General features: G+C 26.9%; 49 protein-coding genes, 1 tRNA gene and 4 pseudogenes (2 of these 54 cut by a window edge). 20 read left to right on the top strand and 34 right to left on the bottom strand.

Annotated elements, in window-relative coordinates:
• From uvrA to aspS, 20 genes are all read right to left on the bottom strand, one after another.
• On the bottom strand, positions 1-2,215 hold the 5' portion of the coding sequence (uvrA, locus tag XO12_RS02515) for an excinuclease ABC subunit UvrA (protein ID WP_047265011.1). The gene continues 605 nt to the left of window position 1, outside the view; only the first 2,215 of its 2,820 coding nucleotides appear in the window; the start codon lies at positions 2,213-2,215; its stop codon lies off the left edge, out of view.
• A gap of 58 nt (positions 2,216-2,273) precedes the next feature.
• Positions 2,274-2,855 (bottom strand): CPBP family intramembrane glutamic endopeptidase, encoded by a 582-nt coding sequence (locus XO12_RS02510; protein ID WP_047265012.1) that lies wholly within the window; start codon positions 2,853-2,855, stop codon positions 2,274-2,276.
• The gene (locus tag XO12_RS02505; RefSeq protein ID WP_047265013.1) at positions 2,852-4,438 is read right to left on the bottom strand and encodes a CTP synthase; all 1,587 of its coding nucleotides are present in this window, start codon (positions 4,436-4,438) and stop codon (positions 2,852-2,854) included. Before XO12_RS02505 ends, XO12_RS02510 begins: the two co-directional genes overlap by 4 nt.
• Positions 4,439-4,510: 72 nt before the next feature.
• The gene (gene acpP, locus XO12_RS02500) at positions 4,511-4,765 is read right to left on the bottom strand and encodes an acyl carrier protein (protein ID WP_047265014.1); all 255 of its coding nucleotides are present in this window, start codon (positions 4,763-4,765) and stop codon (positions 4,511-4,513) included.
• A gap of 143 nt (positions 4,766-4,908) precedes the next feature.
• A complete protein-coding gene (locus XO12_RS02495; RefSeq protein ID WP_047265015.1) occupies positions 4,909-5,733 on the bottom strand; it encodes a hypothetical protein in 825 nt (274 codons plus the stop codon).
• A gap of 4 nt (positions 5,734-5,737) precedes the next feature.
• Positions 5,738-7,003 carry a histidine--tRNA ligase gene (hisS, locus tag XO12_RS02490; protein WP_047265016.1) on the bottom strand — a complete coding sequence of 422 codons (1,266 nt, stop codon included), beginning with the start codon at positions 7,001-7,003 and terminating at the stop codon, positions 5,738-5,740.
• A gap of 10 nt (positions 7,004-7,013) precedes the next feature.
• The gene (locus XO12_RS02485) at positions 7,014-8,516 is read right to left on the bottom strand and encodes a TrkH family potassium uptake protein (protein WP_047265017.1); all 1,503 of its coding nucleotides are present in this window, start codon (positions 8,514-8,516) and stop codon (positions 7,014-7,016) included.
• Positions 8,517-8,520: 4 nt separating this feature from the next.
• Positions 8,521-9,204 carry a TrkA family potassium uptake protein gene (locus tag XO12_RS02480; RefSeq protein WP_052913116.1) on the bottom strand — a complete coding sequence of 228 codons (684 nt, stop codon included), beginning with the start codon at positions 9,202-9,204 and terminating at the stop codon, positions 8,521-8,523.
• Positions 9,194-9,631, bottom strand: coding sequence for an NAD(P)-binding protein (locus tag XO12_RS02475; RefSeq protein WP_047265018.1), 438 nt, complete (start codon positions 9,629-9,631; stop codon positions 9,194-9,196). Before XO12_RS02475 ends, XO12_RS02480 begins: the two co-directional genes overlap by 11 nt.
• A complete protein-coding gene (locus XO12_RS02470; RefSeq protein WP_047265019.1) occupies positions 9,621-10,304 on the bottom strand; it encodes a response regulator in 684 nt (227 codons plus the stop codon). The genes XO12_RS02475 and XO12_RS02470 overlap by 11 nt, the downstream gene beginning before the upstream one ends.
• A 10-nt stretch (positions 10,305-10,314) precedes the next feature.
• A complete protein-coding gene (gene hslU, locus XO12_RS02465; RefSeq protein WP_047265020.1) occupies positions 10,315-11,706 on the bottom strand; it encodes an ATP-dependent protease ATPase subunit HslU in 1,392 nt (463 codons plus the stop codon).
• Positions 11,707-11,814: 108 nt separating this feature from the next.
• Positions 11,815-15,306 (bottom strand): polysaccharide biosynthesis/export family protein, encoded by a 3,492-nt coding sequence (locus tag XO12_RS02460; protein ID WP_175419638.1) that lies wholly within the window; start codon positions 15,304-15,306, stop codon positions 11,815-11,817.
• A 12-nt stretch (positions 15,307-15,318) separates the two neighbouring features.
• Complete coding sequence (locus XO12_RS02455) at positions 15,319-15,777, bottom strand: tetratricopeptide repeat protein (RefSeq protein WP_047265022.1); 459 nt, start codon at positions 15,775-15,777, stop codon at positions 15,319-15,321.
• A complete protein-coding gene (locus XO12_RS02450; RefSeq protein WP_047265023.1) occupies positions 15,767-17,512 on the bottom strand; it encodes a hypothetical protein in 1,746 nt (581 codons plus the stop codon). The genes XO12_RS02455 and XO12_RS02450 overlap by 11 nt, the downstream gene beginning before the upstream one ends.
• Positions 17,509-18,108 carry a glycerol-3-phosphate 1-O-acyltransferase PlsY gene (gene plsY, locus XO12_RS02445; protein ID WP_084822589.1) on the bottom strand — a complete coding sequence of 200 codons (600 nt, stop codon included), beginning with the start codon at positions 18,106-18,108 and terminating at the stop codon, positions 17,509-17,511. Before plsY ends, XO12_RS02450 begins: the two co-directional genes overlap by 4 nt.
• Before the next feature lie 31 nt (positions 18,109-18,139).
• Complete coding sequence (gene der / locus XO12_RS02440; RefSeq protein ID WP_047265024.1) at positions 18,140-19,468, bottom strand: ribosome biogenesis GTPase Der; 1,329 nt, start codon at positions 19,466-19,468, stop codon at positions 18,140-18,142.
• Between the two features lie 14 nt (positions 19,469-19,482).
• Positions 19,483-21,039, bottom strand: coding sequence for a S1 RNA-binding domain-containing protein (locus XO12_RS02435; RefSeq protein ID WP_047265025.1), 1,557 nt, complete (start codon positions 21,037-21,039; stop codon positions 19,483-19,485).
• Positions 21,039-21,881 (bottom strand): 4-hydroxy-3-methylbut-2-enyl diphosphate reductase, encoded by an 843-nt coding sequence (ispH, locus tag XO12_RS02430; protein WP_047265026.1) that lies wholly within the window; start codon positions 21,879-21,881, stop codon positions 21,039-21,041. Before ispH ends, XO12_RS02435 begins: the two co-directional genes overlap by 1 nt.
• 5 nt (positions 21,882-21,886) lie before the next feature.
• The gene (gene cmk, locus XO12_RS02425) at positions 21,887-22,552 is read right to left on the bottom strand and encodes a (d)CMP kinase (protein ID WP_047265027.1); all 666 of its coding nucleotides are present in this window, start codon (positions 22,550-22,552) and stop codon (positions 21,887-21,889) included.
• 11 nt (positions 22,553-22,563) lie between these two features.
• Positions 22,564-24,324, bottom strand: coding sequence for an aspartate--tRNA ligase (gene aspS / locus XO12_RS02420; RefSeq protein WP_047265028.1), 1,761 nt, complete (start codon positions 24,322-24,324; stop codon positions 22,564-22,566).
• A 231-nt stretch (positions 24,325-24,555) separates the two neighbouring features.
• Between aspS and XO12_RS02415 the strand changes: the two genes are divergently transcribed.
• From XO12_RS02415 to XO12_RS02400, 4 genes are all read left to right on the top strand, one after another.
• Positions 24,556-25,896: an S-layer homology domain-containing protein gene (locus XO12_RS02415; RefSeq protein WP_175419637.1), complete on the top strand. Its 1,341-nt coding sequence runs from the start codon at positions 24,556-24,558 to the stop codon at positions 25,894-25,896.
• 167 nt (positions 25,897-26,063) lie between these two features.
• Complete coding sequence (locus XO12_RS02410) at positions 26,064-26,264, top strand: hypothetical protein (RefSeq protein ID WP_047265030.1); 201 nt, start codon at positions 26,064-26,066, stop codon at positions 26,262-26,264.
• A complete protein-coding gene (locus XO12_RS02405) occupies positions 26,249-26,743 on the top strand; it encodes a hypothetical protein (RefSeq protein WP_047265031.1) in 495 nt (164 codons plus the stop codon). Before XO12_RS02410 ends, XO12_RS02405 begins: the two co-directional genes overlap by 16 nt.
• Positions 26,740-27,912, top strand: coding sequence for a transglycosylase SLT domain-containing protein (locus XO12_RS02400; protein ID WP_047265032.1), 1,173 nt, complete (start codon positions 26,740-26,742; stop codon positions 27,910-27,912). Before XO12_RS02405 ends, XO12_RS02400 begins: the two co-directional genes overlap by 4 nt.
• A 13-nt stretch (positions 27,913-27,925) precedes the next feature.
• On the opposite strand, the gene XO12_RS02395 is transcribed toward XO12_RS02400, so the two are convergent.
• Positions 27,926-29,110 carry an MFS transporter gene (locus XO12_RS02395; protein WP_047265033.1) on the bottom strand — a complete coding sequence of 395 codons (1,185 nt, stop codon included), beginning with the start codon at positions 29,108-29,110 and terminating at the stop codon, positions 27,926-27,928.
• A 120-nt stretch (positions 29,111-29,230) separates the two neighbouring features.
• Entirely contained in the window at positions 29,231-31,039 is a 1,809-nt protein-coding gene (gene dnaK / locus XO12_RS02390; RefSeq protein WP_047265034.1) for a molecular chaperone DnaK, read from the bottom strand.
• 302 nt (positions 31,040-31,341) lie between these two features.
• On the opposite strand from dnaK, the gene argS reads away from it, so the two are divergent.
• The 5 genes from argS (at position 31,342) to XO12_RS02365 (ending at position 35,534) form a co-directional block, all read left to right on the top strand.
• Positions 31,342-33,051, top strand: a complete 1,710-nt coding sequence (gene argS / locus XO12_RS02385) for an arginine--tRNA ligase (RefSeq protein ID WP_175419636.1) — start codon at positions 31,342-31,344, stop codon at positions 33,049-33,051.
• Positions 33,052-33,060: 9 nt separating this feature from the next.
• The gene (locus XO12_RS02380) at positions 33,061-33,516 is read left to right on the top strand and encodes a hypothetical protein (RefSeq protein WP_047265036.1); all 456 of its coding nucleotides are present in this window, start codon (positions 33,061-33,063) and stop codon (positions 33,514-33,516) included.
• Positions 33,491-34,672: a TIGR04013 family B12-binding domain/radical SAM domain-containing protein gene (locus tag XO12_RS02375; protein WP_047265037.1), complete on the top strand. Its 1,182-nt coding sequence runs from the start codon at positions 33,491-33,493 to the stop codon at positions 34,670-34,672. Before XO12_RS02380 ends, XO12_RS02375 begins: the two co-directional genes overlap by 26 nt.
• 4 nt (positions 34,673-34,676) lie before the next feature.
• On the top strand, positions 34,677-35,381 hold the full coding sequence (locus tag XO12_RS02370; protein WP_175419635.1) for a VCBS repeat-containing protein: 705 nt from the start codon (positions 34,677-34,679) through the stop codon (positions 35,379-35,381).
• A 78-nt stretch (positions 35,382-35,459) separates the two neighbouring features.
• Positions 35,460-35,534, top strand: a tRNA-Asn gene (locus XO12_RS02365).
• 208 nt (positions 35,535-35,742) lie between these two features.
• On the opposite strand, the pseudogene XO12_RS02360 reads toward XO12_RS02365, so the two are convergent.
• Positions 35,743-36,096 (bottom strand): annotated as a pseudogene (locus tag XO12_RS02360) (ATP-binding protein); the annotation flags it as partial.
• 7 nt (positions 36,097-36,103) lie between these two features.
• Positions 36,104-36,595: pseudogene (locus XO12_RS02355) on the bottom strand (DDE-type integrase/transposase/recombinase); the annotation flags it as partial.
• Positions 36,596-37,042: 447 nt separating this feature from the next.
• On the opposite strand from XO12_RS02355, the gene XO12_RS02350 reads away from it, so the two are divergent.
• The 7 genes and pseudogenes from XO12_RS02350 (at position 37,043) to XO12_RS02320 (ending at position 42,777) form a co-directional block, all read left to right on the top strand.
• Complete coding sequence (locus XO12_RS02350) at positions 37,043-37,273, top strand: hypothetical protein (RefSeq protein WP_175419634.1); 231 nt, start codon at positions 37,043-37,045, stop codon at positions 37,271-37,273.
• Between the two features lie 227 nt (positions 37,274-37,500).
• The gene (locus XO12_RS02345; RefSeq protein WP_175419633.1) at positions 37,501-37,953 is read left to right on the top strand and encodes a DDE-type integrase/transposase/recombinase; all 453 of its coding nucleotides are present in this window, start codon (positions 37,501-37,503) and stop codon (positions 37,951-37,953) included.
• 103 nt (positions 37,954-38,056) lie between these two features.
• Positions 38,057-38,341, top strand: a pseudogene (locus XO12_RS02340) (integrase core domain-containing protein); the annotation flags it as partial.
• A 550-nt stretch (positions 38,342-38,891) separates the two neighbouring features.
• Positions 38,892-39,122 (top strand): hypothetical protein, encoded by a 231-nt coding sequence (locus tag XO12_RS02335; RefSeq protein ID WP_175419631.1) that lies wholly within the window; start codon positions 38,892-38,894, stop codon positions 39,120-39,122.
• A 29-nt stretch (positions 39,123-39,151) separates the two neighbouring features.
• Positions 39,152-39,328 (top strand): transposase, encoded by a 177-nt coding sequence (locus tag XO12_RS02330; protein ID WP_175419630.1) that lies wholly within the window; start codon positions 39,152-39,154, stop codon positions 39,326-39,328.
• Positions 39,329-40,049: 721 nt separating this feature from the next.
• Positions 40,050-41,957: a hypothetical protein gene (locus XO12_RS02325; RefSeq protein WP_175419629.1), complete on the top strand. Its 1,908-nt coding sequence runs from the start codon at positions 40,050-40,052 to the stop codon at positions 41,955-41,957.
• 19 nt (positions 41,958-41,976) lie between these two features.
• Positions 41,977-42,777 (top strand): hypothetical protein, encoded by an 801-nt coding sequence (locus XO12_RS02320; RefSeq protein ID WP_175419628.1) that lies wholly within the window; start codon positions 41,977-41,979, stop codon positions 42,775-42,777.
• 631 nt (positions 42,778-43,408) lie between these two features.
• On the opposite strand, the gene XO12_RS02315 is transcribed toward XO12_RS02320, so the two are convergent.
• Both XO12_RS02315 and XO12_RS11215 read right to left on the bottom strand, forming a co-directional pair.
• A complete protein-coding gene (locus XO12_RS02315) occupies positions 43,409-44,296 on the bottom strand; it encodes an IS256 family transposase (protein ID WP_217683619.1) in 888 nt (295 codons plus the stop codon).
• 10 nt (positions 44,297-44,306) lie between these two features.
• A complete protein-coding gene (locus XO12_RS11215; protein WP_217683618.1) occupies positions 44,307-44,534 on the bottom strand; it encodes a transposase in 228 nt (75 codons plus the stop codon).
• A 240-nt stretch (positions 44,535-44,774) separates the two neighbouring features.
• Between XO12_RS11215 and XO12_RS11275 the strand changes: the two are divergent.
• Positions 44,775-44,963, top strand: a pseudogene (locus XO12_RS11275) (ATP-binding protein); the annotation flags it as partial.
• A gap of 390 nt (positions 44,964-45,353) precedes the next feature.
• On the opposite strand, the gene XO12_RS02310 reads toward XO12_RS11275, so the two are convergent.
• Positions 45,354-46,361: a hypothetical protein gene (locus XO12_RS02310; RefSeq protein WP_175419627.1), complete on the bottom strand. Its 1,008-nt coding sequence runs from the start codon at positions 46,359-46,361 to the stop codon at positions 45,354-45,356.
• Between the two features lie 729 nt (positions 46,362-47,090).
• On the opposite strand from XO12_RS02310, the gene XO12_RS02305 reads away from it, so the two are divergent.
• From XO12_RS02305 to codA, 3 genes are all read left to right on the top strand, one after another.
• Positions 47,091-48,305: an iron-containing alcohol dehydrogenase gene (locus tag XO12_RS02305; RefSeq protein ID WP_175419626.1), complete on the top strand. Its 1,215-nt coding sequence runs from the start codon at positions 47,091-47,093 to the stop codon at positions 48,303-48,305.
• A gap of 381 nt (positions 48,306-48,686) precedes the next feature.
• A complete protein-coding gene (codB, locus tag XO12_RS02300; protein ID WP_175419625.1) occupies positions 48,687-50,009 on the top strand; it encodes a cytosine permease in 1,323 nt (440 codons plus the stop codon).
• Positions 50,006-51,274, top strand: coding sequence for a cytosine deaminase (gene codA, locus XO12_RS02295; RefSeq protein WP_197072634.1), 1,269 nt, complete (start codon positions 50,006-50,008; stop codon positions 51,272-51,274). The genes codB and codA overlap by 4 nt, the downstream gene beginning before the upstream one ends.
• 54 nt (positions 51,275-51,328) lie before the next feature.
• On the opposite strand, the gene XO12_RS02290 is transcribed toward codA, so the two are convergent.
• The 7 genes from XO12_RS02290 to XO12_RS02260 all read right to left on the bottom strand — a co-directional run.
• A complete protein-coding gene (locus XO12_RS02290; RefSeq protein ID WP_175419624.1) occupies positions 51,329-52,792 on the bottom strand; it encodes an IS1182 family transposase in 1,464 nt (487 codons plus the stop codon).
• Between the two features lie 88 nt (positions 52,793-52,880).
• Positions 52,881-53,516, bottom strand: a complete 636-nt coding sequence (locus tag XO12_RS02285) for a thiamine diphosphokinase (RefSeq protein WP_047265041.1) — start codon at positions 53,514-53,516, stop codon at positions 52,881-52,883.
• Positions 53,516-54,607 carry a hypothetical protein gene (locus XO12_RS02280; protein WP_047265042.1) on the bottom strand — a complete coding sequence of 364 codons (1,092 nt, stop codon included), beginning with the start codon at positions 54,605-54,607 and terminating at the stop codon, positions 53,516-53,518. Before XO12_RS02280 ends, XO12_RS02285 begins: the two co-directional genes overlap by 1 nt.
• A complete protein-coding gene (locus XO12_RS02275; protein ID WP_047265043.1) occupies positions 54,600-56,099 on the bottom strand; it encodes a bifunctional ADP-dependent NAD(P)H-hydrate dehydratase/NAD(P)H-hydrate epimerase in 1,500 nt (499 codons plus the stop codon). Before XO12_RS02275 ends, XO12_RS02280 begins: the two co-directional genes overlap by 8 nt.
• A gap of 193 nt (positions 56,100-56,292) precedes the next feature.
• Positions 56,293-56,532 carry a glutaredoxin family protein gene (locus XO12_RS02270; protein ID WP_047265044.1) on the bottom strand — a complete coding sequence of 80 codons (240 nt, stop codon included), beginning with the start codon at positions 56,530-56,532 and terminating at the stop codon, positions 56,293-56,295.
• 249 nt (positions 56,533-56,781) lie between these two features.
• A complete protein-coding gene (locus tag XO12_RS02265) occupies positions 56,782-57,096 on the bottom strand; it encodes an STAS domain-containing protein (RefSeq protein WP_047265045.1) in 315 nt (104 codons plus the stop codon).
• Positions 57,097-57,237: 141 nt separating this feature from the next.
• A protein-coding gene (locus XO12_RS02260; protein ID WP_175419623.1) for a glycoside hydrolase family 13 protein crosses the window boundary here: on the bottom strand, positions 57,238-57,671 show its 3' portion. The gene runs 1,555 nt beyond the window's last position; 434 of the gene's 1,989 nt are visible here — the last part of the coding sequence; its start codon lies beyond the right edge, outside the window; the stop codon is at positions 57,238-57,240.

The following is a 57,671-nucleotide window of genomic DNA, read 5'->3' as shown; positions in this document are numbered from 1 at the left end:
TACCGCCTTTTACATTAAAACTAAAGCGTCCTTTTTTAAATCCTTTCATACGAGCTTCTTTAGTTGCAGCAAACAAATCCCTGATTAAATCAAAAACACCGGTATAAGTAGCAGGATTACTTCGAGGCGTTCTTCCTATAGGAGATTGGTCAATGGCTATAACATTGTCTATATATTCAATTCCTTCTATTTTTTTATAATAACCGGGTTTGACTTTAGCTTTCCTTAATTCTTTTATTAAAGCCGGATATAATGTATCCATAATTAAAGATGATTTGCCAGAACCAGAAACTCCTGTAATTACGATGAATTTTCCTAAGGGGAACATTACATCGACATTTTTTAGATTATTATGTGATGCACCATATAATTTTAACACTTCATTCCTTTCAATTTTTTTTGTATGATATTTTATAATATCAATTCTTTTTTTTCCTGTTATGTATTGTCCTGTAAGCGAATCTTTTGGGTTTTTCAATAAATTTTTTATCCAACCACTATATACAACTTTTCCACCATTAATTCCAGCGCCAGGACCTAAATCAACTATATAGTCTGAAGATTTTATCACCTCTTCATCATGTTCAACAATTATAACTGTATTACCAAGATTTTTTAATTTTTTCAATGTTTGAATTAATTTATCATTATCTCTTGGATGCAGTCCAATAGTTGGTTCATCTAAAACATATGTAACTCCTGTTAAACCAGATCCAATTTGTGTAGCGAGTCGGACTCTCTGTGATTCACCACCAGAAAGCGTATTTGCAGATCTTGAAAGGGAAATATATCCCAGACCAACATCCGTTAAAAATCCCAATCTTTTTTTTATTTCATTTAATAATTCACCAACTATTTTTTTTTCAAAATCTGTTAATGTAATATTTTCGAAAAAAAATTTTGCTTTTTCAATTGGCATATCTGAAATTTCTTGTATATTTTTTTCATTTAGTTTGATGCTTAGCGGTTCAATTTTCAATCTTTTTCCTCCACAAGTTTGACATATTTTCATAGTCATAAATTCATTTTGGTAATAGTTACGCATTTCATCTGAATCGGTAGATTTATATCTTCTTTCATACATGTTATACAAACCTTCAAATGTTTTTTTGAAAGTATACACGCCATTTGGAGTAATATATTCAAAAGTGATTTTATCCTTTGTGCCATATAATAAAGCGTTTTGTGTTTCAGTTTTTAATTCTCTGATTTTTTTTTCTGGATTGTCGTTATAATGCAAAATCACTTTTTCCAAAGTTTTAATTATATATGTATCTTTTCCGGCTTTCACTGCGCCATTATATATATTTTTATCAGGATCCAGAATATATGAAGGTTCAAATTCATATTTAAATCCCAAACCATGACAATCTTTACAGGCACCATAAGGGCTATTGAATGAAAATAATTTTGGAGTAATTTCTGGAAAAGTAAAACCGCATTCAGGACAAACTAATTTTTCACTATAGATTTTTGATTTAATAATATTTTCATTATTATCAAGTTCTCTAATTTCTACAAAACCATCAGATTCTTTTAATGACAATTCTATAGCTTCATACAATCTTTCAAAATTTTCTTTTTTTAATTTCAATCTATCTATTAATAAGTTGAGTGTATGCCTGTAACTTTTTTTCAAAGAGACAATGTCTTCCAGATCAAATATTTCTCCATCTATTTCAATTCTTTTATAACCATTTTTTTTCATCTGTTCAATTTCTTTTTTAAATTCGCCCTTTTTTTCTTTTGCTATTGGTGAGAACACATAAATCCTTGAACTGTCATCAAACTCCTTATATACTTTATCTATAATTTCGTCTATTGAAGATTTTTCCACTGGAATATTACATTTAGGACAGAAAGGTTTTCCAATTCTGGCAAATAAAACTCTCATGTAATCGTATATTTCTGTCACGGTTCCAACTGTAGATCTTGGGTTGTGTGAAACAGATTTTTGCTCTATTGCTATAGCCGGAGATAAACCTTCAATATATTCAACATCAGGTTTTTTTAATTCTCCCAGGAACATTCGAGCATATGAGGATACTGATTCTAAATATCTTCTCTGTCCCTCAGCGTATATTGTATCCATAGCTAATGTAGATTTTCCTGAACCAGAAAGACCGGATATTACCACCAATTTATTTTTTGGAATTTTTACATCGATATTTTTTAAATTGTGTTCTCTTGCACCTTTTACATGAATATAATTCATAAATTCACCTCAAAATATTAATTGTATAATAATTATAACACAATAATAGATATTAAAATTATTGCAATTTATATATTCTATATAATGCTGGAAAATCGATTAAAAAGTGTAATATAATTGCACTTAACAAACCATATTTAAAATAAACATACGAAAAAAATAAACCAAAACCAAATCTTATAGGAAAAGTTATAAAGAAATATCGTTTGTTTTCAATGCCATTGAATAAGTTAAATATATGTATTAATGCGAATAATAAAGATGAAATCATAACGGCTATATATATATTATTATAGATAAACAGTAATTTTGTATTTAAAATACCTCTAAAAAAAACTTCTTCTACTATTGATGCAGATAATGGTATTAATATCATCCTTTTCCTGTTAATATAAATTCTAAATGAATCACTTTTTATCCATTTTTGTGGAAGAAAAATTATTATTATTCCATATATTATAAAAATAATGTATATATAATAGGGTAATTTTATATGTAATTTTAATTTGTATATGAATATTAAAAGTGTAAATATAACAGATTTTACGATTAAAGATTTTTCAAATGAAAAAAATTTTTCTATTGAGTATATAATAAAAAAGTAAATTAGAATTATAATTAATAAAATTATAATATTCATTTTTTCTCCTTTAAATCATTTAATTTTTTTATGAAAGCTTTAAAGATTGGGTGTGGGGATCCAACTTTACTCTTTAGTTCAGGATGAAATTGAACACCTATGAAAAATGGATGATTTCTTAATTCAACAGCTTCAACAAAATCTGATTTAGCAGAAATAATTAATTTATTATCTATATTTTTTTCTTCTGAATAAGCAAAAAGATCTTTGAATTTATCTAAATTAACTTCATATCTATGTCTATGTCTTTCAAAGACAATATCTGTTTTATATATTTCATATAATTTTGTGTTTTTTAAAATCAATGTTTTTTGAGCCCCTAACCTCATAGTTCCACCTAATTTTAATATCTTTTTTTGCTCTTCCATTATGTCAATAACAGGATATGGTGTTGTAGGATCAAACTCGTACGAATTAGCATTTTTAAGTTTTCCGATGTTTCTTGCAAATTCTATGACCATTATTTGCATTCCCAGACATATACCAAATATAGGTATTTTATTTTCTCTTGCTATTTTAACAGCTTTTATTTTTCCCTCAATACCTCTTTTGCCAAAGCCACCTGGAATAATTATACCATCATATCTGGATAATAATTCTTTTGTTTCTTCCTCTGTTAGGTCTTCAATTTGTTGTGAATCTATTAACTCAGGCTTTTCTGCTCCACATAAAAATATACTTTCTATAATACTTTTATAAGCATCATCGGTTCCAAGATATTTTCCTACTAATGCTATTTTTATTGGTAAAAAGTTTTTAGGATAATTCCAGTTTAGTTTATTATCTATTTTTAAATTTAAATTTTCGGCAATTATATGTTGAACACCGATATTGTATAATTTTTCTGGAACTTCATAAACATTGTCAACATCAGGTAAATTAATCACGTGTTTTCTGTTTACACCTGCAAACAAAGCGATTTTATCAAGACTATTTGAATCAATAGATTTTTCTGTTCTAATAATTAACATATCTGGATGTATCCCGATTTTCCTGAGTTGCTGTACAGACTGTTGAGTAGGTTTTGTTTTGAATTCGTTAGTTACGCTTAAATAAGGAACAAAAGTAACGTGTATGAAAAAAAAGTTTTCTATTCCCGCTTCAAGTGACAATTCTCTTACGGCTTCCAAAAATATTTCACCTTCAATATCTCCAACGGTACCACCAATTTCTATTATTAGTAAATCTGTGTCAATATTTTTTATTCTGTTTTTAATCTCTTCAGTAACATGAGGAACCATCTGTACAGTAGCTCCTAAATATTTTCCTTCACGTTCTTTTTCTATAATACTTTTAAAAATTTGTCCAGCTGTAATATTATTATATCTTTTCATATTGATTCCTAAAAACCTTTCATAATGCCCAAGATCTAAATCCGCTTCATAACCATCATCGGTAACAAAAACCTCTCCATGCTGATTTGGATTCATTGTACCTGCGTCTACATTTAGATATGGATCTATTTTTAAAGAGTTAACTTTAATACCACTATCTTTTAGAATTCTTCCAATTGAAGCAGAAACAATACCTTTTCCAATACCACTTAAAACACCACCAGTTATGACAATATATTTTTTCGCCATATTTATCCCTCCAGCATTTTTATAGTCCTTTTAAATAAAATAAGGGAAGCGAAAGCTTCCCTTATAAGGTTGTTATTCTTCTTCTATTTTTAATTTTTCAGCTAACGAATTAATAACATCCTCTACAGTTTTGATGTTCTCTAATTCTTCATCTTCAATTGTAACACCCAATTCAGATTCAAAAGCCATTGTCAGGTCAACAAGTTCTAAAGAATCCGCATCTAAGTCATCGGTGAATGAAGCATCTAAAGTAACCTCTTCTTCTTCAACATTTAAAGTTTCTACTATAACCTCTTTTACCTTTTCAAAAAGTTCATCTCTTGTCATATTAATACCTCCCTATTAGATTTCACAAGACAGCCATTGCGTTAATAAAATGAATTAATAAAATCGGTATTATTATATTAATATTTTAATACCTTGTCAAGTAAAAAAAATATGTATTTTCTGTAAAATTTAAAACGTTTTCTTTAAAACAACTTTTTAATTTTTTCTGCATCTTCTTTTGAAAGAATATTTTTTTCGAGGAGTTTTTCAAGGATTTTTAATCGATTTTGTACATTCAATTTTGAAATTTCAGAATATAAATAACTCAAAAATTCTTCTTTTGAGTTAAAATTTTCCTGTTTAATGTTTTCAAAGGGATCAGATACATCTTGCTTAATCTCTTTTTTCATTTTTTCTAAATTTATTTCATAAGTTCCATCAGCTTTATATAAAGAATTTGTTTCTTTTAACAACGAAATTAGTAAAAACCATTCATACAAATTAAAAGTTATTAATCTGAGAAACATTATAAAATTAGCATCTCTATATTTTAAAATAGGTTCTTTAATCAAATTTTTCTGAATTTCAATATTTTGTAGGTAAAATTGATCTTTTATTATTCTGTTTATTAATTTTATATAGGTAAACCATATGAAAAATAAAAATAAAAAAAAGAGGAACGTATCAAATGTTGGTAAAACAAATTCAATATTTTTCAGTTCTTCAACAGAAGAAATATTGCTATAAAAACGTTCTAATTGATTTGAAATTTTAATAAAAATTATAGTAAATCCAGAGAATGAAATTATGTAACCAAATAGAATTTTTAAAGAATTGTTTTGTTTAAGATTAAAAAATTCCAGATCCTCAGTTTTAAATAAGATTTTAATTCTTTTTATATGTTCATCTCTATTTTTAAGTAATATATGATATACAAACATGGTAATAGCAAAACTCAAGGGCCATAAATAAGGAATAATATACATAATCATTCCAACAAGAACTATTAATGGATTTAAAAGAATCATAACATCACTCCAATGAAACTTTTTCTTTTAAAATTTGCGGAGCCCAATAATTTTCTATTTCAAATTGCTCTCCAGTATTCATATTTTTAACAGTTATTGTATCTGTTTTTATTTCATTTTCTCCTATTATAACTACAAAATGTGCTTTTATTTTATTTGCATGTTTCATCTGATTTCTAATGCTTCTTTCGGAAATATTTAAAAATACATTTAATCCTTCATTTTTTAAAGTTTTTGAAAGCTTTAAAGCAGCAATATCTGTATTTTCACCAGCATATGCAATATATATATCTATTTTTTCAGGATTTTCAATCTCAATATTTTCTTTTTTTAAGGCTAAAATAATCCTTTCAATTCCCATTCCAAAACCTATCGCAGGAGTGTTTTTGCCACCTATTTCCTCAACTAATGAATTATACCTACCCCCACCTAATATGACAGATTGTGCGCCAAGATCCATATGTTCAATTTCAAAAGCTGTTTTTGTATAGTAATCAAGGCCACGGACTATTTTAGAATCTATCTCATAATTAATGTTTAATTCATCTAAATATTTTATAACTTTATCAAAATGAGTTTTACAATCATCACATAAATGATCTAATATTGTTGGGGCATTTTTAGAATAATTTTTATCTATTTTACAATCAAGCAATCTCATTATATTGGTTTCATATCTTTTCTGACAATCATCGCATAATTTTGATAATAATGGTTTATAATATGCTTTTAGTTTATCTCTATACACAGGACGACATTTTTCACATCCAATACTGTTTATTTTTATTCTGTAGTTTTTTAATCCAAATGATTTTAATAATTCGTCTGCTAAAATAATAGTTTCGGCATCTGAAATAGGTGTATTTGTACCAAAAATTTCAATTCCTATCTGATGAAATTGTCGTAGTCTTCCAGCCTGAGGTTTTTCATATCTGAACATAGGGCCGATATAATATAATTTTATTGGGGAGCCAAGGTTAATCATAGAATTTTCAACATATGCTCTCACTACCGATGCAGTACCCTCTGGTCTTAAAGTAACAGAACGTCCTCCTTTATCTTCAAAAGTGTACATTTCTTTTTGAACTATATCTGTATCTTCGCCAACACTTCTTTTAAATAATTCAGTAGGTTCAATTATTGGAGTTTTAATTTCTTTATAGCCATATTTTAAAAATGTTTCTCTTGCTTTTTTTTCTATAAAGTACCAGTATTTTGACTCTTCACCAAAGATATCCTGAGTACCTTTAAACTTCTTATATTGAGCCATACATCACCCTTTAAAAGGGGTCACCTCCTCTAATTTTCAAAAATTTAATTTGAATTATATCCTTTATATCTCTAAAGATTTTAATTATAGCAAAGAATATTACAAAAAATTCAAGTCTTCCGAGATACATGCCAATTGTTTCTATCCATATAACCCCCAATGGTGAATCTGGAGTTGTTATTCCTATAGAAAGTCCTACTGCAGATAATGCTGATGCATATTCAAATAAAGAATCTTCCATGGAATAACCATAAGATAATAATACTAATACTCCTATAGTATATATTAAAAAATACATAAATACTACTGCAATTACATCTTTTAAAGTATCGTAAGAAATTTTTTTCTTTGAAATACCTTTATATACTTCTATATGGAAAATACTTCCTTCTGGTTTAAAATAATTGTTTATTTGATGAGTGATTATTTTCCATATAACGAATATCCTGAAAAGTTTTAATCCTCCAGAAGTTGAATCCATCATCCCACCTAATATCATTAATATTGTCATAATAAGTAATCCAAAACCATTCCAATTTTCAAACGAAACTGTAGAAAATCCTGTTCCTGTAAGAGCAGAAATAGTTTGGAAAGCAGAATATCTTAATCCACCCCAAAAACCGTATAATAATTTTGTTGTGAAAAATAAGATTAAAGGTATTGATATTATCAATATAAAAAACATAGTTTTTGGTTCGGGATTTTTTTTGAATAAATCTCTACGCTTTAGAGCTGCATAGTGGACTCCAAATCCTGTTCCACCAGCAATCATTAAAACCATAATAATTATTTCAGCGTTAATATTATTAAATTCTCCTATACTATTAACTTTTGTGGAAAAACCACCTGTGGCTAGAGCAGTCAATGTATGGTTAAAAGAATCAAAAAAAGATAATCCTGCTATGAATTTTAATAAAATAATACCTATAATAGCCCATGATATATAAATTCCAAAGATTATTTTTGCAGAATCCCGCAAGTTTGGAACGACATTATCAGTTCTTCCCTCTGCCTGATATAATCCAACACCAAGAGCGCCTGTAGCTATAACCATAATTAATGCAAATCCGGCGCCCCCAAAATATTGCATTAGACTTCTCCATAATAAAAAGATTTTAGGAATTTTTGTAACGTCTACAAGAGTAAGTCCAGTAGTTGTCCAGCCACTTGTTGATTCAAAAATAGCCTGATGTATATTCAATATTCCAGAAAAAACGAATGGTAATGCAGAAAAGAATATTGCTAATGTCCATACCAGAAATATAATAACTATAGCATCCTGAATATTTATTGCAGAATTTTTTGTATTCCAGCTCAATAATATAAAAAAAGAACCTGTGAATATACTTATTAAACCTGCTTCCAAAAAACTATAAAAAGAATTTAAATCTTTATAAAATAGAGCTAACGATCCAAATAAAATTAATCCAATACCAAAATATACCAGCATTAAGCCGGTATTTCTAAAAACTAATTTATATCGATATTTTAAGTTAGAAAGGTATTTTGGCATATTTTCATCCTTTCAATAGTTTCAGCTTAACTTCAGGAACTTTATCTTTTAATGAAAAAATAACCAATTTATCTCCAGTCAATATTTCAGTATTTCCCTGAGGGACAAAAATTTCATTTTCGCGTATAATCATGCTTACAATAGAATTTTCTGGCATATATAAATCTTTTAGCTTTTTATTAGCAGCAAAATCCTGTTTTTTTATTTTTACTTCTATAATTGCTAATTTATCAGCATAGGGATTAAAAAAACTTAAATTTGTTTGATATTCTATAGAAGCTTCTATTAATTTTTCTATCCAATTTGTAATACTAACAGTTTCAATATAATTTTGTAAAAATAATTTTTCATTTTCAGGATAATTAACAAGGGATATTACACGTATATCTTCGTAAAGTTGTTTGATTAACCAGGAAACAACGAAATTTAATGCATCATCACTTGAGAGAGAAATTACACCTCCAACTCTGTTTGGTGCCATATCAAGACTTTCTAAAAAAGTTATTTCTGTTGGATCATGCAAAATTCCATCTAAATTTGAATAATATGCTTTTAAAGATAAAATTCTATTTATATTTTCCTGATTTGCTGAAATATAGTATACATTATGTCCCTGATATAATAAATTTCTCACTATTGAATAAGCAATATTCTCTCCTTCAACAATATAAAAGATTTTATTTTTCATTTATTACACCCTCATTTCCTACCAATTCGTCAACTGCATGCTCAATAGGACAAAATATAGTTAATCCAGCTTTTTCAAAAAGATTTTTTTTATGTGGATCATTAACTCTTGCTATTATTTCCAATTTTTGGTTTTTTGTTTTATAAAAAGTATTGCAGGCATTTGCAAGCATAAAATTTAAATTATCATCTGGAGTGACGATATATATTAAATCGGCTTTTTCGGCTTTTACCTGATCTAAAATAGCAATATCAGAACTGTCGACTACCATCGAAAAACCTGTAAAATTATATTTTTTAAGACGTTCGAGAGCTTCTGGCAATTTATCCACAACAATTACATTATGATCTTTAGAAAAGCGTCGGGCTAATTCAGATCCCAGTCTCCCACATCCAATAATAATAATATATTTCATTTTATTTTTCATTATTATGCCCCTCCAGGATTTTGACAATAACATTTTCAAGTTCCCTGTCTTTAATACTGTTTTCAGAAAGTGCTAATGCTGCTTTATAATGTTTTTTTAGAAGATTTATATTTTTTAGTTTTTTCCAGTATAAATATCCAAGTAAAAAGTGACCTTCATATCTATTAGGATTCTCAAAAATTAAAGTGCTTATTTTATCTTCAAGCATAAAAAATTCCAGATTATTATTTTCGTCAAAATTTATTATTTCATTTCTTAATTTTCTGTATTTTCCTTCAAAAGTTTCACCCTTGAATATAGATTCTGCAAGCATAATAGCAAATTCTTCTGGAACTATCGGTTTTTCAATCCAATCCAGAGCACCAATTTTAAATATATTTTTTATTGAATTTAAGTTCATTTTATTGCTAACAATATATAAAGGAGTTCTGGGTTGATATGTTTTTAACACTTCTAAATAATCTACAATATTCTCACCATGCAATTCTATTTCACTAATTATAAGTGAAAATTTCTCTTTGAAATTATTTTCGTTATCTAAAAAATTTTTAAAATCATTTAGAGTGTAAATAATAGTATTAATATGGTCAATATTCTGGAGATAATTATTGATCATCTTTTCATATAAAATTACAATTTCAGGAGAATCATCGATAATTAAAATTTTATGCATGAAAAACCTCCTAAAGGATAAATTCGCTTAAATCCTTATTTTCTGCAAGATTTCCTACTCTTTGTTTAACATATTCCTTTGTAATTTGTATATCAACTTCTGAACCTAAAGGAGCTTCAAAAGAAACCTCTTCAAGCACTCTTTCTACAACAGTATATAATCTTCTTGCGCCGATATTTTCAATTCTTTCATTTAACTCAAAAGCAATTTTGGCAATTTCATTTATTCCATCATCTGTAAATATTAAATTAACACCGTCAGTTTCCAGCAAAGCTTTATATTGTTTGGTAATAGCATTTTCTGGTTCAACTAAAATTCTGACAAAATCCTTTTCTGTTAAAGCATCTAATTCCACTCTAATAGGGAATCTACCCTGCATTTCGGGAATTAAATCAGAAGGTTTAGAGACGTGAAATGCACCAGCTGCGATAAACAGCATATAATCAGTTTTAATTGGTCCGTGTTTGGTTACAACAGTTGTGCCTTCAACAATAGGCAATAAATCTCTTTGAACACCTTCACGAGAAACATCTGGACCAGATCCTCCAGATTTAGCAGCAATTTTATCCATTTCATCTATAAAGATTATGCCTCTATTTTGTGCTCTATCTATAGCTTCTTGAATCATTTTATCTTTATCGATTAATTTCTCAGCTTCGATAGGTAATAATAATTTTCTTGCATCTTTTATTTTCAATTTTTTTCTAACAGTTTTTTTCGGCATCATATTTGAGAACATTTCTCCAATTTGTATTCCCATATCTTCAAATTCCGGACCCAATCCTGCAAACATTGGAGTTGCAGATTCCTCAACCTCAATTTCAATTTCAATTTCTTCTAATTCTTTATTTTTTAATCTTCTTCTTAATTCTTCTCTTCTTTCATGAACATTTGAATCATGAATTGGCTCTTCCTTTTTAGGTTGATTTTGACCAAACATATTTAATAAATCCATGAAATTTCCAGCAGATGGATGTTTAGGTTTTTTTATTCCCATTAATGAATCTAAAATTTTTTCTTCAACTAATTCTTCAGCATTTTCTTCAACATCTTTCATCATTTCATTTCTTACCATATTGATAGATACATTAACCAATTCTCTTATCATTGATTCAACATTTTTTCCAACATATCCAACCTCTGTAAATCTTGTAGCTTCAACTTTTATAAAAGGAGCATTGGCAATTTGAGCCAATCTTCTAGCTATCTCTGTTTTACCAACTCCTGTTGGACCAATCATTAAAATATTTTTAGGCATAATTTCTTTTTTCATTTTTTCAGGTAATTTTAATCTTCTGTATCTATTTCTTAAGGCTATTGCCACAGCTTTTTTAGCATTTGTTTGACCTATAATATATTTATCTAATTCTTTTACAATTTCTTTTGGAGTTAATTCTATCATAACATATGCCTCCTCATATATTTTTGAAGATACTAACTTTTATTAATTAAATAGAATAAATTTTAATATATAAAGAACCATAATCTAAATCCCCTTCGGGGATTTAGATTATTGTCCTAAGATACTATTAATATTATTGTATGTTGTGTATCCAGCGTTGAAGAAACTCATAAAGTTATTAACAATACTCATAACATTTACAACGTTAGTTAAAATATTTTTAGGAATATATATAATATCGCCAGGTTCTAATAATTTGTTCATATTTTCTGGAACATTTTCACCATTATAAAACTCTTTTAAGTTCAAAACAATTGGTGGTTGATCAGGGCCATCGGTGAATAAAAATACATTTGACAATTCAGCAGTTTGAGTTCTTACACCTGCTTTAAATAAAGCTTCAATAACATTTAAACCTTTAGTATAAGGTATAACTCCAGGCTTTGAAACTTCACCAAATACATATATATATTGATTATGTGTTGATGGAACATATACAACAGTACCAGGCTCAATTAAAACTGTATTCAGATTTTTAACTTTATCCAAATCTATTTTTTCAAAATCTCCATTTGCTTTATATAAATTTATGTATTTTTGAGTTTTCCAATCAATAGATAATTGCCCTAATAATTCAGTTAATGGTATAGGAATTTCACTTTTTATGCTTCTTGGTGTTGTGTTTCCCAACACAGTAATATAGTTTAAATTAACATCCAGAATAAAGTTTACATAAGAGCCTTCAGGTATTTTTGAAAGCGGATTATTAATTACATCTAAAGAGTTATATTCAGCAATTTTTTCATTTTTATTATATACTACAATAGTTCCCTCATTTGATGGGGAAAAACCATTAACACTGCTAAATACGTCTATTAAAGTTACATAATTTTTATTTTTTGGTGTAACAACCTTGATAGATCCGTTTTTATAAATTAAAACTGTATCATTTTTAACTTTTTTTACATTCACATAAATTTCATTTGTTATTGGAGTTTTATTTAATACATTTTCTGCTTTTATACCATTATAAGTATTTATATTATTATTGCTTTTTACCGTTATTTCATATTTCTCCGATGGTACATATCCAGCTTTCAGTAAAATACTCCATAATGAGTCATTTAGTTTAGCAGTATACACACCGTTTGCTATACCTTCACCTAAAATATAAACATCTCTTCTTGAACTTTTTGCCATAATCATAGTTCCCGGTTCTATTATATCATTATAAATTTTATTTTCTTCAATAGTAATCTGTTTTGAAATATCTTTATTGACTAAAAGTAATTCTCCACTAAAACTGTTATTAAAACCTCTTGCTTTTGAAATAATTGCAGAAAGCGTGATTGGTTCTGAAATATCAAAGTCTATTTTTCCTGTATAGTTAAAAGCACCAGAAGTATAAACATAATTCTTTTTAATTTTGATTGTTATGATGCTTCCAGGTTTGAGTGAATCATATTCGAAATGTTCAACATTATTTTCAGTTAAACCTAATTTAGCTAAAATAGTTTTTTTATCAATATTTTCTTTTTTATCAAAATAGATAGTTTTTGATATATCTCCAACAACATATACAAATTTATTAACAGGAATAAAATCGATATACATATTGTTTTTCAAAGAAATATTGGTTGTAGCGACAAAAGTGTCTTTAGTATCAGGATCAAAAATTCTGATTTCAGTTAAGTCTTTATCAACACCTAACTTGCCAACTAAAGTATCTAAATCAAAGTTTTCAGTTTTTGAGAAAGAAATTTTACCTTTATTATTAACATATACAAATTTTTCAACAGGAATAAAATCGATATACATATTGTTTTTCAAAGAAATATTGGTTGTAGCGACAAAAGTGTCTTTAGTATCAGGATCAAAAATTCTGATTTCAGTTAAGTCTTTATCAACACCTAACTTGCCAACTAAAGTATCTAAATCAAAGTTTTCAGTTTTTGAGAAAGAAATTTTACCTTTATTATTAACATATACAAATTTTTCAACAGGAATAAAATCGATATACATATTGTTTTTCAAAGAAATATTGGTTGTAGCGACAAAAGTGTCTTTAGTATCAGGATCAAAAATTCTGATTTCAGTTAAGTCTTTATCAACACCCAATTTACCAACTAAAGTATCTAAATCAAAGTTTTCAGTTTTTGAGAAAGAAATTTTACCTTTATTATTAACATATACAAATTTTTCAACAGGAATAAAATCGATATACATATTGTTTTTCAAAGAAATATTGGTTGTAGCGACAAAAGTGTCTTTAGTATCAGGATCAAAAATTCTGATTTCAGTTAAGTCTTTATCAACACCCAATTTACCAACTAAAGTATCTAAATCAAAGTTTTCAGTTTTTGAGAAAGAAATTTTACCTTTATTATTAACATATACAAATTTTTCAACAGGTGTAAATTTTATAATCATACCTTTGATAAGTGAAATATTTTTCGTAGCTTTAGATGATATTCCGGTTTTTGGATTAAATATTTCAATACTGTAATCTTTTTTATCAATACCCATTTTACCCAATAAAGTATTCAAATCAAAAGTTTCTTTTATATCAAATACGATTTTTCCTCCGCCTTTATTTGAACTAACATAAACATATTTTTCAACGGATTCAAATTCTATAATTTCTCCAATATTTAAATTATAGTCGTCATTAATATTATCCAATTTCCCATTTTCTTTACTATATATTGTATACGTAATGTATTTCGGGTCAATTCCAAGTTTAGCCATCAAAGTTTTCATAGTAAATGGTTCATCTTTATCAAATATTATTTTACCACTTTTATTTAAGCCAAAAACATAAACATATTTTTCTAACTTATTAAAAATAACAGTATCACCTTTTTTTAGAGTTATATTTTTATTATTTTTTAAATCATCAAAAGAATAGTTTAACATTTCATCATTTCTTAATACAATAATGGAATTTTCAAAATTTTCTGGATTAATGTTTGAAAGAGAAATAACATCTTTTAATGTAATTCCGTTAAAATATGGGATAGTTTTTATTCCGAAATTTGTGTATACATTAATATTGGTATTAAATTCAAAAGGTATGACAATGGTTGAATTTTCAGGTACTATAGGATCATTTTCTAATAATAACCCTTTGAATAAATTAGTAATATCAACTTTTTTTTCTGTGCCATCAGGAAATTTAACTATGGCATAAGAACTTTTCCATGGTTCCGCAAATCCACCACTTAAAGAGATAATTTTTGTTAAGGATAATTCAGGTTTGGGCAATTGTATAATACCGGATTTTCTAACATTTCCAATGACTTGAACTTCAAATGGAGCATAATTAACAATACCCAGAGTAACATTAGGTGATTTTATATAAGTGCTTATTTTATCTTTTATTTCCTTTTCAAGTGCTTCAATGTTTTTTCCAATTGCAGTTAATCTTCCAATCGGTGGAACAGTAATCTTCCCATCTGGACCAACCATAATTTTTTGGTTAGAATATTCTGGATAACCAAAAACCCATAATCCCAAAACATCACCCGTTCTAATTGTATAATTTGCAAAAAGTGAAATTCCCATAAGGATAATCAGAATAATAGACATTTTTAGTCGCACTGCTAAAACCTCCTATATATTATTTTTTGAATTAATGATTTTTTCTATTAAATTTAGTTCCTGACTTGAAAATCCATTCATTTTTAAAATTTCTAAAGTATTTTTTGCATATTTATAATTATTTATTTTTAAAGCAGCCTTTATTTTTATTAGGTTCATGTCAATGAAAAATTTATCATTAGCATTAATTTTTAAGCATTCCTCATAGTTACCAGAATTAAATGAAGATTTTAAATAATAGTAATGAGTTTCTTCAGTATTTAATCCATTTTCGATAGATTTTTTAAAATTTTCGAATGCTAAACTTGATTCATTTTTTAATAAATAACATACACCTAAATTATGGTATATTAAAGGATTTTTTGAATCTTCTTTTAAAGCTAGTAAATAGTTTTTAATGGCTAAATCGATATTGTTTAAACTTAGATATTTATTTCCTAAATTAAGATAATAGTTGCTTTTATTCTGCAATTCCAACACCTTCCGAATAATAATACATTGTATCACTCATTATTTTACTATCTATTTGTAAATAAATCTTTACCGGCCTAATTCCAGGAGCTATGGGAGGGTAAATTTTATAGGTAATATTTTGTATTATTTTTTTGTTTATTTTTATGTAGTTTTCAAAGGTCATAAGATATTCTTCTGGGATAAGATAACCACCAGTTAAGTTAATAAGATATCGAAATTTTTTATCTATTATTTTATCTGAAACAAGATATAAAGAAATATTTGTAAATAAAAAAGGTATAATATTCGTAATATTTATATATTTTTCATAATTTGTATTTTCCGTATCATTTAATATGATTATAGAATCGTTTTTTAAAAGAGGAATCATTTCTAAAAATAAATATTCCATATTATCAAAATTATAAATACGAGGTTTTTCTAATTTTTTATTATAGTCAAAAGCATATCGACCTTCTGAATCTGTAATATAAATTTTTCTATTAATGAAATTAATAAAATTACTTCCTGGTGAAATAGTGCTTATTTTTAAATTAATCATCATTTTAGGTACATCAAAATCAATTCCATATAAAAATACATGATAAGGAACTATATCTCCAACAAAATCAACTTGATCCAAAATCAATTTATAACTTGAATAATCAAATTTCATTAGAATTCCGTTATTATAATTTAACAAATAAGAAAAATCAAATAACTTGATGAATTTTCCATTTTGATATAAATAAGTACCATCATTCATAAAAGAAATTAAAAAAATATTATAAGGTAATGATACAATATTCAAAGGTTTATGAGAATTTTTTAGAGGAATAATTGATTCGATTTTTTTCGAATAAGTTGAAAATACAAGAACCTGTTTATTTTTTATATCAATTAAGTTTATATCTTCTTCCGAAAAACTTCCATTTGTTATAATATAGTTATTATCCAGAGCGATTTTTTCCAATAAATTCCCATAGTAATCAAGAATAAGAATACTATTATTTTTTGCATAATAAGTCCAGAATCTTCCGACTTTATCTAATCCAATTAATAAAAGATTATCATATTTGCTAATTTTTTCGAAATAGAACTTTTTTTGTAAAGAAAAATTTTTTATTACATAAAGACCGGTGTTTCCGGAAACATAAAAATAGTCTGTGCGCTCATCATAATATATATTTAGAGGAATAAAATCTTTCCCTATAGCATTTTCAAATTTTATCCAGTTTTCATAAGAATTATCCAGGTTGGTATAGTAAATTAACTTATTTTGTATATCTAATAGATATATATAAGAATTTACTATAAGAAAATCATTAGCCATAAAGTATTTTTCATTAGCATTTATAATATTTTTTATTTGTTTAAATTCTTTTATTTTTATTTCTGGTGAAATTATTTTTTCAATGTTATTCAGGGAGTTTATAAAATTCAAAAGTGATATTGCTTCAGTGTTTGAAGGAGAAAAAAACAGAATGTTATTTAAATCTTCTTTAGCTTTTTCAATATTTCCTAATAAAAGATCCAGTTTAGCAGCAAAATACCAAAAATATGGAACGTCTCTTAAATAAATTTGATTTGACATAGCTTCTTCTAATTTCAAACGAGCTTCATATTTTTTACCAGAAAAAAAACTATTTAGGCTCTCTGAAAATAACCTTCGAGCCATTTTTTCACTATCTGTTAAATTTTGAGAAAAGGCAATTGAATAAAATAATATAAAAATAAATATTATTTTTTTCATCTTTTAAAGGACCTTCTAAAAATTTCTATAATATCTGTTTTCCTTTCATTATGGTTTAATAATCTTTCAATATTGGATCTATGTTTATAAATACTAATTAAAGCTAAAACTATATTTAATAAAGCAAGTTTTGGTGAATAAATAAAGCTAATAATTCCAATTATACTTAAAGTAGAAATTGATGCCAAAGAAACATATTTAGTTGTTAAGGTTAAAGGTATCCATATTAGAAAAAATATTAAAGCTAAAGCTGGGTTTAAAGCAAAATAGACACCAACGGTAGAAGCAACGCCTTTTCCTCCTTTGAATTTTAGCCATACAGGATATATATGACCTATAACAGAAAAGAAAGCTACAAAATATGCAATATCTTTATTAAAATTAAAAGCAATAAATGTTGGAAAAAATGATTTTAAAAGATCTAAAATCATACTTAGTATTCCATAAAATGCTCCCGCATTTCTTAAAACATTTGTACCACCAACATTACCGCTACCAACTTTGGTAATATCTATTCCTTTTAAACGAGCAATTAGAAAACTGAATGGAATTGAACCAAATAGATAACCTAACATTATCCATAAAACAACAGTCAAGATAATCACCTCATTATTTGATTCTATTTTATTATTTGGTTCTATTTTTAAACTTTATAAATATGGGCGAGCCAATAAAAGGATCAATATATCGTCTGATCATATTTTGAATAGCTCTTTGATAAGTTTTAGGAATTTGTTGAGGCATATTACTAAAAAATATGAAAACAGGTGGTTTAATATCAACCTGCGTTCCATAATAAATTTTTATTCTTTTTCCTTTTCGGATCGGTGGAGGTGATACCATCATAAATCTTTCTAAAGCTGCATTTAACGCACTTGTAGGTATTCGTTTTGTATAAGAATTGTAGGCAGTATCTATAGCATCCATTAATTTTTCAATGCCCCAATGTTTAGCAGCTGATGTGAATATAACAGGACTATAATTTACAAAATACAATTCCTTTTCGAATAAATTTAAGTATTCTTCAATTCGTTTATCATGGTATTTTACCAAATCCCATTTATTAAAAGCAATTACAGTAGCCTTTCCTCTGTTTTCTGCTGCACCTATAACTTTTTTATCCTGTTGAGTAATTCCCTCAACCGCATCTATAAGCAAAACAACAACATCAGAATTTTCAATTGCTCGAATAGTTCTAACTGTACTATACATCTCGACACTACCATATTTGGTTTTTGACTTTCTTTTTAAACCAGCAGTATCTATAAAAAGATACTTTTGTCCGTTTATTTCTACTAATTCATCAATGCTATCTCTTGTTGTTCCCGGCACATCTGAAACAATAGCTCTATTAATACCTGTAATAGCGTTAAAAAGAGAAGATTTACCAGCATTTGCACGTCCAATTAAAGCCACCTTTATGATATTTTCGTCTTTTTCTTCCTCAGTTTCATATTGAGGGATTTTTTCAAAAATATTTTCTATTAATTCATCTAAATTTTTATTATGTTCCGAAGAAATAGGAATAGGTTCTCCTAAACCTAATTTATATAGTTCAGGTAATACATTAATTTCAAATTTTTCATAAGATTCAACCTTATTTGCCACTAATAGAACTTTATTTTTAACTTTTCTTAATACATTTGCTAAATAATAATCTTCAGCAGTTAAACCGTTTTTACCATCAACTATAAATAAGATTAGATCTGATTCTTTTAAAGATTCCATTACTTTATTTTTTGCAATTTCTTCTAATTCATTTGTAGGTTCTTCAAATATTCCGCATGTATCAACTAAGGTGAAGGCACGCCCATCATAGCGTGCCTCACTGAATATTTGATCTCTAGTTACACCAGGATAGTCCATTACTATAGCTTTTTTTTCCTTTATCAACCTATTAAAAAGAGTTGATTTTCCTACATTTGGTTTTCCGATAATTAGCACAACTGGTTTCATTTAATTCACCTCTATTATTTTAATAAACTTATAATCATGTTTCCCTTTTGTTCTTCATTTTCAAAATCTATAGATAAAATTTCACCTTCGACTTTAGTACCTATTTTTAAAACATCTTCAATGGTTTCATTTTCAGATAAGTCAATTTTTGATTTTGGAATAAATGCCTCTACTTCGTAATCATCAACAAGTACAACAGCGCCTTTTCCAACATATTTCAAGATTTTTCCGCTTATTTTATCTCCTTTTTTTAATTCATTGGAAACTTTTTTCCATGGATTTTCTTTTGTCTGCTTAATACTTAATTTTATTTTTCTATTATCTTTATCTATATGTAACACTTTAACTTTAATTTTATCCCCTTCTGAGAACAAATCTTCAATATTATCAACAAAATTCCACGATAATTCGGAAACATGTGAAAAACCTGTTAAATTATTATCTAATTTTACAATAATACCATTTGGTAAAAGTTTCTCTACCTGTCCGTTAATAATATCTCCTTCTTTTAACTTATCATCAATATCTTCCCATGGATCTCCTATTACCTGCTTATAACTTAAAGTTATTTTCTTTTTATCTTTATCTATTGAAATAACTTTAACCTTTATTAAATCTCCTATTTTAACTATATCTTCAATTCTACCTTTTCCTGTCCAGAAAATTTCAGATTCATGAACAAGACCTTCCACGCCTTCATCAAGTTTAATTGCAAAACCAAATGGAAAAATTTCAACCACTTCTCCAGTAACAACAGAATCAATCTGGAATTTTTTTTCAATATTTTCCCACGGATCATCTTTTAGTCTTTTTATAGAAATGGAAACCTTTTTTTCCTCTTTGTCTAATTTTATAATAACACCTTTTATCTTATCTCCAATTGAATAGGATTTTGTATGATCGAACTTTTTATCCCAGGATAATTCGCTTCTTGGAGCTAAAGCGGTAACATATGGATTTAAATTAACAAATAAACCAAAATCTTTTATGCCACTTACAATTCCTTCAACAATCATATTTAAGTGATGATTTTCAAAAAATTCATCGACATATTTTTCAATAATGCCTTTTCTTGATACGACAATATTTATTTTTTTTCTTCTCTTTTCATTTTTTAATACAAGAAAGTCCATTTCTTCTTTCGGAAAATCATGACGTGGATTAAGCATTGATAATGAACCCGGTAAAAATGCATTTATAACATTTTCTAATTCTACAATGTAACCTTTTTCAATTTTTTCAACAATTTTACCTTTCACAATTTTACCTTCAACGATATTTTCTATTATAGCATCTCTTTTTGCAGCTTTCTCTGATCCGAATGCCTGGCCTTCAGATTCATTGATTTTTAATAATTTTACAGTAATTTTATCTCCTGATTTATATTCTTTAATATTGTTTAATAAATAATCTTTTCCAACATACACGTCAAAAGGCTTTCCTTCTGCGCTAACAAAAAGACCATCTGAACTAATAGAAATAATTTCACCTTTTATAATATCCCCCTTTTTTATTTGAAATTCTGTTTCCTCGCTTAGTAATTTTTCAAATTCATTTTTATCTTCAACCATCAAAAACCCCTCCTTAAAAATTCGATAACTTCTTTGATAGATTTATTTGGTGTAGAAGTACCTGTTAAAATACCTATTTTTTTTATTCTGGAAAAATCAATATACAATAATTCTTTAACCGAATCTATATGAATAGAATTGTTATTGTATTTTTTAGAAATCTCATATAGTTTTCGAGTATTTGAACTATGTTTTCCTCCTATTATTATAACAAATTCTGACCAAATTGCAATATCTTTAGCTTCTTTTTCCCGGATTTTTGTTTCATAACATATAGTATCTTTTACTACCAATTCATTATATTCCGAAAGTTTTGCAATTTGTGATGCAAAATCTTTAAAATTATTATAATCCATAGTTGTTTGAGTGATTATACATAATTTGTTATATTTAAAAGATTTAGCATTTTTTAATATTTCTATTTTTTTCTCATCTATATTACCTTTTAATCCAATCATTTCAGCATGATCTTTCTTTCCATATGCGACAATAAAGAACCCTTTTTTTTGCATATTGTAAGCATAATTAAAAACCTTTTCAACAATAGGACAGGTTAAATCTACAACACTTTTAAAGTTATTTTTTAAAAAGTTCTTATCTTTTTTAGGAATACCATGAGCACGTATAATACAAATAGCTTCTTTTGAATTCTCTGGTAAATCATTTAAAGAATAGAAAAAATTAATATTTTTAGATACAAGTTCGTCTTTAACACTATTGTTATGTACTAAATCACCATATATATATACATTTTTATTTTTTTTTGCCAGTTCTAGGGCCTTTTCATAAGCTCTTTCAACGCCATAACAAAATCCAATTTTTGAAGCAAGGCGTATTTCCATTTAAATCACTCCAGATTAATCTTTTTCAAGATAATTTCTTTTATTTCATCTACCACAGTTTTTATATCTTTTCCTGTAGTATTAACTATAATTGCATCATCAGCAGGTTTTAAAGGGGCGATTTTTCGCGTAGAGTCAGCGATATCCCTTTTTTCTATCTCTTTCATAACATCCTCTAAACTTACATCTTCACCCTTTTCTATTAATTCTTTAAATCTTCTTTTAGCTCTTTCTTCAATAGATGCAGTTAAAAATATTTTTATTTCAGCATCAGGTAATACAACAGTTCCAATATCTCTGCCATCTATAACAACGCCGTTATTTGAAGCTATATTACGTAATATTTCATTAACTTTTTTTCTAACACCTGGATTTTTTGCTACTATTGAAGCAGCTTTACCGATTTCTGACGTCCTTATCTGAAAATCCAGCTTTTCATCAAACAAATAATAATCTCCATCAATAATTTTTATATCAAAAGATTTTAACGCATTTATTATATCATTTTCATTATTTAAATCAAAACCCTTTTTTTTCAGGTAATATCCAAATGCTCTATATAATGCTCCACTATCCAGATAATATAAATTAAATATATTTGCAATTTCTTTTGCAATAGTACTTTTACCTGAACCAGCAGGACCATCAATAGCTACTTTAAACTTATTCATTCTAATCCTCCTTAAATATCGAGCTTTATTTTTAATTCTTTTAATTGCTTTTCTGAAACAGAAGATGGTGCTCCAGTCATTGGGTTGGAACCACTTGCGGTTTTTGGGAATGCAATAACCTCTTTAATAGAATCTTCACCAGCCATAATTGCAATTAATCTGTCAAATCCTATAGCAGCGCCTCCATGTGGTGGTGGTCCATATTTAAATGCTTCTATTAAAAATCCAAATTTTTCGTTGATTTCTTTTTCACTTAAACCTATTAATTCGAATATTTTATTTTGTAAATCTTTTCTATGAACCCTTATACTTCCGCTTGCCATTTCATATCCGTTGATAACTAAATCATAACATTGAGCTCTTATTTTTAGTGGATTTGAATCCGCAAATTTTTCAAACTCATCTAATTTTGGCATAGTAAAAGGATGATGTTCTGCAACCAGTCTATTTTCTTCTTCATCCCATGTAAACATTGGAAAATCTACAACCCACAATACGTCAAAACCTTCTTTTTTCTCCATTTCTTCTTTAATTAATTTAACTCTAATATGTCCCAAAATTTTGTTTATTTCTTCTTTTTTTCCAACTAAAATAAACGCGATATCATTATTTCCAATATATCCGTTTTTTACTAGTTCATTTAGTTCAGGCTCTGCAAATTTTTTAATTGATGATTTAATATTTCCATTTTCATTTTTTACCCAGATTAATCCTCCTGCGCCAACTGATTTTGCAAAATCTGTATATTCATCGATTCTTTTTCTTGAAAATTTATTTGCTTTTTCTTTTAAAACAATACCTTTAATAGTCTGATTGTTTTCTATAGCATTTTTTATAAATTCTGCATGGGTGTTTTGAAATATTTCTGTAAAATCATTGATTTCAAGGCCATATCTTGTATCGGGCTTATCAGAACCGTATTTATCCATAACTTCATCGTATGTATATCGCTTTAATGGTAATTCTAATTCATAATTTATTAATTCTTTGAATAATTTTTTTAATAATCCCTCAGTAAAATTCAAAATATCATCCATATCAACAAAAGACATTTCAAAATCTATTTGTGAGAATTCTGGCTGTCTATCTGCTCTAAAATCTTCATCCCTGAAACATCTTGCAATTTGAAAGTATCTATCAAATCCAGAAACCATTAACAACTGCTTAAATAATTGTGGGGATTGTGGTAAAGCATAGAAAGTTCCTGGTTTTAGTCTTGATGGAACTAAAAAATCTCTTGCACCTTCAGGTGTGCTTTTAGTTAAATAGGGAGTTTCTATTTCCATAAAATCATTTTTCGAAAAATATTCTCTTGTTATTTGAAGAGCCTTATGACGTAAGAATAAATTTTTCTGCATTTTTTCCTTTCTTAAATCAAGATATCTGAACTTTAATCTTAAATTTTCTGAAATATCTTCATCTTTGTTTATATAAATAGGTGGAGTTTCAGATTCTGATAAAATTTCAAGGTCTTCAACTAAAATCTCGACTTCTCCGGTTTTCATATTTTTATTTATTGCATCATCTGGTCTTTTTCTAACAATACCTTTTATGGCTATAACATATTCATTGCCTAAAGATTTCGCTATTTCATAAATTTTTTCATTATCCGGATCAACAACAAACTGAACTTTTCCATAACGATCTCTTAATAATCCAAACTTAATTCCACCTAAATCTCTGACTCTTTCCACCCAACCATTTAATATGACATTTTCTCCAGTATTATTAATATTCAATTCACCACATTTATGAGTTCTTTTTAAACGCATTGAAACACCTCCGTATTTATATTTTTTAAGGAATTTGTTATAATGATATAGAAAATAGTATTGATAAAAATCAATATTAGGGAAATCAACTTTCAATTTCAATAAAACTTATTAAAGTATATCATAAAAATATGTCTAAAAATACTAATTTATTTTACCATTTTTTTTGATTTTTGTGGTAAAATAAGATTGAGAGTTAGAAAATAATAAAAATTTTTTGGAGGTGTTAGGATGAAAAAGATCTTAATTATTTTAGCCGTTTTATCTTTAGCTGTATTTTCATTTGCGGCAACAACGTATAAAGATGTTCCGGTTAATCATTGGGCATTTGATTCTATTGAAAGGTTATCTTCTTTAGGCATTATTGAAGGATTTCCAGATGGAACATATCAAGGATTATCACAGGTAAATAGATATCAACTAACAGTTGCACTTGATAGAGCTTTGAAATATGTAGAACAACAATTGTTTGCAACATTAGCAGAAAAGGTTGTAAGTCTTGATAAACAGGTTCAGGAAATTGAAAAACAATCAAAAGGCATGTCAAAAATGGAAGTTGAAGCGATGATAAAAAAATCAATAGCAAATATAGACACAACGCAATTAAATTCAAAAATAAACGAATTAGAAACTTCTATAAACGAGTTAAAAAGTGCTTATGATGTTATTAGCTTTTTGAGTACAAAAATTGACAATGTTGAAAAAAAGATAAATGAAATGCAATCAAACAAAATGATTGAACAAAAAATATCAAATTTGGAAAATAATCTAAATATGTTAAAAAATTTATCCGGTGATTTAACTGCTCTTAAAAAGGAAGTTGCTTCAAATAAAACAGCAATAGAATCAATTGGAATACTAGCTAATAAAGTAGCTGATTTAGAAATGAAAGTGAATTCAATAGATTTAGAAAGCATAAAAAATGAAATATCAGATTTTGAATCAAAATTAGCTTTAAAAGCCGATATTGATATGGTAAACACTGCAATTGATACAAAAGTTAGCGAATATTTGAAAGATTATACTAAACTTGAAGATTTGAGTAAAGTTTCATTAGAAATAACTACTTTAAATTCAAAAGCATCATCATTAGAAAATTTATATAATGGATTAAATAGTAAGTTATCAAAATATGAGGAATTAAATTCAAGTTTAAAATCTGTTGAAACATCAGTGGCTGCAAATGCTGAAAAAATAAAGGAATTAACTTTAAATTTTGATAATTATGTAACAAAAGATACATTGAAAGAATATGTAACATTTGGTGATCTAAAACAATATGCAACATTAGGAGATTTAAATGCCAGATTAAAAGATTATGCGTTAAAAACAGATCTTGAAAAATATGCACTTGTTGCTGATGTTGACTCGAAACTCGATAATTATGTAACTAAAGCAAATTTAGAAAAACAATTAGAAAAATATGCAATGTCAGATTCTGTTGTGGATAAAGCAAGAGTTGATAAAATAGAAAAAACAGCAAATCAAGCAAATATTTTAGGTTGGCTTGGAATTGTATTGGGAGTAGCTGGAGTTGCAATTTACTTTATCAACCCATCGAATTATAAATAAAAAAAGGCGGCAATTTAGTCGCCTTTTTTTATTTATAATTGAAATTTTATAACTGTAATAACCTATAAATAGAATATATTTAAATGCAGCTAATTTTATGCTATAATATTATCAGTAGATATAAATATATTTAAAAACTGAATTTCTCATGTGAAAGGATGGTAATTATGAATAAAAAATTTAACTGGAAAGAGAAATTTAATGAATATAAGAATGATGAGGAATTGAGAGAGGATTTAAACAAATTTAGATCCGGATATTATAAAAGAAATGATGATTGTTCCGAATGTTTACAATGTATAGGTACTATTGCTGTTGCTGATACCTGTTGTGAATGTATGGGAGGAGATTTATGCCCTTGTATTTAAGGAACAAAAGTGTTTTAACAGCAATATATTTATCAATTGTAGTAATTCTTTATATTATTGCTAAATTTTTTCATATAGCTCCAAATATTATTCCATTATTAATACCAATATTTATCCCGCTGTTAGATAATTTATATTATTCGATAATATTTACAGTGGGATTTTTATTTATAATGTCTATTTTTGGCTTTTTTATTCAAGTTTCGTCTTTAATTTTTCTCTTTTTTATTCCGATAATAGTTTTCACGTATTCTAAAAAAATAAAATATATTATAACCTCATTAACAGCTTTTATAAGCACAATGATAATAACAAAATTTTATTATTTTTTAATACCAGAATATATGAAAAATAATTTTATGCTATATTTTTTAATAATTTTTTATGTTCTGGGAATAAATATATATGGATTAATTATTTTAGAATTAGCCGGAAAAGTTGAAAACTATTTAAAAAAATATTATGGGGGAGATGAATGATGAAAAAATTTTTATTATTATTTTTTATGCTATATTTTTTAATAATTTTTTCTGAAGATGACCCATTTAAAATACCTGATATGGATATGGATATTAATATGAATTTCAATTCTGATATAGAAAATTTGTTTTCTGAAGAATTTAATAAATATTTTGATGAAATGAATAAAGAATGGGAGGGCCATTTAAAAATAATGGATGAACAATGGCAAGAATTATATGAAGAGAGCCAGAAGGAATGGGATAAATACTATAAAGAATATCTGATAAAAGAAAAGAAATTTTTAGAAAATTTTGAGAAAATCTGGGGAAAACCATTTGAATATTCATCGCAAAAGTGGTTTGAATTTTCTGAAGATTTGAAAACATTTAGTGAAGTGAGTTTTAAAAGTGATGAGAAAAATAAAAATGGATATCTGGAAGTAAAAACAATTATAGAAAAAAATGAGAGTCCAGAAAAAGCTATGGAAAAAATAAAAGAACAATTGAAAAGAACTATCAGCAAAAAAGATGAATTCACCAAAAAGCCAGTTCTTGAGAATCTTATTGACAAAAAACAAATTGAAAATCCGAAAATAAAAAAAGAAAAAGAAACTGTTGATGGTAAAATCATATATAAAACAAAGATTCCAATTATAAAAAATCCTTTTCTGGAAAAGGCAAAGCAATATATTCCAATAGTTAATAAAATATCAAAAAAATATGGATTACCAAAGCCATTTATTCTTTCCATAATACAAAAAGAGTCGTCATTTTTACCATACGCAAGATCAAAAAGTGGAGCTCTGGGATTGATGCAATTAATTCCCAGATATGGTGCAACTGAAGCATATATTTTTCTTTATAAACGAAAACCAAATCCGAGGATATTGGTGAATGAACTATATAATCCAGAAAAAAATATTTTATATGGGTCAGCTTATATATATTTATTGCATACAAAATATTTTAAGTTTGAAAATGATTATTCAAAAAGAAAATATATGGTTATTGCAGGATATAATATGGGACCAGTAGCAATTTCAAAAAGAGTCAGGGGTTTGAATCTTGAAGAGATGAATTTAAAATCTTTGTATAATTATTTATTATCAAATACGAGAAAAGAAACTTCCGATTATTTAAAAAAAGTTTTGGAATATGAACGTAATTGGGTAAAAATTTACCCGTAGAAAAATGAACGCTTCATGCAGAAGCATTCATTTTTTCTTTTAGCTTTTTTTGTTTTTTTCTTAATAAAATTAATTCTATAGTACCGGTAAGTGAAATAATCCCGACCAGAATATATGTAAAAATAGTCCCCTTATAATCAAGTGCCATACCAATAAACGGTGATAATATCGCAAAACTTAAATTAGCTGCAAGACTTACCATTGAAATTACAGTTGCTCTATATTTATCTTCTACTTGGTGATTAATATAAAAATTCATTGTTGGTCTATAAAGACTTCTAACTATTTGTTGCAAAGTCAGAAAAGCTATTGCCAATTTTGATATAAAAATTACTGGTAAAATAAAACTTAAAGTGGTTATTCCAAGTAGAGTTAATAAAACTTTTCTTGGACGAATATCTTTAATTTTCATTGATAAAAATTTAGAAGCCCAGGCGGCTATAATATTAAAAGCAAAAAAAATAACACCATACCATTTAACGTCTATATTTACAATAGAAAAATATGGTTGATATAGCCAGAACCCTATTCTAAAAGTAAAACCAATAAACATGGCGTAAACCAGTGCCCATAAAATCCTTGGTGTGTTTATTGCGAGTTTGAAACTTTTGAAAACATGTATAGTATAGCTGTGCTCACTTTTTTCTCGTTCTGTCTCCACAAAGAGAAATGCTATAAAGGAACCGATTATTACACTGAGTACGCTAATCCAGAATGGAAGAAATTTATTATAAGAATATAAAAAACCGCTGATTATAGAGCCAAATGCATGACCTAAAAATAAATAAGAATTACTTTTTCCTTCAATAACCTGGAAATCATTTTTTCTGTTTAATTTGATTAAACTTTCGTATAATAAAGCTGAGTCTGCCCCGCTTGATAAAGTTAATCCAATTCCAAATAATATCTCAGCTAAGGCAAAAACCCAGAAAGAATTAAAAACAATATACAGAGTCAACCCCAGAGCTGCAAAAACACCAGATAAAAAAAGGGAAAGTTTTCGTGAAACTTTGTCAGCTAAGCTTCCGGTAGGAACTTCAAACAGAAATATAGAAATGGAATAAATGCTCTGCAATAACATTATTTCGGAATAGTTCAGGCCTTTAAATATCATATAAGGAACTACAATAGGACCAATAATTCTAAAGTTAATAAAAAATCTGTAAAATGGGTAAATAATGACGTTTTTGTTATACATTACATCCCCCCCTGAAAAATATTTCAGCAATTATACAGGAGGAATATAACAGATACATTTCATCAAATTTACAAAATATAAAAAGCTGGATCTATACAGATCCAGCTAAATAATTATTAATTAACTATTTTGATTTTGTGTATCTTCGGGGTTTTGATTTGCACTACCCTGTGCTGCTTGAGCTTGCTGATATATATATTGTCCTAATTTCATTGATTCGTTTTTCAAATCTTCCATAACTATTTTCAACTTAGCTATATCATTATTGTTTATAGCGTCTCTAACATCTTTGATCAATGTTTCTAATCTTGTTTTTTGATCTTCAGGAACTTTGTCTTTATTTTCGTTAATTAATTTCTCTACCTGATATGCTAAATCATCAGCCTGGTTTTTAAGCTCGATTTCTTCTCTTTTTCTCTTATCTTGTTCTTCATACTCTTGAGCTTCTCTAATCATTCTTTCAATATCTTCTGAAGATAATTTATTTCTACCTGTAACAACCATTGATTGTTGTTTTCCGGTTCCTAAATCCTTAGCTGAAACGTTAACTATACCATTAGCATCTATATCAAATGAAACTTCAATTTGTGGAACTCCTCTTGGTGCTGGTGGTATACCGGTTAATTTAAAACTTCCAAGGAAGAAATTATCTCTTGCTAAAGGCCTTTCTCCCTGGAAAACTCCAATTTCAACTTCACTCTGGAAATCAGCAGCGGTTGTAAATACTTTACTTTTTCTAATTGGGATTTTGCTGTTTTTAGGAATAATAACTTCCATTAAACCACCTTTAACCTCAACACCTAATGATAAAGGTGTAACATCAACTAAAACTAAGTCTTGTTCCGTGTTTCCAGTCATAATTGCGGCTTGCACAGCAGCACCAACAGCAACTGCTTCGTCTGGGTTAACGCCTTTACTTGGATCTTTTTGGAAAATTGATTTTACTAAATCCTGAACAGCAGGAATCCTTGTTGAACCTCCAACTAATAGGACGTCATCTATTTCCTGTGGAGATAAACCAGCATCTTTTAAAGCGGTTTCAATAGGACCTCTTGTTGATTCAATTAAATCTCTTACCAATTCTTCGAATTTCTTTCTTGTTAATGTTTTTTGTAAATGTACAGGTTGTCCATTTACTACCGTTATAAATGGTAAATTTATTTCTGTTTCTAATTTTGTAGAAAGTTCTATCTTTGCAGCTTCTGCAGCTTCTTTTAAACGTTGCATAGCCTGTCTGTCATTTGATATATCTGAAGCATGTTCTTTCTTAAATTCTTCCACTAACCAGTTTATTATTCTCTGGTCAAAATCATCTCCACCAAGGTGGTTATTACCAGAAGTAGATACAACTTCAATAACACCTTCGCCAACATCTAAAATAGAAACATCAAAAGTTCCTCCACCAAGATCATACACAACAATTTTTTTATCTTCATGAACCTTATTTAATCCAAAAGCAATTGAAGCAGCTGTTGGCTCGTTGATAATTCTCAAAACCTCCAAGCCTGCTATTTCTCCAGCTTCCTTAGTTGCCTGTCTTTGAGCGTCGTTGAAATAAGCAGGTACTGTAATAACAGCTTTTTTGATTTTTCCGCCTAAGTATGCTTCAGCATCTCTTACTAATTTTTGTAAAACAAATGCACTTATTTGTTGAGGAGTAAAGCTTTTATTATCTATACTTACTTTATAGTCAGACCCCATTTTTCTTTTTATTGATCTAATAGTCCTTTCAGGGTGTAAAACAACCTGCCTTTTTGCTGGTTCCCCTGCGATAACTGTTCCATCTTTAGAGAAATGAACAATTGAAGGAGTTGTTCTTTTTCCTTCTGCATTTGGAATAACTTCAACATTTCCGTCTGGTTTCATCCAGGCAATAGCTGAATTAGTAGTACCCAAATCAATACCAACAACATATTCTTTTTCAGCCATATTATCAACCTCCTTGATTAATCTTTTTTAACTTCCGTATATATTATACTCCAAAAATATAAAAAATGTTCAATTGAAAAGAAAAATTAACCAAAGCATAAAATCATTTATATTACACATTTATATATTAAAATAATATATATTTTACGAAAATTTATAGCAATCTTAACTATTAACTGCTATATAAATATGAATAAAAAAATAAAAAACTAAGAAATCCATAAATTAATTTATACTTTTTTTAACAAAATCTATGTTATAATTATAATATAAATTAGTAAAAATGAAAGGAGTGTTTGTTTATGAAGTTGATTGAAAAAATGTTAGAAGAATTGTTAATAGAGTCAGTAAAAAAAGTATATCCAGAAATAGAAATAAAAAATCCAGTTGTTCAAAAAACGGCGAACGAAAACTTTGGTGATTTTCAAACGAATTATGCAATGATAAATGCAAAAACTTTGAAGAAATCACCGAGAAGTATTGCGCAGGAAATTGTAGATAATCTTCCAGAAAATAATATAATAGAAAAAGTAGAAATAGCTGGACCAGGATTTATAAATTTTTATATAAGAAATGAATTTTTAACAGGTTATTTACTAAAAATAGAAAATGAAAACCCGGATTTTTCCTTTATAAAAGATAAAGGAACTGTAGTAATAGATTATTCCTCACCCAATATTGCAAAGCCAATGCATATAGGCCATTTAAGGAGTACTGTAATAGGGGATTCAATAAAAAGAATATATAAATATTTAGGATATAATGTAGTTGGAGACAATCACCTGGGTGATTGGGGGACGCAATTTGGAAAATTGATAGTCGGTTATAGATTATGGTTAGATAAAGAGAATTACGAAAAAGATCCTATTGGCGAGATGGAAAGGATATATGTAAAATTTGAAAAAGAAGCAGAAAAAAATCCCGAATTATTAGAAGAAGCAAGACAGGAATTAAAAAAATTACAAGATGGAGAAACTGAAAATAGAAAATTATGGCAGGAATTTATAGATTTATCATTAAAAGAATACAATAAAATATACAAAAGAATGGATATAGAATTTGATACATATTATGGTGAGTCTCATTATCATGAAATTATGCCAGAAATAGTTAAGATGCTTCTTGAAAAAGGTATAGCAACATATAGCGAGGGTGCTGTTGTTGTATTTTTTGATGAAAAAGAAAATCTTCCGCCGGCAATAATACAAAAGAAAGATGGAGCATTTTTATATGCAACATCGGATTTAGCCTGTATAAAATTTAGAAGAGAAACATACAAACCAAATAGAATACTATATGTCACCGATGAAAGACAACAAACACATTTTAAACAGGTATTTAATATCGCAAAAAAATTGGGATGGGATGATAATTATCAACATATATGGTTTGGATTAATGAGATTTGCAGATGGGGTATTTTCCACAAGAAAAGGTAATGTTATAAAATTGGAAGAATTGCTTGATAAAGCTGTAGAAAAAGCGAGAAAAATAGTTGAAGAAAAAAATCCAAATTTAACAGATGAAGAAAAAAATGAAATAGCAGAGGCAATAGGTATAGGAGCGGTAAAGTATTCAGATTTAAGTCAGAACAGAATAAGTCATATAATATTTGACTGGGATAAAATGTTATCTTTTGAGGGAAATACAGCACCATATTTATTATATACATACGCAAGAATACAGTCATTAAAAAGAAAAGCAAGCGAAAAAGGATATAAAATTGAAAACTCTGAATTGATTATAAATGAAAAAATAGAGAGAAAATTAGGTCTATTATTAACTCAATTACCTGTAATAACAATGAGAGCAGCAGAAGATTACAAGCCAAATTTAATAGCTGATTACTTATTTGAATTAGCGCAAACGTATAATTCTTTCTATAATAATTTACCTGTTTTAAAAGAAAAAGAGGATATATTAAAATCAAGATTGTTGTTATCTCATCTGGCAGGAGAAGTATTGAAAAAAGGATTGGATTTATTGGGGATAAGAGTTGTAGACAAGATGTGAGGTGAAAGAATGATTTATTCTGTTGCATTTTCTTTATTATTATCAGGATTAGCAGCATATTATCTTAAAACAAATATATTTTTGATGATTTTAGCGATAATTTTTGGATTAATTACAGCATTTTTCTCTTTTAAGTCAAAAAAGTACGATAAACTCACAATAACCTTTTTATTTATAGGCGTTTTGTTATCAGTGTTTGGCTTTATAAAAAAATTAGACATTAATTTGTTTGTTGTCATGGTCTTATTATCTACAATATTTTCATCCTTATATAATTATAAAAAAAATAGATTATATATAACTTTGGCCTGGATATTAAATGCAATTGCAATTGGAACATATATCTATATAAATGTTTCAGCTACTTCTGCAATAATTGTAGGAATTTTAATTTTTCTATCAGGTTTAAGAGATATAATGCCTAAAAAACATGAGGTTGATGAAATTGAAAAGGATAATATTTAGATTATTTAAATCTAATAGATATTCAATTGTTTCTTTAATAGGCGCTATTGAAAAGGAAAATATAGATATAGAAATAATGTTAGAAAAAAATTTTAGTAGAATACTTGAATATTCACCAGAAGAAACTCTAATTGCATATTCATTTATGAGTTTTGACATATTTGATGTTGAAAAAGAAATACCGATACTAAAAGAAAAAGGGTATAAAGTAATTGCAGGTGGTCCACACCCAAGTGCAATGCCAAAACAAACATTAAAAATAGGATTTGATCATGTTTTTGTTGGTGAAGGTGAAAAAACCTTCACTAATTTTTTGAAAATAGGAACGGACAGAAAAATAATCATATCAGATGAATTTGTGGACTTAAATTATTATCCGCCATTTGCCATAAAAAATAAACATTTTATGCCTATTGAAATAACTCGTGGATGTCCGTTTTTATGTGGTTATTGTCAGACGCCTAATTTATTTGGAAGAAAAGTAAGGCATAGAGATATAGAAATAATAATAGAATATACCAAAGAAGCCATAAAAAATAATAGAAAAATTGCAAGGTTTATAACTCCTAATTCATTTGGTTACGGCTCAAAAAATGGTGTTATACCAAATGTGAATAAAATCGAAGAATTGCTATATAGCTTGAAAAAAGTGGGGATTGAAGAAATATATTTAGGTTCCTTTCCCTCGGATGTAAGACCAGAATCAGTTACACCGGAAATTTTGAAAGTGATAAAGAAATATGTAAATAATAAAATGATTATCGTTGGTGCTCAAAGCGGAAGTGAAAAAATATTAGATAGAATAAAACGAGGGCATAATTTGGAAAAAGTTGAAAAAGCGATTTCCCTTATTTATGAAAATGGATTTATTCCATATGTTGATTTTATTTTTGGATTTCCATTTGAAACTGATGAAGATATAAAAATAACCTTTGAGTTTATGGATAAAATAACCAGGAAATATAATGCAGTTATCCATTCGCATACCTTTATGCCATTACCAGGTACACCATTATTCAACATAGGTCCTGGTAAATTAAATAAAAAGTATTATAAAAAATTAGGTGATTTATCAAGAAATGAAAAATTGGCTGGATACTGGCATAAGCAAGAATATTTATCTAAAAAATTATATAATCATTTTTTTGGAGGTTGATATAATGAGAAAAATAATTGTTATTTTATTGATGTTGTTTCCTTTATTTGTTTTTTCTGAAATAATAATTCAAAAAGATATTGATTTAAATAATGATTCTGAAAATGAAAAAGTTATATTAAATGGAAATTATGTAAGTTCAGTATATGTAGATAATTTAAAATTATCCATAATCGGAAAAGAATCAACAACAATAAATTTCGATTTTGGAGTATATGAGCCTGATATATCGTTTTATGATTTTGATGGAGATGGAAATTTAGATATTTTTTTTAAAGGATATTCAGGAGGAAGTGGAAATTATATATATTATTATATATATTCTTATGAAAAAGGTGAATTATTAAGTTCAAAACAAAGTTTAATAGATTTACAGGCAGAATTTATGGATAATTTCAAAGCTCTAATAAAATATAAAAATTATTATACATATATAGACCTATCAGACAGAAAAAAACAGTATATAAAAATGAAAGCATATAATGAATATGGTCAATTTACCGGGGATTACAAAAGTTTATTTTTGGGGGGAATTGCCGAATTAAAACCTGTTGATTTTGAACATGATGGCATATATGAACTTAAAGGAACTATAAGTTTGTCAGGACTGTTTCATGCAGATAGGATAGGGTATATCTATTTTATTTATTCCATAAGGGAAAAACAAATAAAGTGGTTAGAAATATCAAAAGTTATTTATGTAAAATAAAACATATTTTAATATTTGTAGCAAAAAATTTTCTTGATTTATAATGGTTCTTATGTTATAATATGTTTCAGAGCTCGTTCCGGCGTAGCTCAACGGTAGAGCGGGTGGCTGTTAACCACTAGGCTGGGGGTTCGAATCCCTCCGCCGGAGCCATCGATAAAATTCCCTTAGGGGTTAACCGAAACGTCCAGTTATCATACTGGACGTTTTTTATATTATTTTAAGATCATAACATGAATAACTAATAAAAGCGATATATTTTCTGGATATTTTAATAAACTATAATAAAGTTTACTTTTTTATTGTAAAAACAACTACAAGAATGTTAAAAAGGGGAAAATAAAAATGTACAAAAAAGGGATTAAGAATTAGAAACAGAATTAGCAAAAAAATCCATTTTTTCTTTTAATCGATATGAATCACCTTTAATCGAAATAACATGAGAATGATGCAATAATCTATCTAATATAGCTTGAGCTAAAACTGGAGAACCAAATATTTCACCCCAACTTGAAAATGGCATATTTGTTGTAATTATTGTACTGTGTTTTTCATATCTTTTTGATATTAATTGAAAAAATAAGTTTGAAGCATCTGTATCTATGGGCAAATATCCTATTTCGTCTATTATTAATACTTTGTATTTAGAAAAATGTTTTAATCTTGTTTCTAATCTATTTTCTTTAAGTGCTTTTTTTAATTGCGACATTAAATCTTGGAATTTGAATAATTTCAATTAATTCCTTTTCATCTTCAAAATCCTTATCATACGCTAATATCCAAGATATGAATTTATTTGCTGATTCAACCTTCCCTTTAGTATATGAATGTCTTGGCTTACATAATTTGATTTTAAATCCAAAATCTCTAGCAAATGCTTTCATTTTATAATTTATTCTTCTTCCTTTTTCTGTTATATCTACTACTGTTCTCATATTATCAAATAATATCTCTTGTGGAACACCTCCTGTTTTTTTAAATGCGTTTATTAAACATTCAAATACATCTTGTTGAGTTTTAGTTTCTCTGAGTTCAAAATAGCAGTATCTCGAATAGCCTAATTTGTAATTAAACACATTAATTTCAAATTCTTCTCCACTTCTTGAATACAACTTTATATTTTCTTTCCAATCAACTTGTGCTTGTACTCCTGGTAACGTTTCAAATCTTGGATGTCCCTTTGTCTTTTTCTTTTCTATCAACCCCTTTCTTTTCGTATTCACCCCTTACAAAATTTGGATAAAAAATAAGAAAGTAATATCATAAAATTGAAAAAAAGAAAGGGGTGTTTTTTAATGAGAAAACGAACTAATTATGAACCGAAATTTAAGTTGGCTTTTTCAGCAAAGCTGAAAAGATTTATGTTTCTTTATTATAAAATCATTTAATCCTATTAACTGCTGTAAGCAGTTAAAGAATATCTTTCTGATGATTCATTAACTCCAACATATTTTGCTTCGCAAAATAGAAATAGGTAAAAATTTTAATTATATAAAATCTTTTTTTATCTTCGATAAAAATGGGTTAAAAAATATAAAGATTCTGGTTATGACGATAATGTGTTTCATTCAAAAAAAGGCCGTCCTAGTTCTATGATTTCGGATATTTCTAAATCATGCTGCGCAAGCTGAATGATTTTTTATTTTATAAATTTTTTATATATGTTATATATATTAATTTTTTCTACTTATTTTTGCGAAGCAAATGATTCTATTATTTATGAATCTGCTGGCATTATTAAGTCTAATTCAAATAATACTAATGATTCTGTTGCTTTAGAGAAAAAACTTAAATATTATGAACGTCTTTTTCTTGAAAAAGAACTTCTTATTAAAATGCAAGAGGATGAAATTAATTTTTTGAAAAAAAAACGACAACAGCAAAGAAAGTAACTTTTATTGGTGATTTGTTGATTATTAATAAATATACTAACTTTGGTGTTTCTTTAGACTATTTGCTTAATCATTATAAGATTAAACGTAGCACTTTCTATTTTAAATCAAGATTGTTTTTTACTGTTAATCGTTATAGTAGGAAAAATAAATTTTTTAGAGGTTATTCTTTAAATACTAAAGGTGAAAAGATTTATGATGAGTATATTAAAAAGCTACTTATTGATTTGTTATCGATTGGTGATCCTTCTAACCCAGAGTTTTTCTACAAAACTCTGGGGTCTAAGAAACTTGCAGTTGTATTTAAACAAAAATACGGTATTATTATTAATCACAAAAAAATTCATAGATTAAGAAAAGAACTTAATTTAACTCGAAATTATCATCGTCATTCAAAACATCCTAAAAAAAGACCTAAAAATCATAATATTACTGGTCCTAATCAGTATTGGGAAGCTGATATTAAATTTGTTTTTACTAAAACTAATGGATTTGTTGGTATTCTAAGTATTATTGATTCTTTTGATAGGTCAATTGTTGGTGTTTATATTGGTAATTCTATTAAAGCTAAAGATTTTATCAAGACTGTTAAACAGGCTATTAAATTTAGAAATGCTACCCCTCAAAATTTAATTATTAGAACTGATAATGGTCCTCAATTCAAAGCTAATATTACCTAACTTTTTGGCAAAGCCAAAAATTATTCGGTTTTTATTTTTATTTTAATAATTACATTTCATAAACTTGCTTTTCGAAGAAAAGCCGTTTATGAGTGATCTCAATATTATTCATGAATTTGGATACAAAAATAATCCTAATTCTCAAGCTTTTATTGAATCATTTCATTCAGCTGTTCAAAGAGAGTTTGTTGAATATATTACTTTTAACGATATCGATGATGTTTATAATTATTACATGTCCTATATTTATTTTTATAATCATCTTAGACCTCATGGGTCTTTAAAGTATCTTACACCTGATTTCGTTTTTTATCTTTTTAATGATAATTTTAATGATTTTATTTCTTCTTATAATTTTTCTGATTTTTTCGTTTCTGTGAAAAAATGAGATTTCCTTATTTTTTGTCTATTTTTCGGGGGTCAAGCCGAGAAGGATACCATTATTTCTTTATCCTTTTTATACATTTTTGTTTATTTTTATTTTCTTCTTTTTGTTCTTTATTATTTTACCATTTACAAAAATTATAATTTTTCTAAACAATTGCAGCGATAGTTTTTGCTGTAATAGTGGGGTAATTTTAAAAATTCTCCAAAATATCTATTAATATATTTTTAACTTTAATCTCTTGATCTTTTATGGAATACAGGCTATATTTTTATTGAAATAGATATAATAATATAATTATTTTTCTATCAAGTAATTAGAAAGAAATATTTTAGTAATAATACAAAATTTCGCAATTTATGTAAAAAATAGAAAATAAATTCCATTAAGCAAAAATAACTTACTATGTTTACATTTGAAAAATAATATATTAATATGTTATAATAAAATGTATTCTCTAAAAAGTCAAGTAGTAAAATCTATCCTTTCTATAGCAAACAATACTGCAACAGCTCAAACTAAACTATTTGTTTTTTGTAAATTAATTTAGGTTTTGTATGTTATTCAAAATAATTATGGTTCTCTTCCAAAAGCAGTGGTTAAAAAAGAAAAAAATGATATTATAGTAGTGGAAGAAAAAAGAAGGAGAACCAGAATGATAAATGAATTGCCAATATTTTTTGAAAAAATACTAAATATAAATGAACCATATGAAACATATATACATGCGAGAGTACCAAGGATAAAAACAGAAAATAGGATAAAAATAATAGAAGTTCCTTAAAAATCCAAAAAATTTAACAAATAAACAAAATGAAAAAAGCAGCTAAGAGTTTATATAAACATATAAAAGGTATTCTTATGCATTTAAAAACAGGATTAACCAATGCTAAAATTGAAGGTATGAATTCAAAACTTAGAACTTTTACCAAAAGAGCTTATGGTTTTAAATCTTTTAAATGTTTATCCATTACTATTTCTTGGCTTTAAGTAAATTGTCTTTTCCCTAATTACCCATTCTTTTCGTGAGAGAACCCTTTTTTTATCTTCAGAACATGCAGATTTAGCGTTTTTTCATAAATCTTTAAAGAATGAAACGTATATGCAATTTTCTTATAATTAAATATTTTTTCAAATTTCAAAATCGTTGAATCCATTTTTACAGGACAATATATTTATATTTTTTAATCTAATTACCCATTTGTTTTGGAAGAAAACCATTTTTTTAAACATAAGTTTTTTCATTTAAAAATTGGTTTTATTATTTTTGTTTTATGTTTTTAAATATATTATCTTATTTTTAATTACCCACTCGAATCGTAATAGAACTAAGTAGTAAATATCTTAATTCTAAAACTAAATCCTCAGATTCAAATGATTTAACTACATAATCGCGTAATATATATATATATATATATATATATATATATAGCTTTAGCAATACTTTTAAAATCAATTTTATCAGTTTTTGAATGATTAAATGCTTTCATGAAATTTTTAAGAAAATATGGATGTAATACCAGAACATCGAACCATTTTTTGTTTAAAAATTATTTTAATGGCAAATGATAAGTTCCTGTTGACTTCATAGCAATCATATACTCATCATTAATGTTTTTAATAACCTCTAAAAGTTTATTAAATCCATCATATAATTGTTTATAATTTAATCTTTTAAAAAAATCCTGTTTTTTATGGGGGTATTGGTATTATGAATAAAAAAATGTTTTTTTTGGTAATGTCACTACTATTTATATTATATGGTTGTGGAGTTCCAAAAAGTGATTATGAGAAATTAAATGAATTATATCAATTAGAGAAAAAAAAATCATATGAGACGAAACTAAAATTAGAATCTGAAATTGAAGCATTAAAACAAATCAATAATCAATTGAATATAGATTATACTAATAAGTATGAATCTTTAAAAAGAACATTTTCGGAAGTCTCCACGGCCATGGTAGAAACGTTAAATAAATATAAAGATATTATTAATTTACAAAAAGATTTTATAAAAAAATATGATGAATCTTATTCTAATCTTTTGAATGAATTAGAAAGAAAAAAAATAGAAATAAATAAATTAAAATTAGATTATTTAAATATAAAAACACAATTTGTGGAAAAATCGGATTATATAAAGAGTTTATCTGAAAAGATTTATAATTTAGAAAATAGATTATCCGAATATAAAAGTACTATAACAAATTTAAATAACGAATTAATAAAAAAAGAAAATAATATTTCCAGGTTAAGTGAAGAAATAAATAATCTTGAAATTCAAAAAAAGAAACTAAATGATGATCTAAATCAAAAGGATTTGAATATAAAGAGTTTATCTGAAAAGATTTATAATTTAGAAAATAGATTATCCGAATATAAAAGTACCATAACAAATTTAAATAGCGAATTAATAAAAAAAGAAAATAATATTTCCAGGTTAAGTGAAGAAATAAATAATCTTGAAATTCAAAAAAAGAAACTAATTGATGATCTAAATCAAAAGGATTTGATTATAAAGAATATAAATACAACATTTTCCTCAATAAATAATGATTATTTAAAAAAGATAAAAAAGTATAACGAAGATTTAATTTTTTTTCAAGAAGTAAATAGGACGTTAAAATCAAAATATAATGATTTAGAAAATCAATATAAAAAATTAAATAATATGTATGATAATATAAAAAATGATTTTGAAAATATAAAGTCAGATTATGAAAATTTATTAAAGAAATATAATAATACTTATGATGCTTTAAATGAAGTGGCCTTTATGGAAGAAAAAATAAATAATTTATTAAAAAAGGAAAAAAATAATTTAATAAAAATAGAAGAATTAAAAAAAGAAAATGAAGAATTAAAAAAAGAGTTAATTTCTGGATATATAAATAATATAACTATTTCTGCAACAGATGATTCCTACATTATTGGGTTATATGAGAATTATAGAAAATTTATTGAAAAAAATTCTGGAAAAATTATCTTATTAAATTATTCAAATAATTCTTTTATGGAATCTTTTTATTTTAGTGAATATAAAAATGCTAAAAAGCATTTAAACTATGAGAAGGCTTTTGAATTAGCTTTAAATTATATACAAAGTAAAAAATCTGAAATAGATATAGAAAAATCTTTGTTTATATTTAACGAAATAGTTGAAGAGATTATAAATTCTTATTATGTGGATTTTTCTATTCCAAGAACTAAATTATTAAATAATGCCTTAGATCAGTTGTTCCCTTATTTTGTATCTTTTGATAGTGTAAAAAAATATTATGATGATTATATATTTTCCTATTTAGTAGTATTGGCAAATTCAAAATTATATAATGAAAAAATTAATGAAAGTAATTATAAAACCGTTTTAAGCTACATGAAGTTGTGTCATTTAATTAAAGGATCATTTGAAAGTGATTTAAATTTTGATATGGATATATTATCAAAAAAGTTTTTTGGATTAATACTTATAAACAATACAGATTATATGATATACAATATTGGTAAATTGACAAAAATAATTGATAATAATAATTCAAATTATAAAGTATATTATAATTTGGTATTGAATTCTACAAAAGATTCTTTTTTAAAAGATTTAATTTATAAAGATTTTTAGACAAAAAGGAGGAGTTTTTATGAAAAAAATTTTCGAGGCAGTTTTAGGAGTTATTATTGTGATGGTTGTATTTTATTTATTGTTCCCGACAACAGCTAAATCTCTATATTACACTATTATCGGAAAAAGAAATGAATTTGAAAATATGATGAAAATACAAAATGCTGTTAAACTTGCAGAAGCTGAAATAAAAAAAGAAGAAAATCTATATAATCAAACAAAGGAAAAAATAATTGATTTAAAATTGGATAAAAATAAATTGGAAAAGGAGCTTTCCGATATAAAAACAAAAGTTGAAAAATATAACGATGCTATAAAAAAATTAGCAAATAAGTATAAAGAAGCTGTAGATAAAGGATTAGATACTGTTATAATAGGTAGTTCTGTTTATACTCTTGAGCAAATAAGAAATGAAATGGTAAAATTAAAAAACGAAATTGAAAATAAGTTAAATCCCTTATTAGAAACAAAGAAGAATACTACAAAAGTAATGGAAGAATCAATAAAAAAATTAGAAATAATGTTAAATAATTATAATATAAAGATCGAAAAAGATAAAGCAAAAGTTGAAGAGATAAAAGCTAAAATTACTCAATACGGTGTTTCTAAAAAGATAAACGATTTATACAATGAATTTTATAACACAAAATCAGATACTTCAATAAACTCTATTTTAGATACAGTTGATCAAGAGCTTAGCAAATGGGATATGATGATTAAACAAACAGAATCTAATAATATAATAGATGAGTTAAACAACGAAAATGAACATACAGATGTTGAAAATTTTGTGGATTCATTATTAAACACAAATAATTGAAAATTTACAGAAATAGCTTATGGTAACTAAATTTTTAAAATAGGATTTTAAAAATTTTTAATCCAGTTTTTTACCGGATACACCACATTGTTTATTTAAACAACACTATAATAGGAAGTCACTAATAGAAAGTCACTGGTATTAAGTCAAGTAGCAAAAGAAAAAACAGAGAATAATTAAAAGAATTGTAATAAAGAAAAAGTTATTAGAAAAAAGAATAACAAAATATATGCACAGTGTGCAAAAGTTAAAAATATAAGATTTAAAAAATTTAAATTATATAATTTAAAAATGTTGTTTTTAGCTAGGGACTATCCAAAATTCTGTGTAAATTAATAATAGTTGGTTAATGATAATTATTATAAAATATTAGCAAATATAAAGTTTTTTCTTAGTTTTTCGTAAAATTAATACACTTTGTGAAATTTAAATGTTAGAGTTATAGTTTCATAGTGTTTATAATAATTTTTGTGTTAGATGTTAGTTGAGAATTTTTCTTTTTAATGAATATTCAATTTTTTGTTTTCATTCCTTTGTGCACATTTCTGTGCAGTGGTTTAAGTAATATTCACTTTTCAAAATGAATTTAATATTCAATTGTGATTTTATCTAATTTTTTTAAATATCTTTTTTAAAATATAGGCACTCTATCATCTCCAAAATATATTCTAAGTTCATTTAATATTTGTTCCCAATCTCTGATTCTATCAGTCCATTTTTCCGTTACTCTCATTGCTGCAAGATATATTGCTTTTATCAATGATTCATCTGTTGGGAATACATTTTTATTTTTTGTTATTTTTTTAAATTGTCTATGTACATTTTCTATAGGATTTGTGGTATATATCAGCTTTCTAATAGGTTCTGAATATTTAAAATAAACTGATAGCTTATCCCGATTGTTTTTCCATATTTGTACTGCTAAGGGGTGAGTTTCGCCCCATTTTTTTTCAAATTCTGCAAGTGCAGTCTCAGCAGCTTCAAGACTTGGAGCTTGATATATTGGTTTTAAATCTTTGGCTATAGCTTTTCTGTACTTATGAACAACATATTTAAATGTATTTTTTAACTGATGTACAATACACATTTGAACTTCAGTTTTTGGAAAAGCTGCTTGAATAGCATCAACAAAACCTGTTAATCCATCAACAGAAGCAATTAAAATATCCTTTACACCTCTTGCTTTTAAATCATTTAAATCACTTATCCAAAATCTTGAAGATTCAGTCTTTTCAATATATATACCCAAAATATCCTTATAACCATCAAGATTAATACCAATAACGTTATATATAACTTTTTTCCTTACAATACCATCTTCCTTTACAGAATAAAATGAAGCGTCCAAATATACAATAGCATATACTTCTTCCAAAGGTCTATTTTTCCAATCATTAATCAAAGGAATTACAGTATTAGTAATTAGACTAATTTTTTCAGCAGAAACATCAACATCATATATTTCCTTTATATGATCTTTAATATCCCTGACACTTAAACCTTTTGAATACAAAGACAATACCAAATCTTCAATATGTGTTTAATACTGAAATATGTCTTTGTCTTTTCTTAACAATTTGTGGTTCAAATTCACCATTCCTATCTCTTGGAACAGTTAATTCCATTTCTCCATTTTTGGTTATAACAGTCTTTTTTGAATAACCATTTCGATAATTGTCATTATCATCATTTTTTCTTGAATATTTTTCATATCCTAATTCATAATCCATTTCTGCTTTCAACATCTCTTCAAGCATTATTTTTACGAGCTTTTTACTTATATCTTCAACATCTTCCTAATCCTTAATACCATTTTCTTTTATATATTGTTTTATGAATTCTCTATCAACATTACCAAGAATTTTTTCATTTTCTTCTTTCCTTTTCCTTGGCATTGTGATCCCTCCACTAAATATCGTTCTTTTCTTTTTCACTTTCTTTTTATTTTTCTCTTCCTTTTTTTATTTTTACACAGTTTATATTATACTACCCCAGTTTTAGCTCAAGCTATATTAGACAGATTATTGCATCATTCTCATGTTATTTCGATTAAAGGTGATTCATATCGATTAAAAGAAAAAATGGATTTTTTGCTAATTCTGTTTCTAATTCTTAATCCCTTTTTTGTACATTTTTATTTTCCCTTTTTTAAACATTCTTGTAGTTGTTTTTGCAGACACTTCTAGGAAGAACATTCGACAGTTTTAAGAAACATTCGACAGTTTTAAGAAACATTCGACAGTTCTAGGAAGAACATTCGACAGTTTTAAGAAACATTCGACAGTTCTAGGAAGAACATTCGACAGTTTTAAGAACCGTTCGACAGTTTTAGGAACACGTTTTTTTCGGAATCTATTAGGATATTGATAAACAAAATATTTCAGCAATTGTTATTTTCTATATATAATTAATAAATACCGTAGCCAGAATTAACAATTCTCGGTGATCATGTAGAATATACTTTATTTAAGCTATGAAAAATTAGCAAATAAAAAAGTGTTACAATGTATGTCTAGGATCAAATGCAAAGTATTAATCATTGATTTTTAAATTTATATAGCGAAATTATATAAATATTATAAGAGTTCTTTAGAATTTGTTTTTATTGAAACATTTAATCCATTATTTTTTAAATCTTTAATCAAATCATTATTTGGTTTTGGATTTACTATTACTACTTTTGTATTTGGTTTTATATGAATTATAATATTTTGAAGTAGTTCATTTTTATCAAATTCGCTATATGAATGCCCTATTAAATATACAGTATCCACATTTTTAATTTTTGTTTTAAAATCAGCATAGCCAGGTTTTATCCATTGATAATTACTAATTTGTGAATATTCAGAAGGTAATACATATGGAGAAATTTTTCTTACCTTAAATAATTCATTTCTATCAATTCGAATTAAAGGTGTATCATTCCATGTAAAAGCATTATCCAAAGGGTATTTTAATTTATTTATATTTATCGCATTATTAGAGACTTCATAATCTACAGAACCATGTGGTTTTAATAATGGAATACCTGTAAGGCTTTCCCCTTCTATTCCAAAACTATGATATTCAATTTTATTTTTTTTCAATAGCAATTCGATAATAAGGTCATAATTAAAACTTATAATAAACTTTATTGATTTTTTATTTTTATTAATCCATTTAAAATAACTCCAGCATTCTATTTCTTTTTGGTATTTTTCGATTATTCTTTGAAAAGTGGAAAAAGCAAAGCTAAAGTAATGTTCTATTTCGTTTCTTAAAATCCCCCAAAGAAGAAGATAGTTAGGAGTATTATACTTATTACTTAAAAACTTTACAACCTTATTTTTATTAGAAAAAATATAATATAACATTTCAAAATCACTTTTATTTTTTCCAAAATTTTGGATTACTAAACTTAATTTTGGAAACATTTCTTCAAAATTTTTTGTTTTATATTCTTCTGGTTTATTAATTTTATCCTTCCAAGAAAATGGGTTTGAAGAATTCCAATATTCTTTAAGATTTAAATATTCTAAAAGATCTAGTGTTAAACCATTACCAACTATTAATGCTATTTTCTTTCTTTTGAATTTATAACTCATAACATCCCCCAATAAATATAGTTTAATATAATTATATTATTTTAAAAATTGAAATTCAAATAGTTAACCACTATTTAGTTTATATATCCAATACTCTCCGCCGGAGCCATTGATAAAATCCCCTTAGGGGTTAACCGAAACGTCCAGTTATCATACTGGACGTTTTTTATTTAGTAAAAACCGTATTAATTCTATAAAAAAGAAGCGGAATCTATATAAATTTATGTTATAATAAGAATGAAAAATAAATCTGGAGATGATTACAATGAAAAAACTACAAATAGGTGCACAAGATTATAAAAAACTAATAATAGAAATTATATAATAGAAAAGATTTAAAATAAAAAGATTTTAATCCTATATTTGCGTAGGCGTGAATATTTTCTTTGAAAATATTGAAAAGTTATTATTTAAAATAATAAATTATTATCCTATAACCCGTCGTAGGAGAGCGATAGCTCAAAAGTTTTTTATAAAATCAAAAATATTTAAACCAATACCCGCGGTAGCGTGTAAGGGCAATCTTCGAGCCTTCGTTTCATTTGAGACTTTTTAGACAGCCTATATAATTTATGTGTATGATATAATTCTATAGTGAAAATTAACACAAATATATTTTTTGAGAAATAAAAGTGTAAAATTTCACGTATATAATAAAGATGTGAAATAAAGAATGTAAAACTTTACTGTCACAAAGTGAAAAAAATCTCATTATGGAGGTGAATATTTATGTGGGAAAGTAAAATAAATATAAATTCAATTCAAGAATTTAGAGGAGCAACAAGGATGTATTTAGGAGTAGGTGCGCTTGAGAAATTTAATGATATTGCTAGCGATTTAGTGAAAAAAGGAATAAATAAAGTAATAGTGGTAACTGATGAAATTGTATATACAGTAACAAAAATAAAGGAAAAGATTGAAAAAATAATGGATGAAAAAGGTATTGAATATGTTGTTTATACAGGAGTTAAGCCTAACCCAAATGTAGATATGATAGATGAAGTAAAGAAAATGGGATTGGATTTTGGCGCAAAAGCTATTATAGGAGTTGGTGGTGGAAGTCATATAGATACAGCTAAGAGTGCTGCTATATTGTTAGAATATCCAGAATATACAGCAAGAGAACTTTATGAATTTAAATTCAGTGCAGAAAAAGCCTTGCCAATAATCGCTATCAATACAACACATGGAACTGGTACGGAAGTAGATAGATTTGCAGTAGCATCAATAGAGGAAAAAGGTTATAAGCCAGCATTAGTATACGATTGTATATATCCATTATATGCAATTAACGATCCATTAACTACCGTTACATTACCTGAAAGCCAAACAACATTTACATCCATCGATGCTATAAATCATGTTACAGAAGCGGCAACAACATTGGTAGCAAATCCTTATACGATATTATTAGCAAAAGAGACAATAAGATTAATCACAAAATATTTACCAGAAGCTAAAGCGGATCCACAAAATTTAACAGCAAGATATTATTTAATGTATGCTTCATCAATTGCTGGAACATGTTTTGATAATGGATTGTTGCATTTTACCCATGCTTTAGAGCATCCATTAAGTGGGATTAAGCCAGAATTACCACATGGTTTAGGATTAGCAATTTTATTACCTGCTGTAGTAAAAGCAATTTATCCTGCAAAACCTGAAGTATTAGCGGAAATATTCGAACCTATTGTTCCAGGACTAAAAGGAATACCTGGAGAAGCAGAAATAATAGCAAAAGGTATAGAAAAATGGCTATTCAGTGTAGGAGTGACTAAAAAATTATCAGATGAAGGTTATACAATTGATGATATTGAAAGGTTAGTTGATTTAGCATTTAATACGCCGTCATTGGATATTTTGTTATCAATGGCACCTATAAAAGCAACTAAGGAAATTGTAAAACAAATTTATCTTGATTCAATGAATCCATTGAATAAGTAACCACTTCTTCCTTTGTAATACGGCTCCCATTGGAGCCGTTTTTTGTTTTAATATAATTCAATATCGAAAATGATTGATGAAAAAAAAATTAATTCTCTGTTAGTATACGCAGGATATGGAATAATATTATTATCTCTACATTTATATTATACTATTATTAAGAAAAAATGAAAAATAAAAAAATAATAGATAATTTAGTATATTTGATATTTATCTATTCTAATTCAAGATGATTATTATAGAGAGAAATTGTTTTAACATTTTTTTTGTGAGATAATAACCTATAAGTAACCTTGTTAAGTGAATAAAAACAATAAAAATTAGAATATTAATTCTAATTAAATTTCTTTATAACTGAATTTTGTGTAAGGGGGGAGAAAAATGGCAGATGAAGAAATTTTAGAAAAGAAGAATGAAGAGTTAAAAGAAGGGTCAGAAGATTTTCCGTTGGTTGAAGTTCCAATATCAGAAAGGAAAGGGTTTTGGTCAATATCGGTAGTTTTATTAGGATTTACTTTTTTCACTGCAACGATGTGGGCTGGAGGTAATCTTGGAGTATCCTTTAAATTCTGGCCAGATTTGATGCTTTTAATAGTTGCTGGTAACTTGTTATTGGGATTATATGTTGCTATATTAGGGTATATAGCATTTAAAACAGGATTAAGTACAGTTCTTTTAGGAAGATATAGTTTTGGAGATTGGGGGAGTAAATGGCCAGATTTCATTTTAGGATTTACACAAATCGGCTGGTATGCCTGGGGAACTGCAACAATAGCTATTCTTTTGACAAAGTTTCTCAATTTACCCCAGGGATGGAATATACCGTTAATGATACTTTTTGGATTTGCTTTTTCATGGACTGCATATGTTGGATATAGAGGATTGGAATGGCTTTCAAGGTTTTCTGTGCCACTGATGACGATATTAATTATATGGAGTATGACAATAGCAACAAAGGATGCAGGAGGTTTAGCGGGAATTCTTGGGATAGAACCTACAAAGGATATGACAACAGCAGCAGCTATAACTATAATCTTTGGAACATTTGTTAGTGGAGGGACTCAATCTACAAATTGGACAAGATTTTCAAAGACAGCATATTCTGCTGTATTTGGATCACTTGTTGCATTTTTTATAGGTAATGGGTTAATGATTTTTGCTGGAGCATATGGTGGATTAGTTTATCAAGAGCCGGACATAGTAAATGTTCTTGTAAAACAGGGATTGCTATTTTGGGGGATAGTAATGTTATTTTTGAATATTTGGACAACACAGGATAATACAATTTATAATTTTTCTGTTGCAGGATGTAACTTTTTTAGAACAGAGAAAAGAAGATATTTTACAATTGGAGGCGCTGCAATAGGAACTATTTTAGCAATATTGGGAATGTATAATTGGCTTATTCCATGGCTTGTTCTTCTTGGAACGTTTATTCCACCAATAGGTGGAGTAATTATGGCAGACTTTTTTTACAAACATAAAATGAAATATCCAAAAATTACAAATATAAAATTTCAAAAATTTAATTGGTCTGGAGTTTTAGGTTATATTGCAGGAGCTTTAATTGCAAAATATAGCCCCGGTGTTCCTCCAATTAATGGTATTATAGGAGCATTTGTGTTTTATGTAATTTTTGATATATTGTTAAAAGTATTTGGAATAAATAATAATCATGAAATAGTTGTAGGTGAAGAATCATGAAAATGATAATAAGAAATGCGCATATTGGCGAAGATAAAGAATTAAAAGATATTTTTATTGAAAATGGAAAAATAATAAAAATAGGAAAAATTGAAGAAAAGGCAGAAATAGAAATTGACGCAGATGGAAAATTGGTGTCGCCACCATTTGTTGATCCTCATGTTCATCTTGATGCAGTACTTACTGTAGGCGATCCTCAATATAATATATCAGGAACGTTATGGGAAGGAATAGAAATATGGAGCAAAAGAAAATTGAAATTAACCCATGAAGATGTGAAAAAACGAGCTAAAGAGGCTTTGAAATGGGCTGTGGCTCAAGGGATTTTAAAAGTAAGAACTCATGTAGATGTTTGTGACCCTGAATTAACAGCTTTAAAGGCAATGGTTGAAGTTAAGCAAGAAATGAAAGAATTAGTGGATGTTCAAATAGTATCTTTTCCACAGGAAGGGATAGTTAGTTTTCCAGATGGAGAAAATTTAATGAGAAAATCATTGGAAATTGGAGCAGATATAGTTGGTGGAATACCTCATTATGAATTTTCGAGAGATGATGGGATAAAGAGTATTGATATTATAATGGATTTAGCTAAAAGTTTTGATAAAGATATAGATGTACATATTGATGAAACTGATGACGATCAATCAAGATTTGTAGAATATTTAGCAGCTAAAACTATAAAAGAAAATTATTTTGGAAGAGTTACAGCGAGTCATATTACTGCTATGCATTCATATAATAACGCTTATGCTTATAAATTAATGAGTGTATTTAAAAAAGCTCAATTAAATGTTATAGCGAATCCGCTTGATAATATAGCTCTTCAAGGAAGATTTGATAATTATCCGATAAGAAGAGGCATGACTCGAATTAAAGAGTTATTAAAATCAGGAATAAATGTTGGATTAGGGCACGATTCTGTAATGGATCCGTGGTATCCGCTTGGAAGATATAATATGCTTCAGGTAGCTTTTATGGCTTTGAATGTTGGACATATGACTGGATATAATGAAATTAATGAGATCTTTGATGCAATTACATATAATTCCGCAAAACTTATGAATTTAAGTGACTATGGAATAAAAGAAGGAAATAAAGCTGATTTAATCATTTTAAATGCACCAAGTAAAATAGAAGCTATAAGACTTAGAAGTGAAGTGCTTTATGTAATAAAAAATGGAAACATTATAGCTAAAACAACTCCAGCTAAATCTTATGTAAATGATGAAGAAATAAGTTTTAGAGTGATAGGTATATATGAATAATTAAAAGCGACTCTTATGAGTCGCTTCAGATTGAAGACAAACCTCTTTGCTAAATCAAGCAGAGAGGTATTTTTTATCTTTGAAATATAAAATTGAGAAAATTTTTTTGATTTTTTGGAGAGCAAGAAGAAAATTTTGAAGTTTTTTCGAAAAATTTGAGGTTCCCTTCCTATTTCTCCATAGCCATATAGCCATTTTCTTCAAATTCATGGCTGCAAAGACTAATAAGGCTTCTATGGACACTTTTTCTTTTCCTCTTAATGTTGTCCATCTCATTGAATGTTTTTCTTTTAAATCTGCAAATACTCTTTCTATTGTTTCTTTTCTTCTTGAATATACTTCTTTTCCATACTCACTTAATCTGATTTTATCTGCTTTTTCTATTTCATCTTCCCAAATGTGTCGGGCTATTTTTTTGATTTTATCTTTACTTGATGTACATTTATCTAATAATGGGCACATTTCGCATATTAGTCTATCCGATTTATATTCTTTATATCCTTCTCTAGTGGTTGTTACATATTTTAATTTCTCTCCTTGAGGACATATATATACGTCTCTTTCTTTATCATATTTGAATTTTCTTTTATTCATCATTCCTTTTCTTCCTATTGGTCTTGTGTATGGTACTACTGGTATTATTCCTTTTTCAAATATTGATTTTATTATGAATCCTTTTTTATATCCTGCATCTATTGCAACTGCTTTTGGCTTTTTATTTGTATTTTTTATCGCTTCTTCTAATACTTCTTCAAACATTTCACTGTCATGGATATTTGCCCCTGTTACTTTTACTCCTAATACAAACCCATTCCTATCACTTGCTGCATGATAGGAATATGCAAACATCTTTTCTTTTCCCTGTTTATTTAACATTCCGCTTTCCGGATCTGTTGTACTTTCCTTTGTTTCTTTCTTTTTAGGTTCTTCTTTTTTAGGTTTTAATGGCTTTTTCCCGTGTTTTTTTCTATCTTCATTGATTTCTGCTTCTAATTTAGCCTTGTATGATTTTGTTTCTTTTTCAATTATTTTTTTTATGTATTTTTTCTTATTTGCATTTGCTTTTACATGAGTTGCATCTATGAATATCTCCTCTGCATTTATTAAATTATTTTTTATTGCTTCTTCTAATATGTGTTTAAATATCTTTTCAAATATATCTGTCCCTCTAAATCTTCTCTCGTAATTCTTTCCAAATGTTGAAAAATGTGGAATCTTCTCATGTAATCCATATCCTAAAAACCATCTATATGCCACATTGGTTTCTATTTCTTTTATTGTTTGTCTCATGGATCTTATTCCGAATATATATTGTATCAGCACTATTTTTATCAATACTACTGGATCTATACTAGGTCTTCCATTATCCTGTGAGTACTTATCTTCTACTAACTTATATATGAAATCAAAATTTATTGCTGCTTCTATTTTTCTTACTAAATGGTCTTCCGGCACTAAATCCTCTATTGCTACCATCTCTATTTGTCTTCTTGCATCTCTTTTCCTTTTGGTGATCATTTCTTTCACCTCCAAAAAAAAATCCAAGTAATCCCTATTTTTATTATACCAGGATTACTTGGACTTTGTCGACAGTCTGAAGCGACTCTTATGAGTCGCTTTTCCATCTGAAATATACCAGGCATCCTTTTAAATAAGAGATTTCAATTTTTTCATTTATAGTTTCATTGCTTATACCAATAGGGTTGTTAAAAAATAAAGTTCCATTTTTTAATGGATATTTAAAACCATTAAGATAAATTCCTTCTGTTCTTTCTGTTAGCGAAAAGATTGACCATATTTCACCTTTACTCACCTTTTTATCAAAATTTTTAGGTATTTTTGAAATTTCTAAAAATTCTTCCTTAAAAATAATTTCTGTATTATATTTCTTTAACAAAAGTAAAGCTCCAAATATATGATCTAATCTATTACCTAAAAAACCTGAAATAATAATTTTTTTTGATTTTTTTTCAATGGCAAAATCAAGAGCTAAATCAATATCTGTAAAATCTTTATCAGATCTATATTTTATAATTTCAACATCATTTGATTCTGCCCATTCTATCGATTCTTGAGATGCGGAATCCAGATCTCCAATTAAATAATCCGGTTCGATATCCAATTTTTTAAACAATTCAAGACCTTTATCTACTGCTATCAGAAGATCTGAATTACCTATAATATTTTTATAAAATTCAAGAGAACTTTTTGGAGTTCCACCTGATATTATAAAGGTTTGCATTATTTTCCACCCCTTAATTGATTTTTATATTTATTTACAGTTCTTCGAGATATTTTTATGTTTAATTTTTTTTCAATTAATTTAGATAATTTACTATCAGAAATATTCATATTGTTTTTTATAAAATTAAGTATAATCTCTTTTTTATTTTTTTGAGCATCTCTGGTATTAAAAAGAGTTGAAAATGGAAATATAATTTTTTTTAAATTCATAAAGTATTTTGATGCAATACTTCTGCTCACAGTGGAGGGTGAAATATTTAATTTTTGAGCTATTTCTCTTATTCCAAGTGTTTTTGGCGTGTTTCCATATTTTAAAAAATTAGAATTTTCTAAAACAAGTATTTCTGCCAATACATTTAGATATTCTTTTCTTTTATTGATAGCGTTTTTTATTATATATAATTTTTCCATTTCTTTTTCAATATACTTTCTTAAACTCTTTTCTTTAAAAGATTTAAGATTTTTGAGATATATTTCATCTATTTCCGGGAGAGTTGGGATATTTACCTGCCATTTTATGTTGCCGTTTTTTTCAAAAAAAATAATATCCGGCTTAGCATTTATATATATAATATTTTCTCCATTTTCTAAACTTGAGAGCGGCAATCCAAATTCTCCTTTTTCTTTTCGTATTTTTAATGCATCATTTAAAGATTCTTCAGCAAATCCAGAAGGTCCAAGGTTTTTAAGAATTTCAATTAATAAATCATAATCTTTTTTGTTGATATTATATTTTTTAATAAATTCTCGCTTTGAAATAGTTAATATTCCATTTTTATCGAGATATTCAAATAAAGTTTCTGCATAATCTTCAAGATAAGATGGGACAAGAGCTAAATATAAGGGTTTAATTTCTTCTAAAAAGCTGATTTTGTATGTTGTTGTTTCTAAAATATAATCAAGATAATCTAAACTATAAAAATTTAAATTATCCTCTTTAAATTTTAAGAATACATTTTCTAATATAAAGTCATTAATTTCATTATCGAGTTTATTTAAGGGCATTTGAATAAAATTTAATGCCTGTATTTGTTTTTGGTTTAGAGATTGTTTTTGCTTTAATTTTTGAAGCAATTTTCTTTTAATCATTCATGACCTCCAAAATAGCTTTATATAAGTTTTTAGCTATATCAAGAGGGGTTGAAAAATATTCCGATTTTTCACCACTGACGATTTCAGCAGTTCTACCAGATAAATAAGATGCAACAATACTTGCTTCCATAACATTTAGTCCCTGTGCAATTAGACCTGCGATGATACCGGTAAGTAAATCTCCGCTTCCTCCTTTAGATAATGCGGTATTGCCAGTAATATTGAAAAATGTTTTTTCACCATTTGTGATTATTGTGGTAGCATCTTTAAATACTATAGTAGCCTTTTTAACTTTTGCAAAATATTCAGTGTATTCATAATTTTGTCTTATTTCAATTTCATCAGTTCTTACAATTCTTTGCATTTCACCAACATGCGGAGTTAATACTATATTTTTTCTTAATCTTAATGCATCGACAGCATAAAGTGCATCTGCATCAACAACAATAGGAGCAGTTGAATTTTCAACAACACCTCTGACAAATTGCATAGTTTCATTTGAACGACCTAATCCAGGCCCTATTACAATAGCAGAAGCTTTTTTTATATTTTTATAGATTATATCAATATCCCTTAAGGAAAATTTATCTTTATTTAATGATTTATATATAATACCTGGTTCATGTTCTAAAACAGATGAAGATAATGAACTTGGTGTAATTAATTTAACCAATCCAGCGCCAATTTTTTGTGCACCTATTGCAGAAAGTACAGATGCACCTGGAAATTCAGAGGAACCTGCAAGAATTAAAACATTTCCAAAATCATATTTTTGAGAAAATTTCGGTCTTTTAGGTAATAACTTTTTTATCATCTGTTTTGTAACTAACTTTCTATGAGAAATTTTGAATAAATCTTTTGGAAATGAAAGAGGTGAAACAACAATTTTTCCTGAGTAATCTCTTCCTGGGAAAAAGATATGTCCAAGTTTATAACTACCAAAGGTTATGGTTTTATTTGCTTTAACAGCAGTATTATGTATTTTACCATTATTTGAATTTATCCCTGAAGGAATATCTATAGAAATCACATATCCTCTTTTTTTAGAGTTTATAATATCGATAATCTCCATAATCTCTTTTTTTAAATTGCCTTTTAATCCTATACCGATTAATCCGTCAATAATACAATCAGCAGTACTAACATGATTTTTGAAATCGTCATTATATTCTATAAAATTATTAAATCCAAATTTTTTGATGGTTTCTAATTGTTTTTTGAATAAATTACTTTTATTATTTCCTACAATAACAATTTTTATATTTTTATATCCTTCATTGAATAACAATCTGGCAGTTGCCAAACCATCTCCGCCGTTATTCCCACTTCCCAATACAAATAAAAAATGTGTATTTTTATTAAAATCTTTAATAATTTCGTTATAAATGGATAGTGCGGCCTGTTCCATTAGAACCTCAGAAGAAATTCCATATTCTTTTGAAGTATAATTGTCTATTTTTTTCATTTCTTCAGAAGTTAAAATATGCATATAAAATCCTCCTCATAATAAGTCTTATTTTAATTTTATCACATTTATTTAAATTTTCAGAGGGAGTAAATAAAAACTGAGGCAAAATACCTCGGTTTAATTTGATGATAGACATTTTTAAAAATAAAAATTTTAAATTATTTTATATTAGATTTAGTTATAATATAAAAACTGAGGCAAAATGCCTCAGTTTTTATATTCCTAACATTCTTTCAATTTTTGCTTTATCAAAACCAACTATTGTTTGATTTCCAATTTCTATTACAGGTACACCCATTTGTCCAGTTTTTCTAACCATTCTCTCAGCAGCTTTTTGATCTTTTTCTACATTATATTCTTTAAAAGGTATCCCTAATTCTTTGAAATATTTTTTGGCCTTTTTACACCATGGACATCTTGAGGTTGTATATATAGCAATTTTTACATGAGCCAACTTAATCCCTCCTTATTATATACAATTTGTATATATCTAAATATATTTATGCCATAATATATTTAAATTTAGAAGTACTTTTTGTAAAAAATAAAATTAGTTTAGCAACAAAAAAATTAAAAAATAGAGTTAGTTTCCAATAAAATAATCTTCCTTTTAAGGAAGATTATTTTATTGATGATAAACTTTTTTATATTAAAGAGTTTAAAAATATGTACTTTATAGCAAAGTTAAACATCTATAAGGAGATTAATCAACATTATATTCTCTCACTGGAATAATTTTATCCAGTCTAACGATTTCTATTACTTTTTTTACATTTTCATTTCTCACATTGTGTAACTCCATTGAGCCACCCTTTTTTTTGTAGTTCATAAAGAAATATAAAATTCTTCCTAATCCGCTACTATCAATATAATCAAGATTTGACATATCTATAAATATCCTTTTTATTCCATTTTCGGCTAATTCATTTAATTCATCTCTTAGTTCTTCAGAGTTGTTTATATCTATCCTACCATGTAAAAAAATCGTCGCACTATTACCATATATCTCCTTTTTCATAATTCTCCTCCTTTCTTAGCGAAGCTAAATGATTCGCTCTTTGTTTTAATATTTGTATTTTATATTTATTTTTAAGTAAGCCTTATCTTGACTTTTTATTTCCTTTTAAAGATACTGTCTCAAATATTATAACATAAAATGTTATATTTTTTGAAGTACGATAGCACACTTTTTTGAAATATCTCCTTCTAATATTCCATTATAAACGCTAAATTCTTTTCCTGTAACAGTTTTTGTGCTATATATAATTTTAAAATTTCCATTATTAATTTCTGATAACCATACTGGAATTTCGAATTTATATGTAAAATTGTTTATATTTACGATAACTATTAAGTTTTCTTTATTGTCCCATATATTATATACTATAAATCCTTTGTCCCAAGATAAAAATTCTATTGAACCATTTCTTAAAACATTATGCTCTTTATAGAATTGTATCATATTTTTCATAAAATTCAAATTTTCCTGGTATAAATTTTCATGTAATTTTTTCCATGGAAATGTTCTTCTATTATCTGGATCAGTCCAACCAGGTAATCCTATTTCATCCCCATAATAAAGACCGGGTGCTC

Source organism: Marinitoga sp. 1154 (assembly GCF_013363285.1).
In the GTDB taxonomy this organism is placed as follows: domain Bacteria; phylum Thermotogota; class Thermotogae; order Petrotogales; family Petrotogaceae; genus Marinitoga.
The sequence above is the reverse complement of the archived record's forward strand: the minus strand, read 5'-3'. Positions and strand labels throughout refer to the sequence as shown.

Coding starts and splice junctions, on each gene's coding strand:
- XO12_RS02510 (WP_047265012.1), bottom strand. CDS start 2,855: ATGAATATTATAATTTTATTAATTATAATTCTAATTTACTTTTTTATT.
- XO12_RS02505 (WP_047265013.1), bottom strand. CDS start 4,438: ATGGCGAAAAAATATATTGTCATAACTGGTGGTGTTTTAAGTGGTATT.
- acpP (WP_047265014.1), bottom strand. CDS start 4,765: ATGACAAGAGATGAACTTTTTGAAAAGGTAAAAGAGGTTATAGTAGAA.
- XO12_RS02495 (WP_047265015.1), bottom strand. CDS start 5,733: ATGATTCTTTTAAATCCATTAATAGTTCTTGTTGGAATGATTATGTAT.
- hisS (WP_047265016.1), bottom strand. CDS start 7,003: ATGGCTCAATATAAGAAGTTTAAAGGTACTCAGGATATCTTTGGTGAA.
- XO12_RS02485 (WP_047265017.1), bottom strand. CDS start 8,516: ATGCCAAAATACCTTTCTAACTTAAAATATCGATATAAATTAGTTTTT.
- XO12_RS02480 (WP_052913116.1), bottom strand. CDS start 9,204: ATGAAAAATAAAATCTTTTATATTGTTGAAGGAGAGAATATTGCTTAT.
- XO12_RS02475 (WP_047265018.1), bottom strand. CDS start 9,631: ATGAAAAATAAAATGAAATATATTATTATTATTGGATGTGGGAGACTG.
- XO12_RS02470 (WP_047265019.1), bottom strand. CDS start 10,304: ATGCATAAAATTTTAATTATCGATGATTCTCCTGAAATTGTAATTTTA.
- hslU (WP_047265020.1), bottom strand. CDS start 11,706: ATGATAGAATTAACTCCAAAAGAAATTGTAAAAGAATTAGATAAATAT.
- XO12_RS02450 (WP_047265023.1), bottom strand. CDS start 17,512: ATGAAAAAAATAATATTTATTTTTATATTATTTTATTCAATTGCCTTT.
- der (WP_047265024.1), bottom strand. CDS start 19,468: ATGAAACCAGTTGTGCTAATTATCGGAAAACCAAATGTAGGAAAATCA.
- XO12_RS02435 (WP_047265025.1), bottom strand. CDS start 21,039: ATGGTTGAAGATAAAAATGAATTTGAAAAATTACTAAGCGAGGAAACA.
- ispH (WP_047265026.1), bottom strand. CDS start 21,881: ATGGAAATACGCCTTGCTTCAAAAATTGGATTTTGTTATGGCGTTGAA.
- cmk (WP_047265027.1), bottom strand. CDS start 22,552: ATGAATAAGTTTAAAGTAGCTATTGATGGTCCTGCTGGTTCAGGTAAA.
- aspS (WP_047265028.1), bottom strand. CDS start 24,324: ATGCGTTTAAAAAGAACTCATAAATGTGGTGAATTGAATATTAATAAT.
- XO12_RS02415 (WP_175419637.1), top strand. CDS start 24,556: ATGAAAAAGATCTTAATTATTTTAGCCGTTTTATCTTTAGCTGTATTT.
- XO12_RS02410 (WP_047265030.1), top strand. CDS start 26,064: ATGAATAAAAAATTTAACTGGAAAGAGAAATTTAATGAATATAAGAAT.
- XO12_RS02405 (WP_047265031.1), top strand. CDS start 26,249: ATGCCCTTGTATTTAAGGAACAAAAGTGTTTTAACAGCAATATATTTA.
- XO12_RS02400 (WP_047265032.1), top strand. CDS start 26,740: ATGATGAAAAAATTTTTATTATTATTTTTTATGCTATATTTTTTAATA.
- XO12_RS02395 (WP_047265033.1), bottom strand. CDS start 29,110: ATGTATAACAAAAACGTCATTATTTACCCATTTTACAGATTTTTTATT.
- dnaK (WP_047265034.1), bottom strand. CDS start 31,039: ATGGCTGAAAAAGAATATGTTGTTGGTATTGATTTGGGTACTACTAAT.
- argS (WP_175419636.1), top strand. CDS start 31,342: ATGAAGTTGATTGAAAAAATGTTAGAAGAATTGTTAATAGAGTCAGTA.
- XO12_RS02380 (WP_047265036.1), top strand. CDS start 33,061: ATGATTTATTCTGTTGCATTTTCTTTATTATTATCAGGATTAGCAGCA.
- XO12_RS02375 (WP_047265037.1), top strand. CDS start 33,491: ATGAAATTGAAAAGGATAATATTTAGATTATTTAAATCTAATAGATAT.
- XO12_RS02370 (WP_175419635.1), top strand. CDS start 34,677: ATGAGAAAAATAATTGTTATTTTATTGATGTTGTTTCCTTTATTTGTT.
- XO12_RS02350 (WP_175419634.1), top strand. CDS start 37,043: ATGTTATATATATTAATTTTTTCTACTTATTTTTGCGAAGCAAATGAT.
- XO12_RS02330 (WP_175419630.1), top strand. CDS start 39,152: ATGAAAAAAGCAGCTAAGAGTTTATATAAACATATAAAAGGTATTCTT.
- XO12_RS02325 (WP_175419629.1), top strand. CDS start 40,050: ATGAATAAAAAAATGTTTTTTTTGGTAATGTCACTACTATTTATATTA.
- XO12_RS02320 (WP_175419628.1), top strand. CDS start 41,977: ATGAAAAAAATTTTCGAGGCAGTTTTAGGAGTTATTATTGTGATGGTT.
- XO12_RS11215 (WP_217683618.1), bottom strand. CDS start 44,534: ATGCTTGAAGAGATGTTGAAAGCAGAAATGGATTATGAATTAGGATAT.
- XO12_RS02310 (WP_175419627.1), bottom strand. CDS start 46,361: ATGAGTTATAAATTCAAAAGAAAGAAAATAGCATTAATAGTTGGTAAT.
- XO12_RS02305 (WP_175419626.1), top strand. CDS start 47,091: ATGTGGGAAAGTAAAATAAATATAAATTCAATTCAAGAATTTAGAGGA.
- codB (WP_175419625.1), top strand. CDS start 48,687: ATGGCAGATGAAGAAATTTTAGAAAAGAAGAATGAAGAGTTAAAAGAA.
- codA (WP_197072634.1), top strand. CDS start 50,006: ATGAAAATGATAATAAGAAATGCGCATATTGGCGAAGATAAAGAATTA.
- XO12_RS02290 (WP_175419624.1), bottom strand. CDS start 52,792: ATGATCACCAAAAGGAAAAGAGATGCAAGAAGACAAATAGAGATGGTA.
- XO12_RS02285 (WP_047265041.1), bottom strand. CDS start 53,516: ATGCAAACCTTTATAATATCAGGTGGAACTCCAAAAAGTTCTCTTGAA.
- XO12_RS02280 (WP_047265042.1), bottom strand. CDS start 54,607: ATGATTAAAAGAAAATTGCTTCAAAAATTAAAGCAAAAACAATCTCTA.
- XO12_RS02275 (WP_047265043.1), bottom strand. CDS start 56,099: ATGCATATTTTAACTTCTGAAGAAATGAAAAAAATAGACAATTATACT.
- XO12_RS02265 (WP_047265045.1), bottom strand. CDS start 57,096: ATGAAAAAGGAGATATATGGTAATAGTGCGACGATTTTTTTACATGGT.